This is a genomic window from Nocardia sp. NPDC004718, from assembly GCF_053601535.1.
Genome location: NZ_JBSGCA010000034.1, coordinates 1 through 54,823, shown reverse-complemented (window position 1 = coordinate 54,823; position 54,823 = coordinate 1). Strand labels below are relative to the sequence as shown.

The following is a 54,823-nucleotide window of genomic DNA, read 5'->3' as shown; positions in this document are numbered from 1 at the left end:
CGCGCGAGCACCGTGTGCAGGGACTTGATCGACTTGTCCGGGACGCCCGCGGTGGCCGCCCGGACGAATTGGCCGAGCAGCCGACCACCGAACACCCGGCTGTAGAGCAACCGCAGATTGCGGCCCTCGAAGCAGGCCTCGTCGCCGGAGGGCGTCACGGACAAGTCGAGGCAGGAGACGAGATCACTCCACAGATCGGGCATGCACCCCAGTGTAAGTTCAACTCTTCACTGAGAGAATAGAGTTCTCAGCCGCGAGCGAAACCGTGCGCGCAGAAGTTCCATACTTCGGATGCGGTAATCGGATGCTGAGTCTCGTCGTCGGACGCTTCCGCGGATTGCGCGGTGAACATGACGGTCTGCATGACCATGGTCGCCGTCCGGCGGGAATCGACCTCCGGGCGCAGTTGGCCCGCGTCCTTGGCCAGGTCCATCAGTTCGGTGAACAGCGCCAGTATCGGCGCGTGCGCGACCTTCACGTGATCGGGAAGCGAGATCAGCAGCTGCGGTGCGAAATCCGTGAACAGCGGGCGTTGTGCCGACGGATCCGGCCGGCACAGCTCGAACAGCAGCTCGACGGCCACCTGGAGTTTGTCCAGCGGGTCGGTGTGGCCGTCGGCGGCGGCGCGCAGTTGGTCGGACGTGCGGCTCAGGGCATCCTCGAAGAGGGCGAGCAGCAGTTCGTGTTTGCCGTCGAACTGCAGGTAGAAGCTGCGCAGGGACTGCCGTGAGCGGTCCACCACCTCCTGCACGGTGAAGTCCGTGCTGCCCTTCTCGGTGATGATCGCCTGGGCGGCGTCCAGGAACCGCTGCACGCGCTCCTCGGCGCGCAACTTCGCGGTGCGTAGGGAGCGCTCGACGGCGCGCTGCTTCCAGGCCGGTATCTCGCTCGGGCTGGTCACGGGCGCCTCGGTCCTCGGTCATGTGGAGAGAACATGAATGCACTGTAGCGGAGAACGGTGTGGCGTCGGGGTTCTCGGGCCGCCGTGTCCGCCCAGTTGAGAGACTACAATTTCCTATGACGAGAATGACATTCCGCACCAGTCACGCAACGGCGCGGGGAGGAGGCGGACCGCGGTGGTCCGTTCGGACCGCTCGGGCCGCCCTTCGGTGCGCCGTCGTCGCCGGGCACGAACTCGGCCGTTTCGGACTCGAGGAGCTCGATTCGTACATTCGCTTCCTGCACCGGCGCGGCCGCGAGGGAGGTGCGCTTCGCGCCCGCTACTTCCCGGCGGTCACGGGCTCGTCAACGCGCGGGACTCGGATCTCGAGTGTTCAGCTCTCACGCCTTCGAGCCGGGCGAGATCGTTGCGGTCGGCATGAATCGGCGGGAAGCGGGTCATACGCTGCTCCCACTCGCCGTCGCGTACTTCCATGCGCCAGGTCTTGTTCCAGCCGAATGGCATCATGTGCACCGCGAAGTCGTGATCGCGCAGGTGTTCGGCGATCTGGGCGAGCACGGTTCTGGCCGTCGTGGTGTCGCATTCGTGACCGGGCCGGGTCAGATGCGAGAAGCCATTGATGACGATCCAGGTAGTGTCGGTCTTGCGCGCGATACGGCGGATCGCCTTGGCTGCGGCGCGGGCGAACGTCGAGTCTCCGCGCTCGACACCGACGAGAAGAAGCAGGCACTCGCCGAATTCGTGCGTCACCCCGGGTATGTCGGGCTCGAGCGGCATCGCGGCGGAACTGGGAGTGGTTACGGCATAGTTGAGTGTTCGACAACGTTGACTCAATATGTTCACGCCGAGTCCTTACCTGGAAACCATCTGATAACCAGCCAACCGTCATCGCCCTTGATGGCCGGCTGCGGTGTGAACTATAAAGGCCGACCATCGCCCCGGCGCCTTCCCTCGGTTGGAGGGCTTGGGCCACCACTCGGACTGAGGAGCCTGCCGCGGTGTCGACCACATCGAACACTCAGATCTACACCGTGCGCGCCGACAAGGCCGCTGACGCCGAGATCCGCGCCCCGTCCCGACATCGCACAGGTCGCCGCTGACCGACCTGAAGCCGTCGATGAGCCCATGGAGTGTTACGAAATCGGGATGTTCTCGGGCACTCGCCCGTCGGCACTTGCTTCGACCTGCGGATCCCGGAGCCGCCCTCGCGGCGATCCGCCCGTCGGGCGAGGCTCGTACATCACACTCGGTTTTGGGCCGGAAGACCCGGTGTGAGAGTTTGAGTTTCGGATGGAACCGAATGACTGTCCGGTGCGTCCAACCATTCGAAACCATCCTGTGGGGGGGATGAGAGGGCATAGCAGTTGACGTACGACCCGTCCGCCACAACCACGTTCACCGTGGTTCCTGAAACCGTCTCCGATGCGGGGCGCTATGTGCAACAGACCGCGCAGGCCCTCATCAGCGGGTTGCGTTCGGCCAGTGCCGAAGTCGACGGGCTCATGTCGAGCTGGCGCGGCGCGGCGGCCAGCGCATACGCGGGCGCGTGGGACGAGACCCATGGTGCCGCACTCGAGGTATTCGAAGCGCTGGCCGACATGGCCGACTTGCTGGGCGTGGTGGTCGACCGCAGCGCGGCCGCCGATACGGAGGCCGCGAACCAGTACAGCTCGTTGAGCTTGCCCCCGATCTGACCGCGATCCAACCGAAACCGCTGGGAGAACCCGTGACCGAGTATCGCGTCGATCTCGCGCACCTGGAATCCGTAACCGCCCGAATAGAGGGCCTGAACGGATTTGTGGCCGATTCCCTGGTCGAGATAGACGAACGCATAGCCGCTCTGAAAGGAACATGGAACGGTGAAGCCGCCGAAGCTCACGCCCTGGCTCACGCCGAGTGGACCACTGCCGCTGCGAAGATCCGTGACGGGCTCGCGAGGATGAAGTCCGCCGCCGCCTCCGCTCGCAAAGAGTACGAAGCTGCCGTGGCGGCCAATCTGGCCGTCCTCGGGCGTGGCGGTAGCGGTGGTGACGGGATCCCGCGGTGACCGTGCTCGACGTGTCGGTGCCGGTCTACTACGACACCGCGCAGAAATTAGCCGATGCCGCGTCGCGATTCTGGATGTCCATCGATGACGAGTGGCCGAACATGGCCATGGCTACGAATATGGCGGGCTCGTATTCGGATGCGAAGAAGTGGGGCGAGTCCTACGACAATCGGGCCGCTGCCATTCTGAGCATGGTATCGAAAATCGCTACCGCCGCGCACGACTACGCCACGATATTGCAGACCATCGGCTACAACCACGAGTTGGCCGAACACAAAGCAACCATCGGTGAGACAGCGCCGCCACCCGCCCAGCCCGCGCCGTTCCTGCCTCCGGTGGTGGTGTGCCGGATCCCGTTGCCCTCGGCCGGCGGTCCCGGAAACGGGTTGGTCGATGAGGGAATCGGGCTTGCCGAGATGATCGGCATCATCGTGCCGGACGGCAACGCCACGACCATCTCCAACGCGGGCGATACGTGGGCGCGGACCGCCGCGGCCGAAGCGGTGGCATCGTTCCCGGCCGCGCTCGAAGCCGCGGCGGTTGCGTTCGATTCGCTCACCGCACCCGAAGTGGCGTTCATCGATGAAGACCTGCGCACGGTCAAGGCTTCCGCCGAATCGGTGATCGCCGCGATGAACGATCTGGCGCAATCCTGCCGCGACCACCGTTTCGCGCTGGATGAGTTACGCGCCAACCTCAAAACCCAACTCGAGGCGATTCGGGATGCGCTGCTGACCGAGCTGGCCATCAACGCGGCCATCTCGATTGCCTCGAGCTGGATCACCTTCGGCGTCTCCGCGGCTGTCGGTGTGGCCGGCGCCGCTGCGATCTGTGCGCGGTATGCCCGGCCGATCCGGCTCATGATCGAGCAATGGCAGACCGAACGCAGGATCGCGGCCGGGGTGAAGCTGGACGAGGATATCGCTCGGCACGTGCGGGACCTGGAAGCTCTGCCGGGCGGGCGCCTGCCGGTCAAACCCGATCCGGTCGGGCCGCCGAAAAAGGACCCGATCGAACTACCCAAGATCGAACACCCCGAAGGCATCCCGAAACCGGATCTGCCGCGGGCTGATATCGACACGATCGGCCGCTATACCGGAGACAGCGCACCACTGAACAACGCCATCCGATCCGGCGAGCCGCTGACCCCCGCACAGATAGCCGAGCGCGACGCGATGAACGCCGCATTGGACAAATGTCCCGCTTACGAGGGACAAGTTACCCGGCGAGTCGATCTCACACCAGAGCAGCTGGCACGGTACGAGCCGGGCTCCACGGTTGTCGAAACGCCGTTCACGTCCAGATGCAGATCTGGTCGGTAGACGGCCGCTACATCGGCCATTATTCCAGCGTTCCAGAAGAGCTGGAAGTCGTGTTCAAAACCGACACTCCGTTCCGCGTGGTCGACAAATTTCCTGGACCAGATGGTCGTACCGTCATTCAAATGCGAGAATTGCCCAAATAGAGAGGATCCTGGCAATGCCCGAAAGAATCGGAGGAAAGATTTTTTACGCACCGGGTGAATACCCTGGCGACGACGATATCTCTCCCGAAGAGCTGGAGAAGATCAAAGCGGGATTCGCGGCATGGAACGCCCGTCGCGACGCCGTGCCACCCGAGAAGCGCAAGCATCTGCGCGACCGGTTCGGCGACGAGGACAAACTGGGCACTGACGAGGAAGCCGCATACCTGGCCGAAGTGGAGGAGCGGAAGAAGCGCGGCGAGTACTGGGGGTGATCCCGCGAACCCGGTTCGGGGCGTAGACGCGTCGGGTCGCTGGCCTGTTTATAGGCCGACGGCCCGGCGCCGCCTCCACATCTGTACCAAATGCGGTCACGTCGTCTACACGCCGCCCGCCAACCCGGACCGCGAGCCCCCGACGACATGGTCGACGTGAACCGGATCAGTTGGCCGGATGGAGTCCTACCCGAAGACTTCTTCGTGCCACCAGCGATCGGGGTCGCTGAACCAGGGGCTGACCCGGCCCGCGCCGAGGGTGCGTAATTGCCTCAGGTCGACGTTGTATCTCCGGTACATCGCGACGATTTCCCACAACCCGCCTTCAAAGTTTCAGCGACGCGTTGAAGAACGAAACCTGCCGACGCTACAACTTCGAGCTGCTGCGCCTGCCCACGACCGGGAGCGGCGAAGCCGCCGAGGTCAGCAGGTTCCTCGACCGGCTGTCTTGAAACGCGAACGCGGCCCGCGCGTGGTCACGTTCAACAGCCGGTTCACCCGTGCCCGCATAGCGGCGGTGGACTTCGCCGCCGTCCGCGTGATCACCGTTTTCATCGCTGCGTCGGGGTCTGGTCCCGGCAGGGCGACGCTTCGCGCAGCATAGGTGCGTCGCCGCGCCGACGGTACATCCGGAGTCGTGTGCGCCCTGGCGGCGCTTCGGAGACTGCTCGTCTTGCTCGAACCGATTCCACTCCGCCAGGCGTTGCGTGATCGGGACAGAAAGCTCTCATCCTGCGATTTTTCGAATCGCCGCCAGCGCGTCGTTGATCTCGTCTTCGAAAAAGCCCGCTCGGTAGCGCTTCCCGGCTGCCCAGAAACTCAAAAGGTGAGATCCAATAATCGAGGCCACACGTCGGCGATGGACGTCGGCAGGTGCCGCACGAAGTCACCGGTCGAGTCGGCCGTCTCGTCGCCCTCGCCCTCGGAGGCGATCACTACCACTCGCGTATCCGGGTCCAGTTGGCGGGGCACGGAACGGACGAGTCGCCGCAGGCAGTCCTGGCCCCCGGCATCCCAGCCCAAGGGAATGAGGAGGTGAGGTCGTCCTCTGCTGGGCGTGTGCAGGTTGCATCGTCACACCGATTCCGTGAAGTCGCGGACCAGCAGGGCGGAACGGGATCGCGGTGACGATGCTCACCGAGAAGGTGAGCGACCGCGCAGTACTGTGAATCGGTCACCTGCGATGCGGGTGTCCGGCTGGACGAGAGAACTGACTACCCATGAGCGACGAGCGACAAATCCTCATACCCGGCGAAACCTGCTGGCAGATCGCACGGGCCGACCGGCTGGCATGCATTGTCGACGCGGCGGACTATTTCCGCTATGCCAAGTCCGCCATGTTGCAGGCCCGTAAACGCATTGTGCTGATCGGCTGGGACTTCGATACCCGGATCAAGTTCGAGCCGCAGGAGAAGACTCTCGAAGGGCCGAATCGGCTGGGTAAATTCCTGTCCTGGCTGCCGAAACAACGACCGGATCTCGACATCTACCTGCTGAAGTGGAATGTCGGCGCGTTCGCGGCGATCGGCCGGGGGATGACACCGATCTTCGTTGTCAATTGGATGACCGATCGGCGGTTGCACTTGGAAATCGATGGCGCGCACCCGATCGGTTCAGCGCACCATCAGAAAATCGTGGTGATCGACGACGCGCTCGCCTTCTGCGGTGGTATCGACATGACCGTCGATCGCTGGGACACCAGCGACCATCGGGACGACAACCACTACCGCACCGAGCCGAACGGCAACCGGTACGGACCATGGCACGACGCGACCACCGCCGTCGACGGCGACGCGGCGAAGGCGATCGGCGAATTGGCCCGGGCCCGGTGGAAGGCTGCGACGGGACAGCAGTTGGCCGCGGTCGACGAGATCGCCGGTGACACGCCGTGGCCGGAGGGGTTGGAGCCGACGATGCGGTCTGTGGATGTTGGTATCGTGCGGACCTTCCCAGAGCTCGCCGACCGCGCCGAAGTCAGGGAGGTCGAGGCGCTGTATCTGGCGGCGATCGCGGGCGCCACGCGGTCGTTGTACATCGAGAGCCAGTACCTGGCCTCGCGCACTCTCGCCGAGGCGATCGCCGCGCGGCTACGTGAGCCGAATGGTCCGGAGGTCGTGCTGGTACTGCCGCGTCACGCCGATGGCTGGCTCGAGCGACAGGCGATGGATGGGGCTCGCCGCCGCTTACTCCATCTGTTATGGAAGGCCGATACCGAAAACCGGTTCGGTGTCTACTACCCCGTCACCGAGGCGGGCGCGCCGATCTACGTCCACGCCAAGGTGCTGGTGGTGGACGATCGGCTGCTGCGGGTGGGATCGTCGAACCTCAACAACCGCTCGATGGGCTTCGACACCGAATGCGACCTGGCCGTCGAGGTCACCCCCGCCACCGAGGAAGGTGACCTGCTGCGGGACACCATTCTCGGTATCCGGCGCCAGCTGATCTGCGAACATCTCGATGCCGAACCCGCGAAGTTCGACGCCACACTCGCCGAGACGTCGTCGCTGCTGCGCACGGTCGAGGCCCTGCGCGGCAGCGGCCGGACCCTGGTGCGGTTCGAGGCGGAGACCGTCGAGGACGAAGACAGCCCGCTGGCGGACAACGGATTGATGGATCCCGAACGCACGCCACCGCGCCTGCGGGACAACCCGTTGCTGATCCGGGGTATCCGCAGGCTGAAGACAGCGGTGGGGGTGCGCTGACGTACACGGCACGCCGCACAGCTGCGTCCGCGGATCACAGCGACCAACCGCTGAACGTCGTTCCAGATGCGGTGACGGCGGTCGGCCGATCATATTTTGAACGCACGGTAATTCCGATTCCGGGTGATCGGGGGAGTGTGGACGCGATCTCGGCTGCACCGATCATTTTCGGGTGAATCTGTCGTCAATACCGTTGGGTATACCGACAGACAGGAGTCCAGGCATGACGAGACCGTGTATGACCTCGGTACGGGCGAACGGTGTGGATCTGGGCATCGAGAGCTTCGGTCGCGAGGACGATCCGCTGGTCCTGCTTGTCGGCGGCACGACGATGTTGTCCTGGCCCGACGTGCTGTGCGAGCGGCTCGCCTCGGGCGGGCGGCGCGTGGTCCGCTACGACCTGCGTGACTCCGGCGCGTCGACGACCCTCGACCCGGAGAATCCGGCATACGACCTGCGGGATCTCGCGGCCGACGCGGCCGCGCTGGCCGGTGTGCTCGGTGCCGGGACCGCCCATCTCGGTGGTGTCGGCGTCGGTGGGATGGTCGCTCAGGTCGCCGCGTTGGACCACCCGGACGTGTTCTGCGCACTGACTCTCGTCGGCACCCGGCCGGTGGCGCCGGGCCCGGTCGACGAGGACCTGCCCGACCACGACCGCGCGGTCATGGGCGCGCTGTTCTCCCGCCCACGGCCGGACTGGACCGACCGAGATGCTGTCGCGGCGTTCGCCGCCGAGGGCGCCGCGCTGATGGGCAACGATCCGCAGCAGGCGCTGGAGACGGCGGCCCGAATCTGGGATCGGACACCCTCGAGCGATCCCGCGGTGCACCAGGCGAACCAGCTCGGGATGGTGTTCTCCCGGATCGACTGCGCCCCGCGCTGGCGGGAGCGGCTCGGGGAACTCGACGTGCCCACGCTCGTGGTGCACGGTCGCGCAGACCCGTTCTTCCCGGTCGGCAACGGTGAGGTCCTCGCCGCCGAAATCCCGGGGGCGCGACTGCACGTCCTCGACGACATGGGTACCGCTCTGCGCCCAGCGGCGGCCGACCAGGTCGCTGCCGCCATGCTCGCCCTGTAACCGCCCGGCCGGGAGGCATCCTGAGCCAGCGGCACGCACCATAATGCCGCTGATCGCGCTGACCGAACCGGCCCGGCGCGGCACCTCGGAAGATCGACGAGCAGTAGTGCGCGTCCGACGCCGGCCGATCGCACCATCATGCCGAGTACAGGGCGTCCGCAGGAGCGTGTACACGACCTCCACTGCACCGATGAATTTCGGGTGGCTCCTCGTCGAATGGAGTGTCGAACTCGAGGCGTCGCCTGGTGATGCCGAGCAGAACAGGATGCGTACATGTGGGGCCCGGCCTGCGCTCCGACGCGAGCGTAACGCCGAGTAGCTCACCTATCCCGTCGGTGCGTGCCATCGCGTCGACAACTGGCATCCCACCGCGAACTCTTCGGCGTCGCGCAGCGCTCTGCCTGCGATGAGGTCCAGTTCGAGCGGGTGGTCGCCGTATCCGGTTGTCGCCGTGATCATCTGGCTGGCGGTGGACGGGATCGCCGACTTGTCGCCGGTCACTGTCCAGCGGTTCACGGCAGGCACGTGGATGAGCCAGTGTGGGCCGCAGCAGTGCACTGTGACGCGGTAGTGGCGCACGGTCACGGCCTTCGCCCGCGGACGGCCTGGTGGCGGGTCACTCGGTCCATGACAGGGCTTCGGTGACGGTCACCGGAGGCGGGGGAGGGGTCGGCACCCCGCCTCCGGGACGTTCGGGTGTGTCGGCCCAATGCCGCAGCGCATCGGCGTAGCGCTCGAGCACGGGCAGCGGCACGCCCTTGTAGGGGGCGCGAGCCCGTGGGAACGGGACGCGTTGCGGTAGTGCGTTGGTCATGTGTCCTCCCACTGTCCGAGTGGCGGCGAACGGGGAGTCACGCCGCGCCGATCTCGCGGTCAGTGGAGCACCGGATGCGGGTCGTATGGATATTCCCGCGCAAATTCGCGACAGAAAGTGGCGAAAGCCCTGGACACCTTCCAGCGACTCTGCACAATAGCCTCCGGTGGGGCGAAAGACCGCCTTCCACAATGACTTTCGGAACATTCCAGTCAGTGGGTGTGAATATTCCACGGAAGGGAGCAAACAGCATGGGGGAGAGCGATGCGGGCGCCGGTATTCGGCAGCTCAAAGCCGACATTCGCGGGACGGGAGGCGTTCCACACCGCAGCCTCGGCCGCTGCCTGCGCGGCATGAGGCAGGAGGCGGGATTGTCCATCGAAGTGGCGGCGCGGGCCATCGGGCGCGGGGCGGGGACGCTGCACCGTTTGGAAACCGGTGCGCCGAACGTGGTCGTCCGGGAGGAAGATCTGCGGCGGCTGTGCAGGCTGTATCAGCGGGTGGACATGCTGCCGGTGTTGAAATCGCTCGCTGCACAGGGGAGGACGCCGTCGTGGTTGGACGAGTTTCCCGATCAAGTGAATCCGACATTCAACGCCTACATCCAGATGGAGGCGGCGGCCTCCCATCTCACGAGCTACCGTACTGATCTGCTGCCCGGCATCTTTCAGATCCCCGAGTACGCGCGTGCGCTCGACCGGGTGTACTTCCCGATGGATACCGCCGAGGAGATCGAGCGGAGGGTGAGGGTTCGTCGCAACCGGCAAGGGTTGATCACCCGCGATATCGCCCCGCTGAACGCGATGCTGTTGCTGGACCAAGCAATGACCAGGCGAGTGGTCGGCAGCCCTCGCGTCATGTCGGTGCAGTTGCGGCACCTGGCGGACCTGCCGCCGAATGTTCGCGTGCAGGTGCTTCCATTCGGGGCAGGATATCCGCTGGGGACTTCCACCGGACCGTTCACGATTCTGGACTTTGCGGCAGATAACGACGGGCGGGTGCTGGAGCCATCGGTGGTCTACGTCCAGAGCTACACCGGTGATATCTATCTGGAGCGACCAGGCACTGTTCGCCGCTATCGGGCTGCAATCGAGGTCATGCAGCGGGTAGCGTTGGACGTGCCGAGTAGCAAACGCCTGTTGCGGCGGGCAGCGAAGGAGTTCGACTGTGTCCGTTGATCTATCCGGAGCGCGCTGGTTCAAGAGCACTCGTAGTTCCGCCGGTAGTGACTGCGTCGAGATCGCGCATCTGCACGGCGGGCGCGTGGGGGTTCGTGACTCGAAGAATCCTCACGGTGGGGCGTTGGTGTTCACGCCCTCGGAGTGGGATGCGTTTCTGTCGGTCGCGCGGGACGGCGAGTTCGACCGATCTTGAGCTCCGCCTGCTCGATCGCCGGTGTTCATCGAGGACCGCAGTAGGTACGCTTCTGCGGCCAGCAATAAGGGGTCCACCCGCCCAGGCCGCACTACGACGCCTCATCGCTACCCATCGCTGATCGTGCGCGTGCCCCAACGCTCAGGAGACGGTGACGACCTGCGCAGGGTTCGAAAAGCTACTATCTATCGCTTGTCTCGCCGCTGTGATATCAGTGATGCGCTCGAGCTTCGGCTCGTAATCCCTTCGGGGTCGATGCTGTATCTGCGGTACATGCTGTGCGGCGTAACGACTAGAGGTTGATCACGGATAAGACGTGCAGCCGGGCCGGTGTTCTCGAACTCTCGGTACCGAGGCCCGGCAGCCGGGCATCCGGGCATGTCGATCAGTGTGCAGACTCAGAGGGGAAAGTTCATGCGCTCAGTCACCAAATTGGCCACGACCGCCGCTGCCGCCGTAGTGGCCTGCGCCCCGGCGGTCGTCTTCGCCGGTACCGCCTCGGCCGAGGCCGTCAACCTCCCGGTCCTCTATACCACGGCGACGGAAGCGGGTCTGTGCTACGGCACGATTCGCGGGAACGTGGACCAGGACTCCTCCCAGGGACTTCACCTCACCAGCGCCTTCGAGGGCATCGGCACCTGCGCGACCACCGCCTACGTCTCCTGGCACAACATCGACACCGGCGCGCGGGGGAACACCACGATCAAGCTGGTCGGCTCCTGGTACAACTCCGCCACCATCCCCTCCGGCCCCGGCCACGTCGAGTTGTCCGTCACCACAAAGGAAATCTTCCACTCGCCCGATTCGGTTCAGGTGCAGTACGTCATTCCCGGGTAGTGAAGCCGGGCATCACGGCCGCGGCAAGTCGCCTTGGCGGTCCCGAGTGCGGCGGGTAACTTGCAGCAAATGGATGCTGGCGTAGCCTACTTCCCGACCCACGACGGCCTCGGGCCCGCGGAGCTCGCTCGAACCGTCGAGGAGCGCGGCCATCGGTGGCTGATGTGGGCCGAGCATACGCACATCCCGGCGGCGCGGGACACGCCATGGAACGGCGAGAAGGGCGCGCCGCCGCTGCCGCGAAAATACGCGCACACTTACGACCCCTTCGTGGCGAGTGCCTACGCGTTGGGCGCGACGAAAGCGCTGCGGGTCGGGACCGGTATCGCGCTCGTAGCCCAGCGTGACCCGATCATCACCGCCAAAGAGGTCGCGTCGCTCGACCAGCTGTCCGGCGGCCGGTTCGACTTCGGCATCGGCGCAGGCTGGAACCGCGAGGAGATGGCGAATCACGGCACCGATCCGCGGACCCGGATGCGGCGCATGGGCGAGTACGTCCGGGCCATGCAGGCGATCTGGACGCAGCACGAGGCCTCGTTCCACGGCGAGTACATCTCGTTCGACCGGATCTGGAGTGATCCCAAGCCGATCCAGCGGCCGCACCCGCCGATCCTCGTCGGCGGCAATGGCCCGACGGTGCTGGATCGCGTGCTCGAGTACGGCGACGCATGGATGCCCAATCACGGCCCCGGGATCATCGAGCGGATCACCGAGTTGCGGACGCGGGCCGATCGCCCGATCGACGTCGTTGTGATGGGCGCACCCGCCGATGACCTCCAGGTTCTCGAAGCCTACGAGCAAGCGGGAGTCGACCGCGTGCTGTTCTGGTTGCCATCGGCCCACCGCAGCGTCATCGAGCGCGAGCTCGATCGGGTCGAGGCGACGATGGCCGAGCTGCACGACCGCCCGGTGTGAAGCGCGACCGGCCGTATCGTGTCCCAGCCGTGACGTCGAAATTTCCATATCAGAGCCGAATCAGCGATTTGCCCGCCGGGCGCCGGATCGATCCCAGCGAACTGGGCCAAGAGGTGGTCCAGCAGCATGCCTACCGGTGCGACCAATGCGGCTGCATGATGTTCTTCGCAGACGGTTTCCTGCCGCACCCGCTGCCGGGACGCACGGCCGGTCGGGGCTGAGCACGGCACCACAGCCGGTCCGGAAGCGGAGCGACGGCTTCGCGTTGACTACGCTGACGCGGTGTTCCAATCCGTGCCACTGACGAGACTTCTCGATGACGCGGGCTTGCTGTCGCTCGAGCACCGCATGCACCTCGAGGAGGTGCTCGGCGCACACGTGTTGGAGGCCGACCTGGACGGACGTCGGCTCGAATTCCTCGGCGACGAAGGCTCCTTCGTGTGCACCGATGTTCACCTGCTCGGAACGGCGGATGCCGACACGTGGTTGTGGGGATGGGTCAACCCGTGGGGCTACCCGCCGTCGCTGCTGCGCGCGGCGGAGACGGTGCGCGAGTTCGGGTCCCGCTACCGCGTCGCCGAATTGTGTTCGGCCGAACTGCCCGTGGCCGTCGGGGGCGCGGCGCCGGAGCCTTATCAGGTGGCCGGTTTGATGGCGGATGCCGCGAAGATCGTCTGTGGGCGCTGGCACTCCTACTGCGGTGTCATCGATGGCGCCTGCGTGGCGTTCCTCGTCGACCACCCGGCCTTCGAATTGCCCGCGCCCACCCCCTCCAGCCTGGCTCGCGTGCTGGCGCACGGCTTCGGTGCACTGCCACTGACGGATCACCGGCGTGCCGTGTACAGCTACCTCACCCGGCGGGGACTGAACACCGAATTCCTCGACGACTACCGGTTGCTGGAATTCGGCGACGACGGTCTCGCCGGCGAGGTCGAGTTCGACGCTTCGGGCCGGATCGCGAACCTCGATATCCGGATCGTCATGGACGGGATCGACGCGCCCTGCGAATCGCAGCCCCAACCGGCGTGATCCGCCCGGTCAGCTCGGCGGGAACTGTTGCTCGAACCAGCCGAGGATCTCGGGGACGGCCACCCGGGCCGTTCCGGCGTGGTCCACGTCGCCCAGGTCCCGCAGCGTGGCGTTGCCGCTGCCGAGAGCTTGCAGGCAGTGCTCGGCATTCGGATACGGCACGGCGCGGTCGCCGCGGGCAGCGTAGAGGTGGACGGGCACCCGCGGCGTCCAGTCGCAGGTGCCGTCGCTATCCGCGATAGCCGACGCGGTGGCGCCGGTCGGCTCGGCGGCGGACTGGATGAACCCGGGGGCCAGCAATTGTCCGGGGGTGGGCGCCAGCGAGGTCACGACGGTGATCTCGGTGTGGAAGCCGTCGAAGAGTTCTTCGACTTTGTCGGCGTAGGGCTGCTGAAAGGCGTCGGTCGGATCGTCGTAGAGGTGGTGGATCCGGTTCATGGAAGTGATCCAGTAGGAGAGGAAGAGCACCGCCGCGCCCGGTAGGACCCGCCCGTCCAAAGCGGCGGGCGCCTGGACGTGCCGTAAGTCGTAGGGTCCGCTGATCGGGGCCAAGGCGGCGACCCCGAAGCCCGGGATCGCACCGGCGGCCAGTGCCTTGCCGAGCGCCATCGCGGCGTGGCCGCCCTGGGAGAAGCCGGTCACGAGCACGTCCGGATCGAGCTCTCGGCGCTGTTGGGCCACGAGGGAAGCGGTAGCGCGCAACAGGTCGGCCGAAGCGCTGACCTCCGAGGGCGCATGGGTGTAGGGATGCGTCCCCGGACCGTTCCCGAGGCCCAAGTAGTCCGGTGCGGTCGCCGCGTAGCCCGCGGCGGCGAAGGCCACCGTACGCAGCCGATCGGGGAGGTTGCGGGTGTCGACCGACGGCGCGTCGCTCTTCAGCGTCATGGTTCCGTGCTCGTAACTGACCGCCCGTAGCCGCCGGGAGTCCGTGCGCGGCAGCGCCACCAGCCCGCTGGCGGTGGTCGGGTCGCCGTGCGGGGTGATCGTCCGGTACTCGATGCGGAAGGCGTCGACGCCGTTGCGGACCGGAGTGGAGATTCCGCCGTTGGTCAACAGCGCGGCGGTCTGCTCGGGCGGCAGACTCAGCAGGGGCGTCGTGGTAACGATTTCACCGCGGGCGGGCGGCCGTTCGTGTTCGGTGTTCCCGCATCCGGCGGCTCCCAACAGAACGACCACCGCGACCAGGCAGCGCCTCAGACGGTACATCCGTCGGTCCTCTCGATGGTCATCGGCTCCGTTCCATCATCGCGCGTGCGCCTACGGGTCGTCGGGGCGGTGCGGCCGGGCCGCCGGGATGGGAGGGTGGTTTCGGGTCTCGTGTAAGGCTCGGAGTTCGCGGCGAGCGGAGGGAAGCCGCTCCGATTGTCCGCATCCCGCGGGTCCGGCGCTTGGTCGTAGCTGATCCGACAAGTGGTCGCTGTCGCGGCCACGGAGCGGCGCGAACCCGACGGCGGAACTCGGCAAGGCGCTCGTCTCGGTCGTGCACGCGTTCCTGGCGGTCGGATACGCGGCCGCGGGCGTGCTCAGGGCGTGAACGCTATGTGGCCATTCATTCTTTCCGACAGATCCGGATCACCAGGGCAAACGAGTCTTTAGTTAGTGGTTGTTCATGTCGTGTGATAGAACTCACTGGCGAAACGAAGGGGACTTTTCGACATGGAACCAACAGCAAGGCAACGCGCGGCGATGAACGTCATCTGCGACACGTTCAACCCCGGCGACGGGTTGACGCTGCCGTCGGCGAGCGCGCTCGGAGCCGTTGACACCGTCTTCCAACTGCTGGGGCGCAATCCGCGCGAGGCGGAGAAGAAGCAACTGGCCACGCTGCTGAACCTGTGGGATTCCCGGCTGACCGGCCTGCTCACCGGCAGCGGTCTCCGGCGCTTCTCCCGCCTGTCGCAGGAGGAACGGGAACGGGCACTGCTGCGGCTGGCCGATTCGCGCTTCGAATCCGTGCGGGTGATCTTCGGGGCGCTCAAACAAGCGTCGCTGCTGTCCTACAACATCACTCCCGGCCCGGCGGGAGTCAATCCGCTGTGGAAAGAGATCGGGTATCCGGCCCCGGCCGGTCCGCTGACCACGGCGCCCGCGCCCGTGTTGACACCGCTGCGCTGCACCGAAACGACCGAATTCGACTGTGATGTAGTGATCGTCGGTTCCGGCGCCGGAGGTGGGGTGGCCGCCGCGGTACTGGCCGAAGCGGGCCTGGACGTCGTGGTGCTGGAACGCGGAAACTACTACGACGACCGCGATTTCGGCACGGGCGAGCTGGACGGGTTACAACACCTGTACGCACCGGGGCCGCCGGGCACCGCCGACGGTCAGATCACCCTCGTCGCGGGCACGTGCCTGGGGGGTGGGACGGTCGTCAACTGGAGTACGTCTTTGGCTACGCCGGAGGATGTTCGGGCGGAGTGGGCCGCGCTGGGCGCCGCCCAGTTCGCCGAGGACGAATTCGGCGACGCGCTCGACGTGGTGCGGCGGCGGCTCGGTGTCACCGATCGGCGGTCGGTGCTGTCGGCTCGCGACGGCGTTCTCGAGCGCGGCGCCCGCGCGCTGGGCTGGGAGGTGGACACGTTGCCGCGCAACGTGACCGATGCCTGCGATGCCGGTGTGGAGTGCGGCCGATGCGGTTACGGCTGCCGCTTGGGCGCCAAGCAGTCGGTGACCAAGACCTGGCTCGCCGATGCGGCGGATCGGGGCGCGCGACTGGTCGTGGACGCCGACGTGCGGCGGATCAGTGTGCGAAATGGTCGCGCGGAAGGCGTTTCGGCGATCACTTCCGACGGCGTGGCGATCGAGGTGCGCGCTCGTGCGGTGGTGGTGGCGGCCGGTGCGATCCAGACTCCGGCGTTGCTGCGGCGCTCCGGGCTGCGCAACCAGAACATCGGCCGCCATCTGCGCCTGCACCCGGCGGCCGCGGTGTTCGGGGTGTTCGAGGAAGAGATCCGGCCGTGGGAGGGCGGCTTGCAGACCCGGATCTGCCGCGAACACAGCGACTTGGACGGCAACGGCTACGGCGTGATCTACGAAACCGGCCCGATCCACCCCGGTCTCGCCACCGGGTTCATGAGCTGGCGCGGCGCCGAGAACCATCGGACCACCATGCTCGATTTCGCGCGTTCGAACGCGATCGGCATCATCACACGCGACCGCGATTCGGGCACGGTGTCCGTCGACCGCGGCGGTGAGCCGATCGTGAACTACCGGTTGTCGGACTACGATGCCGCCCATTTGCACACCGGGTTCGAGGGGGCGGCGAGCATTCTGGAAGCAGCGGGTGCGCAGCGCATCTTCTCCGGGCACCAAGCGGGCGTCTCCTACGAACCGGGCCGCCGCGGCTCGCACGCCGATTTCGCCGCCGCGTGCCGGGCGGCCGGGTACGGACCGGGGCAATGCTCCCTGGGCGCACTGCACATCATGGGTTCGGCGCGGATGGGCGGCTCAGCGGAAACCTCGGCCACCAACCCGGACGGCGCCACGTGGGAGGTTGCGAACATCGTCGTCGCCGACGCCTCCAGCTTCCCCACCGCGTCGGGCGTCAACCCCATGGTCTCGATCGAGGCGATCGCCTACATGAACGCGAAAAGGCTTGTCGCGCGGTTGAGCTGAATACCGGCCGGGCCGGGTCAGAGCGCGCGGATGCCGTCGAGCACCGCGCGCAGGAGGCCGAGATCCGATTCCGACCCGGCCGTGGGCTCCGCCGACCGGTAGATCAGCCTGCCGTCGTCGAGCAGGTCGCCGATGAGGACCTTCGTCATCGTCAGCGGCAGGTTCAGTCGCGCGGACACCTCCGCTACCGACTGCGGGGTGCGGCAAAGCTGCACGATGGCGTCATATTCCGGTTCGGTGCGCCGCAGTGCGGTGCCCGGCGCGCCATCGACCACCAGGGTGACCAAGTTGAGTTCCCGGCGCACGGCACGACCCCGGCCGCGGGTGATGGCGAAGAGCCGGACCATCGGACCGGCGTCTTCCTCGTACCAGGGATCGTGCTGATAACTCATGGCTGTGTCGAAGCGGGCGGGTGCGGGCGCGTGTCGACCGACAGATGTGTTCCGACTCGCTGCACCGTCTGATTCATTTCGTAGGCCACCATACCCATATCGGCGGTCTCGGACGCCAGCAGTGCCAGGCAGGCGTTGGTTCCGGCCGTGGTGACGAACAGCACGGCGTGGTCGAGTTCCACCACGGTCTGGCAGACGCCGCCGGCGTCGAAATGGTGGCCGACGCTGCGGGATAGGCTGTGCAGTGCCGATGCCATCGCGCAGAACCGCTCGGCGTCGGCCTTGTCCAGTTGGGCCGAATGGCCGATCAGCAGCCCGTCGGAAGACAGCAGCACCGCGGATTTCGCTCCGACCAATCCGGTGACCAGCTCGTCGAGCAGCCAACCGAGGCCGGTTCCCTGGGAAGTAGTCATCGTCGCCTTCTGCGGAGGGGGGATTGCGGACTAATCGAAGTCGGGACGCTTCCGGCGTCCCTGGCGGGTGCCGTTCTCGATGGCACTCATCAGATTGCGTGCTTCATCGGCGGTCCGCTGTCGGATCGGGGCGGCGGGCGCCGTCTGCTCCTGCTCCTTGGGAGATTGACGGCGGCGGCGTGGGAGCGGCGGCCTGGCGTCCGCGGGCGGACCGGGATGTGGTGTGGCGGCGGTGTCGAAGCCACGGTCGTCGCTGTGCGGGATCGGTGCCTGGGCCTGTTGCTCGGAGGCGGGGGTGAACCATGCCGATCGGCCCGGTGCAGGCGCCGGCCGGGGCGGGAGGTCGTCCGGCGCCGTCGGCCGCACGGGCTCGATGGAGTCGCCGTCACTCTGCTCGCGCGGCGACGTATCCGACCGCAGGAGTGCGCTCGGAATGAGCACCACCGCACGCACACCGCCGTAGACCGACTCGCCCAGACGTACCGAGACACCGTGCCGGTGAGCCAGTTTCGCGACGACGAACAATCCGAGCCTGGTGTCGCCGGACAAGGTCACCACACTGAAATCCGGAGGGTTGGACAGCAGTTCGTTGCGCGCGGCGAAGTCGGCCTCCGACATGCCCAGGCCCTGGTCGATGATCTCGACCGCGACGCCGCGTCCGACTACGACGCCGGACACCTCGACCCGCGCCTGCGGGGGTGAGAAGGCTGTCGCGTTGTCCATCAGCTCGGCCATCAGGTGGATCAGGTCGGCGACGGCGTTGCTCGACACCTGGAGTTCCGGCAGCCGGCCGGTCTGGATCCTGGCGTAGTCGAGACTTTCGGCGACGGCGGCGCGGACCAGATCGATCAGTGGAACCGGCTTGCGCCACCGTCTACCCGGTTTCTCGCCACCGAGGATGATGAGGTTCTCGGCGTTGCGCCGGGCCCGCGTCGCCAGGTGGTCGAGCTGGAACAGCAGCTCGAGCTGGTCGGCGTTCTCCTCCTTGCGCTCGGCCTGGTCGAGCAGCGCCAACTGGCGGTGCACCACGACCTGGCTGCGATGGGCGATGTTGAGGAACACCGCGTTGACGCCCGTTCGGGTCTTCGCCTCCGCGACCGCGGCGGACACGGCCGCGACATGGGCGCGATTGAAGGCGTCGGCCACCTGGCCCAATTCGTCGGAACCGAAATCCAGTCGCGCCAGCTCGGACTCGGAATCGATGCTTTCGCCTCGGCCGAGCCTGCCCATGAGATCGGGCAGCTGCTGGTCCGCCAGTTCCAGTGTGTCGCGCCGCAATCGCCGCATTCGCCCGATGAAGCGATTGGCCATGATCAACGCCGCGAGGAAGGCGATGGTCGCGACCAACAGCACCCCCGCCCCACCGAGCATGGACTGCCGCGCGGTTTCATCGCCTCGCTCGCGCGCGATCTGGTGCGCGTCGCGGCTCTGGTCGTCCCAAAGCTTCAGCAGGGCCGCCGAGACCTGGCCGGAGGCCTCTTGCCAGGCCGCGACACCCATGGGCAACGACGACATGGTCCTGGCGGCCGAGCGGCCGCTCTGGCTCCTACCGGTGCCGGTGGACTCGTCGGAGTCGGAGCCCGCCTCCACCGGCCCACGCACCAGCACCGCGTCCTGCATCGCGATCAGCTTCTGATAGGCCGGTCCGGCGGTGATCTCCCGCAGCTGGGCGAGTCGCGCGTCCTTCAGCACGCGGCCGGAGTAGGCGACCTCACCGCGGAATTCACCGACCAACCGGCTGAATTCGGTCAATTGCGCGGGAGTGTTCTCGCCGACGGTCAGCGCCACCGCGCCCAAGGTGTCCGCCATCGACAAGGCTTCGGCCGCGCGTAGGGGCTCGACGCCGTAGTTCAGTTCCATGGCGATGTCGGCTTCCGGCGCCACCCGGGCGGCGAGGGTCGACGCGGCGATGATCGTGCCGATGACCCCGCTGAAGACTTCGAAAACCTCGTTCGGCGCGGCCTGCCGGGTATCGACCCCGCCGCGCACCGTCGGAACCATCGCGAACAGCTTGTTGTAGCCTTCGATATCGGAGGCGGACCCGCCGGGATTCAGTTTGCGGGCGGCATCGCCTTTCGCCATCACCCCCGCCAGCGCCGCGTCCGAACGCTGGCGTGCGGCGGCGAGCCCGCGAGCGACTTCGGCGTCACCGGCCAGGGACAACAGCGACAAGCGGCGCTCCTCCTGGAACGCCTGGACCATGAGGATGGCCGGCGCCGTCGTGCTGCTGGCCAGCTCCGCCCATTCCTTGGCCGCCTGGGCGGATCGCACCAGATAGCCGGCCGCGCCCACGCCGATGACGAGTAGCGTGACGCTCGATATGAGCACGATCGCCAGCAGGCGTACCCGGACACTCACTCGACCACGGACGTCACGCCGGCTCGACCGAACCACTCCCACAGCGGATTCGCGCAGCTCTGACCACTTGCTCACGGCTGGAAAATGCCTACCCTCTGACACGGCCCCGCCCGACCCGGGCGGCACCTCACCTGTACCCGTTCCGAAGAATAACGAAAGTGTAGCGGTTCGATCGCGAATCACACGGATTCGCTGCGGCCAATAAGTGAACCGCAATTATTCCGAAATTCGAGCGCTCGAGCTAAGGGTGCAACGGGCACCGCGCGTGATCGTCGACCGTAAACGTGCTCGTATGGACTACTACTCGTGCTACTCGGCGGTATGGCGTAGCCGATCCGCAGCTGCGAGAACCAGAGCGAACATCTATCGCTAACTTACCGATGGTTCTGGTCGTATATGGACAGCGCGCTCGACTCCTCAGCTGTCCTCCTGTGCGATATGGGTGATCGGCTCCGTGGCATCGAACCCGACACCGAGAACGCAGCCCAATGTCCACGGAACCGGGTGATGATATAGCGCCGACTTCGATATCCGATTCCCGCTGCTGGCAATAAATTCGTCGCTCGATCGCCACACCAACGCTCGGCGCCGCGACCCGCGCTGTTCGTGCGAAGTCCCGGAGCGCCGCCGGGTGCCCGGCGAACATTCCAGCGGTGGCGTGGCTCTCGTTACCGTACCGTCGGCGCCGCGCGGAAGTTCGTGTCATCGCGGTGACCAGGCGGCCCGCAGTTCGAGCGCGGCGATGACGCGATGAAGCGTTTCGACGGGATCGGGGCCGCATTCGAGATGCAGGCCGCCGGGAACGGTGCCGGTCGTCCGGCACGTGTGGAAGAACGCGCGAATCACGTCGACGACATCGTCGGCACCGAAGTCGCCGCCGCCGTGCGACATGCGCGTGGGCGGCATCGGATCGCACACCCAGCAGATCGGTGTCTCACACGCGGCGGCCGCGGCGAACAAGGACGGAAGCGTATCGAGGGTACGGGCGACACCGAGACGGGGGACCAGTGTGAGCCGCCCCGGCTCTTTTCGCGGATTCAATGTGCGACAGAGGAACTCGATGTCGTCCGGGGTGGTTGCGGGGCCGAGTGCTACCGCGACAGGGTTACCGGCATGGATGGCGACCCGCATTCGGTCGCGGGCCAGGGTTCCCGTCCGATCGCAGAGCCACAATAGGTGTGCCGAGCGATCCCACCATCGTTCGGCGGGACCCGGGCCGGGTGGGAATGCCGGTTCGCGGGAGATGCGCAGCAGCGGTAGCCAATTGTGCAGTTCACTGGCGCCCGGCGGTGCGATGGCGGCGACGGGCAACAGCCCGCTCACCGCGCGGAGCAGGTCGCGTCGCACCGGATCGTGCGACCGATCGGCGGCGCGGCGCAAAATGTTCACGCACAGCGTGATCGGCAGGCGGTCGGCGGGCCACTCGTCGAGCGCCGCGGCGGCGCGGAGGTCGCCGCGGTGTCGTCCGGGCGCTCGTTCGATGGTGACGGTCGCCGCTCCCAGCCCATGCGTCATGACCGCGGCCGCCGCGTACGTCAGTGCCCTGCGCGCGGCGACCGTTCTGGTGTCGTCTCCAGCAGAGGCGTCGTCGCGGCCACCGAGATGCAGGACGAAACCATCTCCCCGTGCTGCCTTCGCCAAATCCGCGGTGAGGACCTCGCATTCGTGGGGTTGGACAGGACCGGGCCGCGATCGCCGCAGGCGGATGGGTGGCGCTGCGGAGTCCGCACCCCGGTGTGCGCCACCCAGGAATTCGTGCGGCTCGATCAGTCGGCTCGCCACCTGGAACGACCCCGGCCGCGCGGGTTCCGGTTCGTCGGCCCAAGGCGGATCAGCACCGGCCGTGGCGGTGTGGTCGGGTGGGATGACGTCCGGATTGAACGACTCCCGGATGTAGCAGAGCGGCCGATCCCCGAGCGTCATGACGTATGCCCGTGCCGCGCAGAGGCGACCGTCCGGCCACCGCATCACGCCGGTCCGCAGGAGATGGCGCCGCTGGGATACGCCCCGGGAGATGAGGCCGGTCCCGATCGGCACCCGCACATCGTCCACACCGGAAGCGGCCGCGCCCGCGCGCAGCGCGACGACGTAATTGATGGATGCGGTGACCAAGTCGGCGTTGACCAGGCAGGAGCGGCGGACGATGACGCGATCGGAACCGGATACGTCCAAAGCGTCGGTGACCGTGGCAGGCAGCCGACCGGCCGCGATGTCGTCCTGACGCAATACCCGCACGTGCAGGTCGGTGCGAAGTATCGCCGCCAGCGCGGGGGTGGTGAATCCGTTACTCGCCAGCAGCATCCTGGTCAGCGGGTGGTCGAATCGCCCGATCTCGTCGTGGGTGCGCAATCCCGAACCACCGGGCGGGTGATCATCCGGTGGTTCGGGGCCGGTGTGCGTGATCGTCACGGCCGGCTCCGTGCAGTGCCTGTCACGAGAAATCCGTGCCGGTACCGGCGCTAAAGGGTGGTGGCGGCCGTCGGTGGAAGAACGGGACGAGCCACGGCGGCGATCTCCGCTTCGGTCCGCGGCCGATCGGTGAGGCCGAGCACCGGTTCGGTCGTGATGCGCAACTGGCCCGTCGTCGTGTCCGCCAACGGATCGCGCCAGTGATCCCACACGACGGACATGTCGAGGTGGCCCATGTACTCGAGGTTCGCCGACTCGGCGTGCAGACCTTCGGCCGCGGAGATGATGGTCGCGGTCGCGGCGCGCTGTTGCACGCCCGAGGACTCGTCCATGTCGGTCAGGCCGGCCATGATCTCGGTGAACTGAGCCTGCTTCGTGTCGCCGCTGTGCCCGGTGGTCAAGGTGCCCGCGTGCGCGAAATACTCCTCCGAGCCCACATACTGCTCGTACATCCGCGACACCAGGACAAGGAATCGCGTGTAGGCCCGGCGATAGGCGTCCTCGTAGAAGGCCAGCGCGTCGGACTCGCTCAGTTCCCCGCGCAGGATCGTCGCGATCGCCGCCGCGGCGACCAGGCCGGAGTATGTCGCGAGATGCACGCCGCTGGACAACAGCGGATCGAGGAAGCAGGCCGCGTCGCCGACGACCACCCAGCCCGGACCGCTGAACCGGTCGGAGGTGTAGGAGTAGTCCTGCTCCGCCTTGACCCCCGCGACCTGCCGCGCGCCGACGAGCAACTTGCCCATCGCCGCGCTGTCGGCGATGGTCTGTGCGTAGTACGCCTCACGGCCGAGTTCGCGGAGTTTCGGAGCCGCTTTGCGCGCCGAGACGACATAGCCGACGCTGTGGCGGCCGTTCGAAAGCGGAATATTCCAGAACCAGCCGCCCTCCGGCGTGGAGACGACGTTGATCGCGCCCTCCGGGCTGTCCGGATGTAGGTGTGCGCCTTCCCAATACGACCACACGGCGACGTTGCGGAAGGCGGGATGCTGCTGACGATCGACGACCTGGTGTTTGGCCAGCACGCCTGCGCGGCCGGAGGCGTCGACGAGGAAGTCGATCTCGGTGGTGTGCACTTCGTCGTCACCGTCGACGGTCCATTCCACGGCCGTCGGCCGGTCGCCCTCGAACAGGACGTTGGTGACCGTGGCCTGCTCGATCACCTGCGCACCCTGCTCGGCGGCGTTGCGCAGCAGCAGTTCGTCGAAGACGTCGCGCTGGACCTGCCAGGACCAGGCCTCGGCGTCCACGAGCTTGGACCAGTCCAGCAACCAGTTGTCGTCCTGCCACTGGAAGTGGCCACCTCGTTTGATCTGGAAGCCGTGGGCGGCCACCGCGTCGTAGGCGCCGGAGACGCGCAAGGTCGACAGGACCGAAGCCAACAGGCTCTCGCCGATGTGGTAGCGCGGGAACTTATCTCGTTCCAGGAGGGTCACCCGGACCCCCGATTTCGCGAGCAGGGCTGCGGTGGTGGACCCGGCTGGGCCGCCACCGATGACCAGAACATGCGGATTGTCCATAGCGAACTCCCTGGAACTGCCGACAACGGATCGTGTGCCCGCCTCAGTGGTGGAAAATCTCCGGGCGAGCCGCGGTCTTCGACGCGTCCGGATCGAGTTTTGCCACTGATTAGCTAAACTAACGGTGCACGGTTCGATTGTAGCAATTGATAGCCAAACCTCAATAGTCACAAGCTATTTGGCAACCATCGGTCTATCCGTCCGTGGGTTACTGAAGGGTTGCCAAGATGCCCGCAGGGGACCTTGCCGATGGACTGTCGTCACCGGGCATGAGGTGTGATGCCGAAGATGGCCGACATCACATCGTCTATGGAAACCGTTGCGGGGAGGAAGTATTTCGCCAGCGCTATGCGGTCGCGGCGCAAAATGTGGACGTCAGGGGTAGGAGACGATGACATATGTCGTTCGGTCATCACCCCTCTTTCCCAACGCATCCAAGGATACGGCGGACCCTCGCGCTGCACGAACCGTTCACCCAGAGTTACCGTACTGGTGACCGGGTCTCGGCTTCGGCCAACTCCCGGCGATCGGTCAGGGCGGGTGGATGACGTTGTGGCGCGGCCGATTTGCCGACCCTGCTGACCTGCGCGGTTGAGAATTTCCCGGTGTCGGTGGTTGTGACACTCCGGTGGGCGAACTCGGTGGCGTGCGCCGAGCCGCCAGAGGGCGCGAACGGCATCCAGGACCGCCGAGTCATCCAGGAACGGGCGCTCGCGATCACGGAAGTCGGTGATGCGTCGCGTGAAAGCGGCGAAGCGCCGGGAGATGAGCGAGAAGGGGCGAGTTTAGGCCGGGCCGCGTCCGGCGGCGACCCGGCCCGCGACCGGCCGTACGTCGCGGTGGGATATCAGCCACTCGCCGTCGAATTTCTCGTATCTGTCCCGCACCAGGCCGATAGTGGTCCAGTCCGCGGGGCGGTTGGTGGCGGCGAATTCCCTGGTGGTGAACCAATGCCATACCGTGGCGTAGGCGGTGAGCAGCGGGCCGTCCTCGGTCCACTCGATGGTGGCCTGCCCGGCGACATGCGCCACCATGGCGCGCTGGGATTTCGGCGCGCGGCTCATGTACGCGGTGAACTCGTCGCGTCCGTGGAAGCGCACCACCGGGCCGGGCATGATCCGGTACTCGATCAGCGCGTCCGGTGTGAAACATTCGACGAAACGTTCGCTCTCCCCGGTGTCCGCGAGTCGGAAGAAGTGATAAAACGTGCGGTAGATCGCCCGCTCGGCTTCGATGGTCGCGAGCAGATCTTCGGGGGAGCCGGTCACGTCGGTCCTTTCTCGCCCGGCGACAAGGTATCGCGCGGCGAATCGTACGGGTGTCGAATTCGGCAGCAGCAGAACTTCGCGGGTGCGCTGCGGCTCTCGCCCAGGTGCGGCGGCTGTGCGGTGCGCTCCTGCGCGTCGACGGTGGAGGGGGATGCCGTGTCGAAGCGGAAAGGCTACGGGCTCACGGGTTTTCCGGCGCTTCGTAGGCGCGCAGGAAGGTGTCGACCCCCGTCGTGGCGACCGCGTGCATCTCGGTGGTGGAGACCTTGCGGGTGCCCAGCCGTGAGCGGCCCTCCATCGGGCCGGTGATCAGCGCGAGGAACTGTTCCGCGGCGGTGGCCGGGTCGCACGCGCGCAAGCGGCCGGACAGCGACAGGCGCGCCAGCCGATCTGCCAGCGCCTCGGCCAGTTGGCCGGACGTGCGGCTGACCACGATGTCGATCAGGTCGGGGAACTGGGCGACCTGCCCGTAGGTCAGCCACCGCAGCGACCGGGATCGCTCGGAGCAGCAGACCCGGATCAGCCGGTACGCCAGGTCCTCCAGCGTGGCGCGCAAGTCGGGGCCGGGGTTGCGCAACCGTTCCACCACCGACAGGTTCTCGGCCAGCACCGCGTCGCCCGCGGCCGCCAGCGTGTGCCGGAACAGGGTTTCCTTGTCGTTGAGGTGGTTGTAGATGGTCGGCTTGGCGACGCCTGCCGCCTCGGCGATCTCCTGCACGCACGCCTGCGCGTAACCGCGGCGTGCGAAGACCACGAACGCCGCGTCCAGGATCGCCTGCCGTTTGTCGATCCGCCCGCGCGAAGCCGCCTGTCCGGCTTGCGATGTCACTGGTACCACTCCCGCAGTCTAGTACAAGCGGAATATTAGATTGAACCAGCTGGTACAAAGCTTCGCTTGTTTCGGCTCGAGCCCGTGACCAGGAGACCCGGCGCACGGCGGCACCGGTGAGTTCCGGCAGTCACGGCGTCGCTGGTGATGGAGTATCCCCGACCTGATCAAGGAGAGTCAGGACCGACGACCTGTTCAGCAGGGAAGGAATGACGCAGGTCAGGCGGTGACGGGCTACAGGCCGAGCAGGGTTTCCGCGACCTTTCCCATAGCCTCGCGATACTCCGCACGGCTGGATTCGTCGGCGGTCCGACGCGCGAGGACGCCCGCGGTGAGGGTGTAGCCGATCGTTTCCGCGATCACCCGCGGCGTCGCCACCGGGGTGATGCGGCCCGCGTCGAGTTGACGCTGGAGATACCGGGTGAAGCGGCGGATCGGCCGTTCGGTGATCTCCTCGGACAGCGCCGCCACTTTGGGATCCACGGACCCGCGCTCATCGATCAGGCGCAGCAGAGGTCCCGCTGCGGTGACCGCGGTGGCGAAGGATTCGATGGTGGCGCGCAACATATTTCGCGGATCGTCGTCTTCGATGCCCGGCTCCTGCGCGGCGAGGAAGTCGTCGCGCACCCGCTCGGCCAGTGCGAGGAAGATCTCCTCCTTGGAGGCGAAGTACACGTACATCGTCGCACGGGAGACGCCGGCCTCGGCGGTGATGGCGGCGACGGTGGTGTTGTCGTAGCCGCGCTCGGCGAACACGCGGGTCGCTGCGTCGAGCAGATCACGGTGCCGGGAGGTGTGTGAGCGCTCCCGCGCCGCGCGCACCGACCAGGTGGACTGGGTCACGCCGATATGATGACCCATGTTGACGTTGACGTCAACGTCAACGAGACTGGGCGGCATGCAGGTCTTCGTGGCGAACAGGGGAGAAGTAGCGGTCCGCGTGTTGCGCACCGCCCGGGAACGGGGTTGGCGAACCCTCGCGGTGCACACCGCCGAGGAACGAGACGCGCTGCACGTCCGGCTGGCCGACGATGCCGTGCCATTGCCCGGCGTGGGAGCCTCCGCCTACCTCGATGTCACGGCCGTCGTCACGGCGGCGAGAAAGGCGGGGCCCGGCGCGTTGGTGCACCCCGGCTACGGATTCCTCAGCGAGAGCGCCGAATTCGCGAAGGCGTGTGCGGCGGCCGAACTCGTGTTCGTCGGTCCGTCGCCCGAAGCGCTCGAAATCTTCGGCGACAAGACCGCGGCACGCGCGGCGGCCGAGCGCGCGGGTGTCCCGGTGATCCCGGCGAGCCGCCGCGGCGCGGACATCGCCGAGGTGCGGGCACTGCTCACCGCGCATCCCGACGGGGTGATGGTGAAGGCCGCGGCGGGCGGTGGCGGGCGCGGTATGCGTGCGGTGCGCGACGCGGCCCGCCTCCCGGAGGTGTTCGAACGCTGCCGCGCGGAGGCGCTGGCCGGATTCGGTGACGACGCGGTCTACGCGGAGGCGCTGATCACCGGCGCTCGGCACATCGAGGTCCAGATCGTCACCGACGGAGCCGTGGCGGCGGCGGTCGGCGACCGCGATTGCAGCGTGCAGCGCAGGCAGCAGAAACTGCTCGAGGTCGCGCCCGCACCCGAATTGTCGGCCGGGTTGCGCGAGCGGTTGCATCGCTGGGCGGTCCGGCTCGCCGAATCCGTCGGCTGCCGCGGTGTCCTCACCGTCGAATTCCTGGCGCGCGGCGACGAGGCGTGGTTTCTCGAGGTCAACCCGCGGCTGCAGGTCGAGCACACCGTCACCGAAGCGGTTCTGGGAATTGATCTGGTGGCGGTGCAATGCGATCTCGCCCGCGGCGCCACGCTGGCCGATCTCGCGCTCCCCGACCCCGGTTCCGCGCGCGGTTACGCGGTGCAGGCGCGCCTGAACGCCGAAACCGTCACCGCGGGCGGCGACGTGCTGCCCGGCACCGGCACGTTGACGCGCTTCGCGCCACCGACCGGAGTCGGCGTACGGGTCGACACCGCCGCGTTCACCGGTATGCGGCAGGACGCGCGCTTCGACTCGTTACTGGCCAAGGTCATCGCCTGCGGACCGTCCTATCCGGCCGCGCTGCGCCGGTGTGCCGACGCGCTGGCCGAGACCGTCGTGACCGGGGTCGACACCAATATCGCCGTGCTGCGCGCGATCTTGACGGATCTGTCGGAGGGCCGCGTCGTGCCGACCACGTGGTTCGAGCGGAACGTCGACGAATTGGTCCGGCGGGCGGATGATTTCGCTGTCGTTGTGCCCGCTGCGCCCGACCGGGAAGAGATCGCGGCCGCCGAAGTGACGCTGGACGACGACGAGGAGGCGGTGCGGTCGCCCATGGGTGGCACGGTGGTCGCGCTCACCGAGCCCGGCGTCGTGGTCGCGGCGGGCGGCGAGGTCGCGGTGCTGGAAGCGATGAAGATGCAGCACGTGGTGCGCGCCGAGCAGGACCTGCGCGTGTGCCGCCACGTGGCGGCGGTCGGCGCGGTCGTCGATTCGCACGCGCCGCTGCTGACCTTTGTCCCCGCCGAGCACGAGGGCGCGGTCGCGGATCACACCGCGGTCGACCTGGACTCGGTGCGCGCCGACCTCGCCGAAGTCCACGCCCGCCGACGGGGAGTGCTCGACGAAGCACGGCCGGAGGCGGTCGCCAAACGGCATCGGCTCGGGCGGCGCACCGCCAGGGAGAACATCACCGACCTCGTCGACGCGGACAGCTTCGTGGAGTACGGCGCGCTCGCGGTGGCCGCCCAGCGCCTGCGTCGCAGTCCGGAGGACCTGATCGCGAACACGCCCGCGGACGGCCTGATCGCGGGCGTGGCCACCGTCGGCGCCGAGCGATTCGGTCCCGGCCGCTCGCGCGCGGTGGTGCTGTCCTACGACTACACGGTGCTGGCGGGCACCCAAGGGATGCGCAACCACGTCAAGACCGACCGCATGCTGGAACTCGCACGCGAACAACGGCTTCCGGTGATCTTCTTCACCGAGGGCGGCGGCGGCAGACCGGGCGACACCGACTATCCCGGCATCTCCGGTCTGGACGTCACCACCTTCCGCGCGATGGGCGCACTCTCGGGCAGGGTTCCGCTGATCGGCATCGTGTCCGGACGCTGCTTCGCGGGCAACGCGGCGCTGCTCGGCATGTGCGATGTCGTGATCGCCACTCCCGACGCGAATATCGGCATGGGCGGCCCCGCCATGATCGAGGGCGGCGGCCTGGGCGTCTACGCGCCGGAGGACATCGGCCCCGTCGAGGTGCAGCGTCGCAACGGCGTCGTACACATCGTGGCCGCGGACGAGGCGGAGGCGGTCGCCACCGCGCGGCGCTATCTCGCCTACTTCCAAGGCGACATCGAGGAATGGACCGCGCCGGACCCACGGCTGGCGCGGCACGTTGTTCCGGAGAATCGCCTGCGTGCGTTCGATATTCGTGCCGCGATCGAGGCCGTCGCGGATGTCGGGTCGGTGCTGGAGCTGCGCCGCGACTGGGCGGCCGGGATCATCACCGCACTGATCCGGGTCGAAGGACGGCCGTTCGGTTTGATCGCCAACGATTGCCACCATCACGGCGGGGCGATCGATGCTCCGGCCGCCGACAAGCTCAGCATGTTCCTACGTCTGTGTGACGAGCACGGCTTGCCGATCGTCTCCTTCTGCGACACACCGGGCTTCATGGTGGGCCCCGACGCGGAGAAGGACGCCACGGTGACGAAGTTCAGCCGCCTGTTCATCGACTCCGCTGCGCTGTCGGTGCCGCTGGGCACCGTGATCGTGCGCAAGGGCTACGGTCTGGGCGCTCAGGCGATGGCGGCGGGCTCGTTCCGCGCTCCCCGGTTCGTCATCGCCTGGCCGACCGGCGAGATCGGCGGCATGGGCCTGGAGGGCGCGGTCCGCCTCGGGTTCGAGAAAGAGCTGGCCGCCATCGAGGATCCGGGCGAGCGGCAGCAGGCGTTCGACAACCTGGTCCAGCTCGCCTACGCCAACGGCAAGGCTCTCACCGCCGCCACCGTTCTGGAAGTCGACGACGTCATCGATCCGGCCGATACGCGCCGCTGGATCCGTACTCTGCGCTGACCGTACGGCAGCCGGGGATCCGGCGCCACCCGCCACGCGCTCCGGGTTGAGATCATGATCCGCACGCGCGCCCCATCAGGCGCCGTGCCAGGACAGTCCGTCCTCACCACGGGATCGAGGACCGGCGAGCCGGGCAACGCCCGCGACACATCCACGGCAGAGAGACCTGCCGGAACCAGCCGATGTGTCGTTCCGGGCGCGGCTTCTTCCTTGATCGCCCGGCGTCAGCGTGCGCGATTCTCGACCTGCTCGTCGATGACGCGTCCGGCACCTTGGTACGGCTGGCGCTGGTGACACGCCGATTCGGCGGCACCGTGCACGAGTTGACCGTGACCACCGATCCAGCGACCGGCACGGCGCGGGTGCGCGTGGCACTCGGCGGTGACGACACGACGACCACGCGGATCGCCGACCGGCTCGCCGGACTCGTCGACGTGCACGTGACCGTGCGTTGAACCGCCGCACCCGGTGACCGGGTGAGCCTGCGCGCGTCGGGTCGGAGCGAACGCTCAGCGAACGCTCGCGTGCACGCCGTTCAGCGCGTCGACCAGGTTGCGGGCGCGCAGATCGAGCGCGCCTTCGACGATGTGGTTGGTGACGTAGGCGAAGGCGAGACGGCGTTCGGGATCGGCGAACGCGAGACTGCCGCCGCGGCCCGGATGGCCGAACGAGGCGGCTCCGCCCAGTGGCAGTTCCGCGGTGGGCAGCATGTACCCCGAGGCATAACGGCCGGGCAGCATCAGCACATGATCGGTGCCCGCGACCTGTTCCCGGCCGGCAGCGGCGAGAGTGCCGGCGGTGAGCAGGCGCGCGCCCTCGACCTCGCCGACGAGCGCCGCGTACAGACGCGCCAGGCCGCGGGCGGTGCCGATGCCGTTGCTCGCGGGCAGTTCCGCGGCTTGGACGGCCGGTGAATTGAAGTCGATGTCCGCCGGATCGGTGATCTGGAAAGCGCGATTGACCAGGGCCTGCGGATCACGCATCGCCGCGAGCAGCGGACGCAGCGACTCGGGAACGGCGTCCTCGGGCACCGCGGTCAAGTCGGGCGCGGGCGCGAAGACCAACCGGCTGACCCGGGTCTGCTCGGACGGTGGCAGGCCGATGAAGAAGTCGATATCGAGCGGACCCGCGATCTCCTCGGCGAGAAACCGGCCGGGCGTGCGACCGGACACGCGGCGGATCACTTCGCCGACCAGCCAGCCGTAGGTGCGCCCGTGATATCCGAACGCGGTGCCGGGGGGCCAATTCGGCGCTTGCGCGGCCAGCGCGTCCACCATCGGCGTCCAGGCCAGTGCGTCTCCCAGTTCGACGGGCTTGTCCAGCGCCGCAAGGCCCGCTTGGTGCGTCAGCAGCCAGCGCACCGGGATGTCGGCCTTACCCGCCGCCGCGAATTCCGGCCAGTAGCGCGCCACCGGAGCGTCGAGATCGAGTTCGCCCCGTTGCGCGAGCAGGTGCGCGATGGTGGCGACGACGCCTTTCGTCGCCGAATAGACCAGCTGCAAGGTGTCGCGCTGCCACGGTCGCCCGGTATCGGGATCGGCCGTTCCGCCCCACAGATCGACCACCGGCCGCCCGTCCAGGTACACGCAGACCGCGGCGCCGATGTCGCCCTGCTCGGTGAAATTGGCCGCGAACGCCTCCCGCACGGCCTCGTAGCCGGCGGCGGCCGTTCCCTCGATGATCATGCGGGACAGCATGTCACGACGCGGCCGAGCAGGGCATCCGGCCTGGTGACCACCATCGAGAAGTTTTTCCCACCGCGATGTCCGAGAATGGTCAGCGGCTCCGACGTTCCAGACGAGCGGCGCCACCGGGGCGCCGACGACCCAGAGGAATCGCCATGAAATACATGATCCTGAGCTACGCCTCTCAGCGGGACTACGACGGCATGGTCGGCAAGGACACGGGCAAGCCCGCGTGGACGGCCGAGGAGTTCGCGGCACTGACCCAGTTCATGACCGAGTTCAACAAGAAGCTCGAGGAATCGGGCGAACTCGTGGAGACCCGGGGACTGGCGGAGCCGGTACACACCAGGCGGCTTGGCATCAAGGACGGAAAGCCGTTCGTCACCGACGGCCCCTACGCCGAGACCCAGGAAGTGCTCGCGGGATTCTGGATCGTGGAATGCGAGAGCTTCGACCGCGCCACCGAGATCGCGTCCGAACTCAACAAGTGCCCAGCTCCCGCGCACGTGCTCCAATCGGTCTACGCCGACGTGCGCCCGATCGCCGAAGCCGCTCCCGAATTCGGCCGACCATGCCCGATCCGGTGGCGACGGACCTGCTGCGCTCGTTGGCGCCGCAGGTCCTCGCCGCGCTCGTGCGCAAGTACGGGCACTTCGACACCGCGGAGGACGCGGTGCAGGAGGCGTTGCTCGCCGCGGCGACGCAGTGGCCCGCCGACGGTGTCCCGGCCAAACCGCTGGCCTGGCTGATCACCGTCGCGTCGCGCAGGCTCACCGATCTGCTGCGGGCCGAGCAGGCCCGCAGGCAACGCGAACAGACCGTGGCCCGCTGGGCGCTGCCGGAGGACTGGCTGACGCCGCCCGCCGACCGGCAGCCCAGCGACGCCGACGACACCCTGATCCTGCTGTTCCTGTGCTGTCACCCCGCGCTGTCGCCGTCCTCCCAGGTCGCGCTGACGCTGCGCGCGGTCGGCGGCCTCACCACCGCGGAGATCGCCCGGTGCTTCCTGGTTCCGGAACCCACCATGGCGAAACGCATCGGCCGGGCGAAGCGCACCATCGCACGCAGCGGCGTGCCGTTCGCCCCGCCGTCCGCGGCCGACCGCGCCGACCGGCTGGCCGCCGTGCTACACGTGCTGTATCTGATCTTCACCGAGGGCTACGCCGCCACCTCCGGCCCCCACCTGCACCGGGTCGAGTTGTCGGCCGAGGCGATCCGGCTCACCCGCCTCGTGCACCGCCTGCTGCCCGAGGACGACGAAGTGGCGGGACTGCTGGCGCTGATGCTGCTCACCGACGCCCGTCGGGCCGCACGCACCGGCTCCGGCGGCGAGCTGATTCCGATGGAGGAACAGGACCGGAGCCGATGGGACGCGGGCGCGATCGCCGAGGGAATCGCACTGGTCACCGCCGCACTGCCACGGGGGATTCCGGGGCCCTATCAGTTGCAAGCCGCGATCGCCGCACTACACGACGAGGCGCCCAGTTACGCCGCGACGGACTGGCCGCAGATCGCCCTGCTCTACGAACGCCTGCTGACGGCGGCCGACAATCCGATGGTCGCGCTGAACCACGCGGTCGCGGTGGCGATGGCGGTGGGACCCGCGGCGGGGCTGAAACTGGCCGACGATCTCGGCGAGCGTCTCGCCGGCGACCACCGGTTGCCCGCCGTGCGCGGACACCTGCTGGAGATGCTCGGCGACATCGCCGGCGCCCGCGGGGCCTATCTGGCCGCCGCGGAGCGGACGACGAGCATTCCGCAGCAGCGCTACCTGCTGTCCCGCGCCGCCCGGCTGGAGTCGAGGGGCGACTGACCTCGATCGGCGGCCGAACTCGTCGTTGCGCACCGGAATACTCGTCGCCGACCGATCTTCGTGACGAACTGGAGGAGTGCATGGCGCGCGAACTCGACGACCTGCCCTACGCGCGGTATCTCACCGCCTTGGACCTGCGCGGCGCGACGGCACTCGATGTCGCCGACGGGCTCGACAGCCTGCGTGGGGCGACGATCAGCAGTCCGCAGCTGATGGATCTCGCGCCCGCCTTCGCGCGTTCCATCGGTATCACCGTGCGGGATTGATGGCGCCGAACTCACGCGACACCGGACACGGCTCCCGGTCCGGCGACGAAAACAGCTGGCTGCCAGCGGCTGCCGTGACGACATTTCGGCGAACCGCCGATGCGCACGACACCCGATTGATACATTGCGCCGATACCGCGCAGTACCGCTTCATCGAGGACGCGAGTCATGGTCGATCCGGATCCCCTCCGCAGCACCGCAGGCGTGCGTGCGCTCGTACGCATCGCCGCAGAGCGAGGCATGGCGCCCGCCGAGTGCCTGGCCGGTACCACGCTGACGCCCGCCGAACTGGGCGACCCCGCAGCCGAGATCACCGCGCAGGACGAACTGCTGGTGGTGCAGACGGTGCTCGGCCGGTTCGGCGACGAGCCGGGACTCGGTCTCGCGGCGGCGGTCCGGCACGATCTGCGGTCGCGCTGGCCGTGGGGTCTCGCGCTGCTGGGCAGCCGGACGCTGCGTGAGCTGATCGAGGTGGGGTCGCGCTATATCGGTCGCACAGTGCCGTTCGGGCGACTGGCTATCGAGGAAGCCGACGGCGAAGCGCGGCTGGTGTTCGACGACGCCGACATCCCACCCGAGATGCGGGCATTCTTCGCCGAAGCGTCCCTGGCCGGATTGCCCGCCTTCGATCGCGAATTGTTCGCCGTCGGCGTACCGGTGCGGCGGGTCGGTTTCCGGCACGCCGGTCCGCGCGACATCAAGCGGTACCGCGACGTCTTCGGTGTGGCGCCGGTTTTCGGTGCGCCGACGAGCGCGGTGGTCTTCGACCGCGGTGTGCTGGACCGGCCGCTGCCACCGGCGAACGCCGCCGCGCGGGACAACTGCGGACAACTGTGCCGCGACCTGCTGGACCGGCGCCGGTCACGCACCGGCGTCGCGGCGTCGGTGCGCGACCGCCTCGTTCGCACTCCGGGCGAGATCCCCGATCAGGCGACGGTCGCTCTCGGGCTGTTCATGAGCTCGCGCACCCTGTCGCGGCGGCTGAACGAGGAGGGCACCTCGTTCCGGGCGCTGCTGGACGAGGTACGCCAGACCATGTCGGAGGTGCTGCTCGCGCACACCGACATGACCACCGAACAGGTCGCCGCGCGGCTGGGCTATGCGGAGGCGGCGTCCTTCATCCGGGCCTTCCGTCGTTGGCAGGGCTGTCCTCCGCAAACGTTTCGCACGCGGGGGCGGCGCTCGCATCGGTCGCCCGAGCTGGTCTGAGCGACGAGCGGCTGCCCTCGTGCGGATCATCCGGCGCGGGGTGCCACCTCTCGCGGGTGCGGGCAGACCGTCGGCTATCGTGCTGCCGGGCAGCGGGCAGGGAGATCCGGCACCGGGATCGAGACCCGGAACACTCCCGTACTATCGCGATCGGAGTCGGCCTGCCGGGGAGATGAAGGAGGAGGGTGTGGAAGTTCGCACCAGCAATACGCCACTGTGGTTACGGTTGGGCCAACGACTTCCGGAGCATGGCGCGCCCGCGGGCCACGGCACTGTCGGCCGGGGAGCCGTCCGATGACCGATGAAGGTGCCGACCTACGCTGCGCCGGATGCTCGGCTGTCGGACTCGACGGCCTGCGGTGCGGGTCCTGCGGTCGGGAACTCGGTTATCGATACATAGCGCTGCCCGGTCCCGACGCGACGTCGTGCGCCGATTGCGGAGGCGACCACTTCTACGCCGACGGGCGCTGTGCGCGGTGCGGCCGGTCGCGGCCGGTGGCGGATCGCTTCGACACCGATCTGGGCGCGGTGGCGGTGCTCACCGATCGCGGCATCGTCCATGCGCGCAACGAGGACGCCGTCGCGGCCGGGGTGCTGGAAGGCGTAGTGCCGGAAACGGACGCGTCGGTCGTGATCGCGGTCAGTGACGGCGTGTCGACTTCGTCCCGGCCGCAGGTGGCCTCCGGTGCGGCGGTCCGGGCCGGTGTCGGCGCGACCGCCGCCGCGCTCGCGGCCGGACAGCCCGCGACGGAGGCGATCATGGCCGGGTTGGCGGCCGCGGTGCAGGCGGTCCGCGACGTGGACGTTCCCGATGGTCCCGCGCCCTCGTGCACGTACGTGTCCGCCATCGTCGCCCACCACGGCGCGGAAACCGAGATCACCGTGGCGAATGTCGGTGACAGCCGCGCCTATTGGCTGCCGACGCTCCAACGCGACGAGCAGGCCCAGCGCTTGACCGTCGACGACTCGTGGGCGCAGGCACTGGTCGACGCGGGTGCGATGGACGAGCGCGCGGCGATGGCCGATCCCCGGGCGCACACGCTGATCCGCTGGCTCGGCGCGGACAGTCCGCCGAAGCCGTGGGCGGACAATTGCGTTCGGACGGTGCGCGTTTCGGGGCCCGGTGTGCTGCTGCTGTGCTCCGACGGGCTGTGGAACTACTCGCCCGCGCCCGCCACGCTGGCCGACCAGGTGGCAGCGAAGGCACCCGCGGAGGCGGCCCGCGCGCTCGCGGAGTTCGCATTGCGTTGCGGTGGCGGCGACAACATCACGGTCGCGCTCGCGCCGGTTCCGTGGGAGAGTCGTTCGCCGGTTCCATAGACAGTGATGTTCATGGTTGCGTATGGTCATCGACTATGACGAAGTTCGCCGGCAAAACCTGTCTGATCACCGGCGCGGCCAGCGGTCTCGGTCGCAGTACGGCGCTCGCGGCGGCAACCGAAGGCGCTTCGCTCGTGCTGACCGATATCGCCGCTGACGGCCTGGCGCGGACCGCGGCCGACGCACGCGCCGCGGGCGCGACCGTCCACGTCGCCGAGGCGGCCGATGTCAGTGATTACGACCAGGTCGTCGCGCTGGCGGCCCAGGTGCACGACGTGGTCGGCAGCGTCGACATCGTCATGAACGTGGCCGGTATCGCCACGTGGGGGACCGTGGACCAGCTGACGCACGACCAGTGGCGGCGCACCGTCGACATCGACCTCATGGGCCCGATTCACGTGATCGAAGCGTTCGTCCCCCCGATGATCGCGGCCGGACGCGGCGGTCACGTCGTGAACGTGTCCTCGGCGGCCGGCCTGTTCGGCCTGCCGTGGCACGCGCCGTACAGCGCGGGCAAGTTCGGCTTGCGCGGGGTGTCGGAGGTGCTGCGCTTCGACTTGGCACGCCACCGTATCGGCGTGAGCTTGGTGTGTCCGGGCGCCATGGCCACGCCGATGGTCGACAGCGTCGACATCGCGGGCGTCGATCGCACGGCCGAAGCGGTGCAGCGGGGCATGGCGCTGTTCATGCGGCACGCGGTCACCCCGGAGGCGGCGGCGCGCTCGATCGTGCGTGGCGTCGAGCGCAACCGCTACCTCGTGTTCACCTCGCCCGACATTCGCGTGGGGTTCTGGGCGCAGCGGTATTTCCCGCCCGCGTACAACGCCGCGATGCGCGGGTTGAATTGGGCGATGAATCGCTATGTCGAGCAGAAGGCAGGGGCTCGGGCGAACTGAGCGCGGCGGGGTCGCCGTAGCCGGTCGTGGCGGGGCGCGCCATGATCGTCGTCATGGCATCGGCTGTCTATCTGATCACCGGTATCCAGGCCGCGGGCAAATCCACCGTTGCCCAGGCGCTGGCCGAGCGGCTGCCGCTCTCGGCGCACGTGCGCGGGGACGCCTTCCGCCGGTTCGTGGTGAACGGGCGCGCCGAGATGACCGCGGACCCCTCGCCCGAGGCGCTGGCCCAGTTGCGGCTACGGCACAGCCTGGCCGCGGCGACGGCCGACGCCTATGCCGATGCCGGGTTCACGGCTGTGCTGCAGGATGTCTTCCTCGGTGAATTCCTGCCCTGGACGGCGGATCTGATCGTCACCCGACCGCTGTATGTCGTCGTACTCGCGCCGCGCACCGAAGCGGTCCTGGCGCGCGAGGCCGGACGCGGAAAAGACGCCTACGACGAATTCACCGTCGCGGGGCTGGACAGGGTGTTGCGCGAGACCACTCCCCGGATCGGGCTCTGGCTGGACACGTCGGATCTCACGGTCGAGCAGACGGTGGATCGAATCCTCGCCGATGCCAGGCCGCTGACGGACTGAGCAGCCCGTCGCCCGTTCACCGGGCGTCGCGCGGCTCGTGCAGGGGAGTGAGCGAGCTGGTGGCCGGGCCCTCGAGCAGCGTGCCGTCCGCGGCGAAACGCGAGCCGTGCAGCGGACAGTCCCACGTGCGTTCGGCGTCGTTCCAGTTGACGATGCCGTAGAGATGCGGGCACACCGCCGAGACCCGGTTGGTGACGCCGTCCACGGTGCACACCGCCGTCGGGCGCAGGCCCTCGCGCAGGACCATGCCGCAGTCTTCGGCCGGAGCGTCGCCGTCGTGGTGGGTCGCGACCCGCAGCCAGCCCGCGGAGAGTTTCTGCGCCACGGCGCCGTTGATCTTCGTCGCCGCGGGCAGTGCCTTGAGCTCGTCCGGACGCCAGCTCGCCAGCGCGCCCGCCCATCGAGGTGACGCCCCGGTGAACCGTCCGGCCAGCGCGATCGCCGCGGCGACCCCGTTGGTCAAACCCCACTTCGCGTAGCCGGTGGCCAGCTGAATGTCGTTCTGCCCCGGCAGCAACGGACCCACATAGGGAAGCTCTCCGATGGGGGAGTAGTCCTGAGCCGACCAGCGGTGCGTCAGCTCGGCGCCCGGGAACCAGGTGTGCGCCCAGTTCACCAGATCCTCCACTTTCTCCCGGGTCGATCCGCCGCGGCCGACGACATGACCGTTCCCGCCGACCAGCAGAAGTTCGCCGTCCGGTTCCTGCGCGCGGCGCAGGGAGCGAGTCGGGCTGCCCGCGCTGATGTACATATCGCGCGGAGCCGGTCGGTCCAGGCGGAAGGCCGTCAGATAGGAGCGTTGCGGAGTGAGGCGGGCGAAGAATCCGCCACGATCGAGGATCGGTGTCCCCGTGGCCAGCACCACCCGGCCCGCGCCGAGGTCGCCGTGTTCGGTGGAGACGACGAGATCACCTCCGCCACCGTGATGTACGCCGCGCACGAGGGTGGATTCGTAGATCGGCGCGCCGTGTGACTCCACGTCGGCCGCGAGCGCGGCCAACAGGGCCATCGGATCGAGTTGGGCCTGATCGGCCAAGCGCACCGCGCCGCGCGCGGGAAACTCGACATCCAGCTCGCGCAACAGCTCGGTGGGCAGGCCGGCCTTCTGCGTCGCGGCGTATTCCGCTCGCACGGCCGACATTTCGTCGTCGTTCTGCGCGTAGGTCAGGGCTGCTGCCCGCTCGACGGTCACGCCGTGCGCGGCACAGTAATCCAAGAGCCATTCTTGCCCTTCGCGATTGGCCGCCACATAGTCGCGCAGGACGTCGTCGGAATGGTGCCGGGCGATCTGCTGCGCACGCGTCCCCTGCAGCAGACTGACCTTCCCCGTGGTGGCCCCGGTGGTGCCCGCACCGACGCGCCTTCCTTCGACCACGGCCACTTCCACGCCGTTCTCGACCAGCAGCAGGGCGGTCACCAGTCCGGTGAGCCCGCCGCCGATCACCACCGTGTCGAAGCGCGATCCCGGCGTCAACCGCAACCGCGCCGGCACCTGTGCGCCGTGCAACCATAGGGACGTCATATGCCCGAGATAGCCGGTCTCGACGGGGCGAAACGCCCGTGCGGATTCCTTCTCATACTCGCACGTGGCCGTTGAGCTGCCGATCGGCGGCGGCGAGCACCTCGGCGGCGCTGATCATCGCCGATCCGGGCGCGGGTGTGTCCGCCCGCGGGTCGCCGGGCTGCCCGGCCCACAAGGCGACATGCGCCGCCCTTTCCGGTGGCGGCCCCCAGACCGCGGGCGAGTCGGGACCGAAGATCAGCACCGACGGTGTGCCGAACGCCGTGGCCAGATGCCCGACGCCGGTGTCGCCGCTGAGCACGAGAGACGCGTCGGCCACCGTCGCGGCGAGTTGGCGCAGCGTGAGTTCGCCTGCCAGGACGTCGTTTTCGGGCAAGCCCGCCTGTGCCGCGACGCTGAGCGCGAGCGGACGGTCCGCGGCACTGCCGACGATATGTACCGGACATCCCCGCTCGCGCAGGCCCGCGGTCACCGTCGCGAAACGGTCGGCGGGCCAGCGACGCGCCGGGGCTCCACCCGGGTAGACGACGATGGAGCGCCGCTCTCCGGTGCATTCCGGCGGCGGTGTGATGTCCAGTCGGGCCGAATCGGCTGGGATGCCCGCCCAATCCAGTAGTCGGCACCACCGCACTGCATCGGGCACGCCTGGCTCGTACAGCGGACCCGGCACCTGCGGAAAATCCTTGTGGCGGTGGGTGATCATCCGTTCCGGATCGGTCGCGAGCAGCGCGCGTATGCTCCCGGCCCCGGAGTCGTGCAGATTGACCGCGAAGGTCGGCGCCGCGGCGTTCCAGCGCAATCCGGCCGCCATCGGCGTCGCGTGGAGTTCGTCGACGCACGCGGCCAGTTCCACCACCGGGCGCAGCCATCCCGGCGCGGCCAGTACGAGCCGGTGCCGCGGGCGGGCGTCGTGCAACGCGCGCAGGGCGGGAACCGCGGTCAGCAGTTCCCGCAACCCGTGCGCCCGCAACGCGAGCAAGACGGTCATTTCGGCACGAAGACGCCGGTGAGGTCGGCCTTACGGATCGGGGTGTCCGGATTGGCCTGCGCCGCGCACATCAACTTGATCGCCGTGATCGCCGCGTCGACGGTTCTGGCGTCGGGCGTCTCGTGCCCCTCGCGCTCCTCTTCGAGGAACTTCTCGGTGGTGACGCGCTGCTTGTCGGGATCCTGGGCGACGTATTCGTTGCACGGTGTGTCACCGCCCTTGTTCACGATCTTCTCCGGCTCGTCGCCGCACCCCGCCGCGCACACCGCCAGCGCGGCCAGGACTGCGATGCCCATCCGGCGCGCGGCGCTCATCGGCCGAACCCCGCCAGCGCCGAGGCCAGGTCCGGTACGCCGAGCGCCTGCACCGCCTGTTCGCGCACGTCGGGGCAGGTCTGCGTAGTGACGGCGTCGACCGTGTCGCGGTGGGTGACGACGACGTCGTTGAGCCCGCCGTTACGGGCCGCCCAGTTGTGCACGGTGCCGTTGAACGTCACTTTGGCCACCGTGGCGCTCTGGCCACGCCAGGTGTCGATGTCCGCGCCCACCATGTCGCACAGCTGCTTCGCCGCTTCCGCCGTGATCTGGTCAGTGTTCGGCACCTGAGGGCTGCTCGGCCCCGGCATGGTGATCGAGACGGTCGCGGGTTGGGGCGTATCCGCGGCCGGATCGCCGCCGTCGACCGAACATGCCGTGAGCGCCGATCCCGCCGCCATAGCGCCGATGAGCAGGGCGAAGCGGCCCAAGGGCCGATTGGGCTGGTATGTCATTCCTTCTCCTGTTGTTCGAAGCCGCATCCCCGTGGGCGGCACGCGATCGGGCGAGGGTCAGTGACCGGCGGCATCCCGCAGCCGCATGCCTTCTCGCGCCTTGATCCGGCGGTGCTCGGCGACGATCACCAAGACGCCCGCGATGATGCAGACGCCGCTGACGACCCCCGCCACCACCGCCCACCCCGCGAATCCGTACCCGGCGGCGGTGAGCGTCAGGGCCATGGCCGCGATGCCCACCGCGACCAGGATGATGCCCGGCCAGTTCCGGGCGTCCTCGATGGATTCTCCGGCGTGTGTCCGGATGGTGCGGGTGTCGTCCGGAAACGCGTGGGTCCGGGGTGCGTCTCCGGCGCCGGATCCCGCGGTCGGCTCGTTCGGTGCTGGCAGCATCGGATGTCCTTTCTGCTGAGCGGCAACGATTTCGGTGCGCGGACAACCCCGGGCCCGCGGCGTTGCGAGCGGGCCGTCCTGGGGCGGCCATACCGGTCGGATGCCCGCGTTAAGGGATCCGAAACGGGGGTAGGACGTCAGCGAGCGACCCTATTCAGGTCCGCTCATACCCGCGAGAAGTCCCAGGAGGACCCCGATGACAACAGCACGGGACATCATGACCCCGAACGTGGAGTGTGTCCGCTCCAGCGACACGGTGGTGGCGGCCGCGCAGCGCATGGCGGAGTTGAACGTCGGCGCCTTACCCATCTGCGGTGAGGACGACAAGCTGAAAGGGATGCTCACCGATCGCGACATCGTCGTGAAGGTGATCGCCCAGCGCAAGGACCCGCTCGGCGTCGACGCGGGCGAACTCGGGGGCGGGGAATTGGTCACCGTCGAAGCCGACGACGACGTACGCAAGGTGATGTCGGTGATGTCGCAGCATCAGGTGCGCCGCGTGCCGGTACTGGAGAAAGGCAAGCTGGTCGGAATCATCGCGCAGGCCGACGTGGCCACCACCGTCGAGAACACCCAGTCGGGCAGCACCGTGGAGGCGATCTCGACCGACTTCTGAGTCCGGCCCTACTCAGACCGCGGCCGGGTGCATGTCGTAGACCGCGTACGCCGCTCGGATCACCGGCTGGGCGACATTGCGCACCCGGATGCCGCCTGGAGTGGTGCCGCGCTCCGTACCCGCGTGCGCGTGACCGTGCAACGCCAGGTCGGCGCCGTGTTCATCGATCGCCTCGCCGAGCAGGTAGGAGCCGAGGAACGGATAGATCTCCCTCGGCTCGCCGTGCAGGGTGTCGCTGATCGGGGAGTAGTGCGTGAGCGCGACGGTGACGTCGGTGTGCAGATTCGCCAGCGCATCGCCGAGTGCGGCGGCCACGTCCACGGTGTGCCCGGCGAATTCGCGCATCAGGGGTTCACCGAAGACGCTTGCGCACTTGCCCGCGAAGCCGCCGCCGAAGCCTTTCGCGCCCGCGATCCCGAGCGTGCTCCCGTCGATGTGCAACGTCACCGAAGTGCCTTCCAGCACCGTGATGCCGTGGTCGGCCAGCACGCTGCTGATCTCCTGATCGGCGTCGCTGTGATAGTCGTGGTTGCCCAGGACGGCGACGACCGGCACGCCCAGGTCGGCGAACTCCTCCGCGACCACCCGGCCTTCGTCGACGGCACCGTGGCGCGTCAGGTCGCCCGCCAGCAGGAGCACATCCGCTCGCGCGGACAGTCCGTCCAGTGCCTCCCGCCATTCCCCGCGCGAATCCACGCCGAGATGTACGTCACCGACCGCGGCTATCCGCATGCCGCTCAACTCCTTTCGGATCCGTCCGGCTCCAGCGTCTCGGTTTCGACGGGCGCCGTGGGACGGGTGACATGAACGTCGTTGTGGATCCGAGCGTGCGGAAGTTGTTCGCGCACGACGGTTTCCATCTGCTGTTTGCAGTTCTCGCTGCTCACCTCGCCGCACAGCACCACGACGTCGCCGCGAATGGTCACCTGCACACCGAGTTCGGCGGTGCGGGGATCCTCGGCCAGCGCCCGGCGCAATCGTGCGACCAGGTATTGCGGCTGCTCCATCTACTCCACCTTTCCGGTGCGGGTGATGCCGAGATCGTCCAGCAGGCCCAGGAAGGCCCGCGCGTAGGGCGAGGCCTTGGTCTGCTCGCGCACCACCTCCCAGTCGACCTGTTCGCGCAGGTCGCGCGCGATGTGCAGGATCGGGCTGAGATCAAGGCGGTGCGCGTCGAAGACGAGCATCTTGTCGATCATCAGGTCGGTACCGCTGATCACCGGGGCCTTGGCGGGCCCGATCCGCATCTCGGTGGCCCGGTCGAGCAGTTCGTCGGTCACCTCGCGATCGTTCGGGCGGTGAATGACGTCCACCAGGATGTCGTCGGCGTAGACCTTGCGTAGCCAGTTCTCCGGCGGGTCGCACACCCGCAGGCCCGCACGGGCCAGCGTTTGGATCGCCCGCCCGCTGTCCGCCGGTTTGACGAAGATGTCCACGTCGTGCTGGGAGGTGGGGCCACCACGGGCGTAGACCGCGCAACCGCCCGCCACCGCGAATCGGATGTCTGTCGCCGCCAAGGCGTTCACCGTACGGGTGAGCGCATGCAGCAGCTGATCGGTGGTAACGGCCATGCAGCGGTGGTACCCGGCGGACACCGGGTTAATCGACGTTTCACCGGGTATGCGTCCGGATATCCGGAGGGCCCGACGCGGCCCGGCACCGGGCTTTCGGACCACTTCGGACCAACCTCGCGAGCAGGGAAGGAGCGACACATGCCCAAGACGACAGCGCGCGGCGATGTGAAGAAGTCCGAGCTGCCGAGCACGCTGAAGCGGTCGGAGGAGAAGGCGCAGCGCACCTTCGCCGAGGCGCACGACGCCGCGCTGGAGCAGTACGACGGGAACGAACAGCGCGCCCACCGCGTCGCCTATGCCGCGCTGAAGCACAGCTACGAGAAAGTCGGCGACCACTGGGAGCCCAAGGCGCACCGCGGTCCCTCGGACCAACGCGCCAGGCAACACGGGCCGGACGCGCGAGGTGAGACGGCCGAAGGCGTCGATGCCAACGCGTCGAAACAACACCTGCTGGACGTCGCCCGGCGACTCGAGGTCCCCGGGCGTTCGCGGATGAGCAAGGACGAACTCGTCGAGGCGATCAAGAAACGCAACCGCCGGGAGTCCGCGCGTGCCCGAGGGTGAGGAAGACGACTGGGCCCGCCGTGCGCGCGGCGAGACCGAGCTGGAACGACTGGACCGGAACTGGGCGAGCCTGATCCAGGAGTTGCGCGTCGTCCAGACCGGTGTGCAATTCCTGTTCGGGGCGTTGCTGGTGCTGCCGTTCCAGGCGTCGTTCGGCACGCTGGCGCCGGGCTTGCGAGCGCTGTACATCGCCACTTTGGCTGCTGTGCTGGGGGCGACGGTGTTCCTGATCGCGCCGGTGTCCTGGCATCGGATCCTGTTCCGCAGGCACCGGCTGGGCAATGTCGTCTGGGCGGCGCACCGGTGCGCGATGGCCGGTGTCGCACTGCTGGGTCTCGCGTTGATCGGCGCGGTGGTTCTCGTGGTCGACTATGTGACGGGCACGGCAGCGGCGGTGGTGACCGGTATCGCCGCTGTCGCGTTGTTCGTGTCGACATGGCTCGTCGCGCCGTGGCGCTGGCGCAGCGCGTCCGAGGACGTCCGCGCCGAGCGCTACTGATTCACCGGGCCCAGGAGACGACCTCGCCCGCGTGAGCGGGGGCGCCGCGATGGTAGGCGCTGAGCGTCTCGACCGCGACCCGATCCCAGGAATTGCGGCTCGCGGCCCGCTGATAGGCCGCCGCGCCCCACGTTTCGCGCAACGTCGAGTCCACCAGCAGTGGGCGCACCGCCCGCACGATGGCATCGGGTTCGGGCGGAGCGACGAATCGTCCCGTGACGCCGTCGACCACCGTGTCCAGCAGGCCGCCGACGGCCGTGGCGACCACCGGCTTCCCGCAGGCCATCGCCTCCAGCGCCACCCGGCCGAACGGCTCGTACCAGGGCGTGCAGAGCACGACGTCGGCGGAGCGGTACAGCCGGGGCAGGGTCGGCCGCGTGACCGGACCGGTCAACTGAAGCCGTTCTCGCACACCGAGATCCGATGCGATGCGGCGCAGCCTGCGGCCTTCGGCGTCGTCCTCGTCGTCGGGCGCGGGGCTGCCGACGATCACCAGCTCGGTGTCCGGCAGCTCCGCCAGCGCTCCGATCACGGGGTCGAATCCGCTGCGGCGCACCAACTCTCCGGCCGCGAGCAGCCGGTGCGTAGCGTGCCGATCGGCGGCCGCGCCCTCCGGGGTGAACCTCGTGAGGTCGACTCCGTGCGGCACGATCGAGGTACGGAAGCGCGGCACGCCCATCCTGGCCAGCTCCGCGACCTCGTCGGAGCAGGTCGCCACCACGTGCGCCGCCCGCGTCGCGATGAGCCGCTCGAAGCGGATCCGCGAGCGTGGGCTCGGATCGGCGAGACCTTCGCAGCGCCGCTGCACGGTGCCGAGCCCGTGGAAGGTCAGCACCACCGGGATGCCGTGGGCGCGGGAGGCCAATTCGGCGGCGAGCCCGGACTTCCAGTAGTGCGCGTGCACGATGTCGGGCCGATCGACACCCCAGTGCCGTCGCAGAACGGTGCCGAAGTCACCGAGGTAGGGCAGCGTGCGGTCGCTCGGCAAGGGGTTGGGCGGTCCAGCGGGGACGTGCACCACGCGATAACCACCGTCGGCGAGTAACTCGGGCGGGGCGTGCGGACTGATACGTCGGGTATAAACCGTCACGTCGTGGCCCCGGCGAGCATAGGCGGCCGACAACTCCGCTACATAGGCGCCGCGGCCGCCCCCGTCGGCGGGGCTGCCTTCGGCGAGCGGGCTGGCATCTTCGGAAACCATGGCAATCTTCACCGGGTGCTCCGTTCTCGTCGCGGGCGGCATCCGGGCGCGCGGATACGCGCGGTTGCCCTACGACCGGCATCGCGTGACGTTCGGGAATATGTTCGGTATATGCCCGCGGTCGGCCCGATGAAACCCCACGTCAGCGGTCACATTCCCGGCCGAACGGTCGGTTTTTCCCGGCTGTGGGCCCTCCGGCGGCGGGTCACGTTCTCCTACCGAACGCTGTCGGGAAGGGGTCGGCCGTGCCACACTGTAGGGAGGTTGAGATCACAGCCGACCCCGGTTCGACGCATTCGGCGCAGCCGGTCGATGGGACGGCACGGCAACCGATTCGCGCGCTGCCCTCTCCGGCCGTCGCGGAGGACTGGATACCCCCTACACGGGAGGTTCGACTTGTCTGCCATTTCTCTGCTACGGGACCACGCCGAGGGCGTGCATCTCAATGGTTCGGGACCGGGACGTCGTCGGGACAACCGGTTGTGGGCACAGCGGGTGGACCGCCGTCGCGAATGCGTGGTGGTCCGGGTCGAAGGCGAGTTGGACGCCGCCGTGTCGGCCGAATTCTTCGAGACGGTCGAGCGTGCGTTGCAGTCACCGTGCGATGCCGTCGTGATCGATCTGCGAGCGGCGAGGTTCTTGAGTCTGCGCGCGGCCGTGCGGCTCGGTGCGCTGCGCAGAGAGGGGTTGGGTCGCCCGGACCTGCGCATCGTCGTGGGCGGACCGGGAGTCGAGCGGGCACTCGAGGTGACCGGCGTGCGGTCGTTGTTCCCCCGCTACCAGTCCATGCGCACAGCTTTGGACGCCTGAGCCGAAGACTGTCCCCGAGGCCCGTGCTCGCCGGTGTGACCGCTCCCGATCCGGTCACACCGGGTGCGTCGGCATCGGATACTTCAGCGGTGAGTGAAAGCAGGTCGGTCCAGCCCGAGAACGCCTTCGCGCTGGACCAAGTGATCGGTACCGGAAGGCCGCAGAGTGTCGGCAGTTTCCGTTTCTGGTTCGCCGACCAGCGGTGGGAATGGTCGGACGAGGTCGCGTCGATGCACGGTTACGCGGTGGGGACCGTGACGCCGACCACGGAGTTGTTGCTGAAGCACAAGCACCCGGACGATCGCGAAGCGGTGGCCAGCGCCTTGGCGCGGTCGATCGCCGACGCGGAACCGTTCTCCAGTCGTCATCGCATCATCGACACCGCGGGCGCGGTCCACCACGTGGTCCTGGTCGCCGACCGGATGATCGACGACTCGGGGCTCGTGGTGGGCACCTCCGGCTACTACATCGACGTCACCGACACCCTCGCGGAGCACCGGCAGGAGACGCTGGACGACGCCCTGCCCGAGTTGTACGCCGCCCGAGCGGTGATCGAGCAGGCGAAGGGCGCGCTCATGCTGATCTACGGCATCGGCCCCGAGCAGGCGTTCCGCGTGCTGAGCTGGCGATCGCAGGAAACCAACGTCAAACTGCGCAAACTGGCCGCGCGGCTGGTCGCCGATCTGCCCGGTCTGGCCGGCATCACGGTAGGGCTGCGCACCGAATTCGATCATCTACTGCTCACCGCCCACGAGCGCATCGACAGCGACTGACCGGCGTTTCGATCCGACCCCTGCGGGTACGTCCCGGACGAGGAACGCGGCGATATTCCGCTCCACACCCCGTGGCGCACGCGGTGTTCCGGTGGCTGAGAAGGAGAACTCGGCGGCGGTATGCAGGCCACAGTGGAGTGGCTGTGAGGACAAGGTGGTGATGGGCAAATGGGGGAGTCGACTTCCCGATCCTCGACCGACACGACGACAGTCGGTGTACGGGTGCCCGCCCGGCTGGAACAGCTGACCATGCTCCGCGCGCTCGCCGAGACAGTCGCCCTCATCGCGGACTTCGCCTTGGACGAGGTGACCGACATCCGGCTCGCGCTCGACGAAGTGGCGACCTCGCTCATCATCGACGCCGCCGCGGGCTCGACGATCGACTGCGAGTTCACCTATGACGACGGGAAGATGTTCGTGCACGTCTCCTCGGTGGCGGTCACCGAGTCGGTGCTCGGGCACGCCGGGCTCGGCTGGCACATCGTACGCACGCTGACCGATTCGATCGCCGCCGCGCAAGGCTCCTACGACAGTGTGCTCGGCGGATATCCGACAGTGATCGACTTCAGCTGGGTGCGAGGTGCGCCGAATGGCGGGTGAGCCGAGGTCGCGCGGGGATACCTACGACAACATCGAGCCGCTGTTCGAAAAGATCGCCGCGCTGGATCCCGGCGATCCACGACGTGCGCCGATGCGTCGGGAGCTGATCGAACGATGCCTGCCGCTGGCCGAGCACATCGCCCGCAAGTTCGCCGGACGCGGCGAGAACTTCGACGACCTGCTGCAAGTGGCCCGCCTGGGGTTGGTGCAGGCAGCGGACCGTTTCGACGTCACGCGCGGGTCGTCGTTCCTGTCCTTCGCCGTGCCCACGATCATGGGCGAGGTCCGGCGGCACTTCCGGGACAACACCTGGGCGGTGCGGGTGCCCCGCCGCACCAAAGAGATCCAGCTGAGTATCGGTCCGACCGTCGAAACGCTGTCCCAGCGACTGGGCCGGATGCCACGCGCCAGGGAGATCGCGGCGGAGCTGGATGTCGAGCTCGTCGAGGTGACCCAAGCGCTGATCGCGGGCAACGCCTACCAGTCGTCGTCCATCGACGCGGCCGCCGGTGAGGACGCCGAGAGCGCCGCGCAGCCGCTACTGGACAGCCTCGGCGCCGAAGAGCCCTCCTATCACCTGGTCGAGGACGTGATGGCGGTCGAACCGCTGCTCGGCGACCTCCCCGAGCGTGAGCGTCAGGTGCTGACCATGCGATTCTTCGAGTCGTTGACACAGAATCAGATCGCCGAGCGGCTCGGAGTCTCCCAGATGCACGTTTCGCGCATTCTTTCCCGGACCTTGAACGCGCTGCGCGAGCAGGCGCTGCGGGACTGACGTCGCCCGCTACACCGGATTCGGCGGAGTCGGGTCCGGCGACGGCCCTGGCAGGCCGGGGTCCGGCGAAGGGCGGCCGGGATCCGGCACGGGGGGCGTCGGCGCCGGTCCCGGTACCGGGGGACGTGGCGCGGGGCCCGGCACCGGTGGCAGCGGATGCGGATCAGGTTCCGGCGGAACAGGATTGGGCTCCGGAATGGGGTCCGGCTCGGGAATCGGCGGTACGGGATCCGGTTCCGGGATGGGCGGTACGGGGTCCGGCTCGGGCGTGGGCGGGACCGGCTGTGTCGCGCTGTCGGGGGACATGCGAACTCCTCCTCGTTCGGGTGATCGGCGTGCGCTCCGGCTGCGAACGCGCTTCGTCCGGCCGATCATCGGCCGGTTACCCACCGATCACCGCGCCAACCGGTTCGCGCGGCAGCCACGGTGCGGCCGACCAGTTTGCGTAACAGGCCCAACGGGTAGTTAGACAGGAACCGGACAACAGATGCCGATGGCTCGAGGAGCTCGTCATGACCGACCAGCGCCGCCCAGGCACCCGGAATCCGCGGTTCGGACCGGGTGGGCCGGGGGCGTCGATCCAGTCCCGAGGGATCTCCGTCACCAGGAACCACGATGTCATCCGCCGCTGGGCCGCCCAGCGCGGAGCCCGGCCCGCGACCGTGCCGGGCAGCGAGCACGACGGACGGCTCGGGGTGTTGCGATTCGACTTTCCCGGGTACGGCGGCGCCGTGCTGCGCCCGGTGCGGTGGGAAGAGTGGTTCGCCACGTTCGATGCGAGGAAACTTCGCTTCTGGTACGAGGAGCGCGGCACCGATGATCCGCCGAGCAACTTCAACCGTTTGGAGCCGCCGCGATAGCCGGGCGGCCGCTGGAATAGTCGTGAGACCGGTCACGGTCGCGCGCCTGTGATGGGTGCATCGGAATCAATGTGACGCACGGCACGATCGCCTGGTGAAACCTATTGTCGGCCCTGTGGTTCGCGCCGCCACGGCCTGATGCGATCGCTTATTCGAAAAGGTCTGTTACCGTGCGCTTTTCGCGGTCGGTGTCGTTCTCCGCGTCGTGCCGCGGTGCGCGGAAGGCGAGTTCCGCTGCCGCCCCGGTGCTGCCCGAGTCGGGCGGGCGTATAGCGTCGATGGAACAACCAAGAGGCCCCACATCGGTCTGCCGGACGTTTACCGGCCGGGCACAGGGGTACTCGAAGCCGAGCAAAGGTTGCTCGAAAAGCGGAACGTCGCGTCGGTATGGGGATGCGGTTGTCCGCATCGTGACGCGCTTCCGCATGTCTGCAAGGGATAAGGTCTTGAGCGCAAACCTGATGATCGTGGAAGACGACGACCGGGTCCGTGGTGCGTTACGGCTCGCTATGGAAGACGAGGGATACGACGTCGGCGAGGCGGAGGAAGCCGAGGACGCGCTCACTCATCTGCGCAGCAATGGTGTTCCCGATGTGATGATCGTCGATCTGATGCTCGGCGGCATGGACGGGTTCGAATGTATCCGGGAGATCCGCCGCGACCATGACGTTCCGATCATCGTGGTCAGCGCTCGCGACGATACCCACGACGTGGTGGCCGCCCTGGAGGCGGGTGCCGACGATTTCGTGACCAAGCCGTTCGAAATCAAGGAGATCACCGCTCGTATGCGCGCGGTGCGCCGCCGCTCCCGGGTGACCGCCGAACGGGAGACGCCGCAGGAGATGGTGCTCGAGGCAGACGACACGGCTCCGCTGGTCCTCGCGCAAGACAGCGGGGTGGTGCGCCGCGGCGACGAGGAGATCGGGCTGACGCTCACCGAATTCCGATTGCTGTGCGAGCTGGCCGAGACGCCGGGCCGGGTGCTGAGCCGCAAGGTGCTGCTCGAACGTGTTTGGGACCGTGGGTTTTTCGGCGACGAACGCATTGTGGACGTGCACATGCGCCGCTTGCGCACGAAGATCGAGCGGGATCCGTCCGATCCGCGCATCGTGGTGACGGTGCGCGGGCTCGGCTATCGCCTCGATGTGCGCCGCTGAACGCTGCTCCGACACCGAACCGGACGTCACCGTGCGCGGCCGCAAGGTCGAACTGGAGCGCGCGGTGGCCCACCTGCTGCACAACGCCGACCGACGCGGTGCTCACCGTCGACGACGCTGGCCTCGGCGTTCCCGCCGCGGACCGCGACCGGATCTCGGAACGATTCGCCACCGCCCGCAGCGGCCGCCGCTCGCCGGACGGGACGGGGATCGGCTTGGCGCTGGTCGCCGAGACGGTCGCCACACACGGTGGCGGGGTGCATTGCACCGACCGTCCCGGCGGCGGCGCGCGATTCGTCGTGCGGTTGCCCCGGCGCGGCGACATCCATCCGTAATACGACCGTAAAGAAGTCGACAGGTTCACCTCAAAGTCGCTTCGCAAGCCTGGATAAGTACTGCTGAAAGACGAGGAGTTGTATGTCATCGCCAACCCTGTCCCCAGCGGAGATCGAGCGATCGCGCGTCGGGAACGCCGCGGCCGCCCTGGGGGCCACCCCGTCTCGGAGAAACGCCGGGCCCGCTGTGATCCTGCGTACACCCCGCTTGGGCGACGGCGCCCCGATGTGGCGCATCGCGAAGAATTCCGCGGTGCTGGACGTCAATTCGAGCTACGCGTACCTGATGTGGTGCCGGGACTTCGCCGGAACCTCGGTGGTCGCCGAATCCGACGGTCGCGTCGTCGGATACGTGATCGGATTCGTCCGTCCGCAGGCGCCCGACACCGTCTTCGTCTGGCAGATCGCGGTGGACCGTGCGCAGCGCGGCCGCGGCATCGGCGCCGAGTTGCTCCACACGTTGCTCAACAGCGTCGCGGCTCAGGGCGTTTCGGTACTCGAAACCACCATCTCGCCGGACAACGCCGGTTCCATCGCGCTGTTCACGTCGGTGGCGGCGGCGCGCGGCGCCGAGGTGACCAAGCGCCACTTGTTCGACGCGGGCGTCTTCCCCGACAGCCACGCACCCGAAGACCTGTATCGCATCGCCCCGACCGCCCGCACCACCGAGGAGGATCACCGATGATCAACGCGGACACCACCGTTTTCGAGAGTCTGGAGTCGAACGTGCGCGGTTACTGCCGCGCCTGGCCCACCGTGTTCACCACGGCGAAGGGCAGCTGGTTGCGCGACGAGGAAGGCAAGGACTACCTGGACTTCTTCGCGGGCGCCGGTGCCCTGAACTACGGACACAACAACGATGTGCTCAAGCGCTCGCTGCTGGACTACATCGCGAGCGACGGCATCACCCACGGCCTGGACATGTCGACCGGAGCCAAGCGCGAACTGCTGGAGACGTTGCGCGACACGCTCTTCACCCCGCGCGGCCTGGACTACAAGGTCCAGTTCCCCGGCCCGACCGGCGCCAACGCGGTCGAGGCCGCGCTCAAGCTGGCGCGTAAGGTCACCGGTCGCGAGACCATCGTCAGCTTCACCAACGCCTTCCACGGCATGACGCTCGGCGCGCTGTCGGTCACCGGCAACGCCGCCAAGCGCGCGGGCGCCGGTGTGCCGCTGGTGCACGCCGCGCACATGCCCTACGACGGCTACTTCGACGGCACCACCGCCGACTTCCAGTGGATGGAGAAGGTGCTCGACGACACCTCGTCGGGCTTCGACCGTCCGGCCGCGGTGATCGTGGAGACGGTGCAGGGGGAAGGCGGCGTCAACGTCGCCCGCGCGGAGTGGCTGCGCCACCTCGCCGGGCTGTGCACGGAGCGGGAGATCCTGTTGATCGTCGACGACGTGCAGATGGGCTGCGGCCGCACCGGACCGTTCTTCTCCTTCGAGATCGCGGGCATCACGCCCGACATCGTGACGTTGTCGAAGTCGATCGGCGGCTACGGCCTGCCCATGGCGCTGGTGCTGTTCAAGCCGGAGCTGGACGAGTGGTCGCCGGGTGAGCACAACGGCACCTTCCGCGGCCACAACCCCGCGTTCGTCACCGCGACGACCGCGCTGCGCCACTACTGGTCCGACGACGCCCTGCAGACCGCGACCCTGGCCAAGGGGGAGAAGATCGCGCGCAGCTTGGGCGAGCTGGCCGCGCACTTCCCCGGCGTCTCGACCCGTGGACGCGGACTGGTGCAGGGCGTGGTGTTCGACGATCCCTCGCAGGCGGGCAAGGTATGCCAGATCGCCTTCGAGCGCGGGCTGCTGGTGGAGACCTCCGGCTCGACCGACGAGGTGGTGAAGCTGCTGCCGCCGCTGACGGTCACCGACGAGGAACTCGACCAGGGGCTCGGCGTCCTCGCCGGCGCCGTCGAGTCGGTGTGCGGCGGGATGGGGGCGATCGCATGATCGTGCGCAGCACCGCGGAGATCACCGGTACCGAGCGCGACGTGGCGGGCGAAGGCTGGCGCAGCAAGCGCATCGTCCTGGGCGGCGACGGCGTCGGCTTCTCGTTCCACGAGACCACCATTGACGCCGGGACGGTGCACGAGTTCCACTATTTGAATCACGTGGAGGCCGTGTGGCTCGTCGAGGGCGAGGGCACGCTCACCGATCTCGACAACGGCGTCACTTACGAGCTCGCGCCCGGCTCGATGTACCTGCTCGACGGACACGAACGCCACCGCTTGGAGGTGCGCACCACGATGCGGATGATGTGCGTGTTCAACCCGCCGGTCACCGGTCAGGAGGTTCACGACAGCAACGGCGTCTATCCGCTGGTCACCGCGACGATCGGAGGTTGAGGACCCCAATGGTTCTGCAGCACACCGAAACACCGCCCGAGACGGCTCGCTACGATCGCTACCCGACCCGTCTCGGCGCGCCCGCTCCGCACTTGGAGCGTGCCGACCCCGCGGTGTGGGGGAAGGTCGAGAGCCCGGAACTGGCCTCGTTCGACGCCGATGGGTTCGCCATCCTGGATCAGCTGCTCACGCCCACGGAAGTGGGCGAGTACAGCGAGGAGATCACGAGGCTGGCGAACGATCCGGCGCTGCGCGACGACGACCGTGTCATCGTGGAGAAGTCGTCGAACCGGGTGCGTTCGGTCTTCGAGGTGCACAAGCTGAGCGAGGCGATCGCCGAACTGGTGCGTCGGCCCCAAGTGCTCCGGCTGGCCGAACAGGTGCTGGGTTCGCCGGTGTACGTGCACCAGAGCCGGGTGAACTACATGCCCGGTTTCCGCGGCGCCGGTTTCTACTGGCATTCCGATTTCGAGACCTGGCACGCCGAGGACGGCATGCCCGCGCCGCGAGCGGTGAGCCTGTCGATCGCGCTGACCGACAACTATCCGATCAACGGCAGTCTCATGGTGATGCCGGGCTCGCACCACACCTTCGTGCCGTGCCTGGGCAGCACTCCGGCCGAGCACTACCGGGAGTCGTTGCAGGAGCAGGAGATCGGCGTGCCGACGACCGACGACATCACCGCGCTGGCGAACCGGTACGGGATCAGTCAATTCACCGGCCGGGCGGGCTCGGCGCTGTTGTTCGACTCCAACCTGATGCACGGGTCGTCGAACAACATCACGCCGTTCCCGCGCTCGAACATCTTCGTGGTGTTCAACAGCGTGGACAACGCGCTCGTCGACCCGTTCGCCGCGCCCGCGCCGCGACCGGGCTACATCGGCAGCCGGGACTTCACGCCGCTGTCGGCCTGATTCCGAGCCGCCCCGCGCGTGCGGCCCGCC

The 54,823-nt window shown here is 68.0% G+C and carries 61 protein-coding genes (1 of these 61 cut by a window edge); 35 read left to right on the top strand and 26 right to left on the bottom strand.

The features are described from left to right. The 3 genes from ACWEH3_RS24300 to ACWEH3_RS24290 form a co-directional block, all read right to left on the bottom strand. On the bottom strand, nucleotides 1–203 hold the 5' portion of the coding sequence (locus ACWEH3_RS24300; protein ID WP_450019545.1) for an acyl-CoA thioesterase domain-containing protein. 214 nt of this gene lie to the left of the window's left edge; only the first 203 of its 417 coding nucleotides appear in the window; its start codon is at nucleotides 201–203; the stop codon falls past the left edge of the window. A 44-nt stretch (nucleotides 204–247) separates the two neighbouring features. Beyond that, nucleotides 248–901, bottom strand: coding sequence for a TetR/AcrR family transcriptional regulator (locus tag ACWEH3_RS24295; RefSeq protein WP_450019547.1), 654 nt, complete (start codon nucleotides 899–901; stop codon nucleotides 248–250). A gap of 333 nt (nucleotides 902–1,234) precedes the next feature. Beyond that, a complete protein-coding gene (locus ACWEH3_RS24290) occupies nucleotides 1,235–1,744 on the bottom strand; it encodes a threonyl-tRNA synthetase editing domain-containing protein (RefSeq protein WP_450019549.1) in 510 nt (169 codons plus the stop codon). A gap of 557 nt (nucleotides 1,745–2,301) precedes the next feature. Between ACWEH3_RS24290 and ACWEH3_RS24285 the strand changes: the two genes are divergently transcribed. From ACWEH3_RS24285 to ACWEH3_RS24270, 4 genes are all read left to right on the top strand, one after another. Next, entirely contained in the window at nucleotides 2,302–2,595 is a 294-nt protein-coding gene (locus tag ACWEH3_RS24285; RefSeq protein WP_452358387.1) for a WXG100 family type VII secretion target, read from the top strand. Nucleotides 2,596–2,627: 32 nt separating this feature from the next. Beyond that, nucleotides 2,628–2,948 (top strand): WXG100 family type VII secretion target, encoded by a 321-nt coding sequence (locus ACWEH3_RS24280; protein WP_450019553.1) that lies wholly within the window; start codon nucleotides 2,628–2,630, stop codon nucleotides 2,946–2,948. After that, nucleotides 2,945–4,270 carry an ADP-ribosyltransferase gene (locus ACWEH3_RS24275; RefSeq protein WP_450019555.1) on the top strand — a complete coding sequence of 442 codons (1,326 nt, stop codon included), beginning with the start codon at nucleotides 2,945–2,947 and terminating at the stop codon, nucleotides 4,268–4,270. The genes ACWEH3_RS24280 and ACWEH3_RS24275 overlap by 4 nt, the downstream gene beginning before the upstream one ends. 157 nt (nucleotides 4,271–4,427) lie before the next feature. Then, complete coding sequence (locus ACWEH3_RS24270) at nucleotides 4,428–4,685, top strand: hypothetical protein (RefSeq protein WP_450019557.1); 258 nt, start codon at nucleotides 4,428–4,430, stop codon at nucleotides 4,683–4,685. 819 nt (nucleotides 4,686–5,504) lie between these two features. Here ACWEH3_RS24270 and ACWEH3_RS24265 read toward each other — a convergent pair. After that, nucleotides 5,505–5,657 carry a hypothetical protein gene (locus ACWEH3_RS24265; protein WP_450019559.1) on the bottom strand — a complete coding sequence of 51 codons (153 nt, stop codon included), beginning with the start codon at nucleotides 5,655–5,657 and terminating at the stop codon, nucleotides 5,505–5,507. A gap of 248 nt (nucleotides 5,658–5,905) precedes the next feature. Here ACWEH3_RS24265 and ACWEH3_RS24260 point away from each other — a divergent pair, with 248 nt between their 5' ends. Together ACWEH3_RS24260 and ACWEH3_RS24255 are read left to right on the top strand one after the other, a co-directional pair. Then, nucleotides 5,906–7,387, top strand: coding sequence for a phospholipase D-like domain-containing protein (locus ACWEH3_RS24260; RefSeq protein ID WP_450019561.1), 1,482 nt, complete (start codon nucleotides 5,906–5,908; stop codon nucleotides 7,385–7,387). Nucleotides 7,388–7,625: 238 nt separating this feature from the next. Continuing rightward, nucleotides 7,626–8,465 (top strand): alpha/beta fold hydrolase, encoded by an 840-nt coding sequence (locus ACWEH3_RS24255; RefSeq protein WP_450019652.1) that lies wholly within the window; start codon nucleotides 7,626–7,628, stop codon nucleotides 8,463–8,465. Nucleotides 8,466–8,789: 324 nt separating this feature from the next. Here the strand turns inward: ACWEH3_RS24255 and ACWEH3_RS24250 are convergent, their stop codons facing one another. Both ACWEH3_RS24250 and ACWEH3_RS24245 read right to left on the bottom strand, forming a co-directional pair. Further along, nucleotides 8,790–8,981, bottom strand: a complete 192-nt coding sequence (locus ACWEH3_RS24250) for a hypothetical protein (RefSeq protein ID WP_450019563.1) — start codon at nucleotides 8,979–8,981, stop codon at nucleotides 8,790–8,792. Nucleotides 8,982–9,081: 100 nt separating this feature from the next. Further along, a complete protein-coding gene (locus ACWEH3_RS24245; protein ID WP_450019565.1) occupies nucleotides 9,082–9,279 on the bottom strand; it encodes a hypothetical protein in 198 nt (65 codons plus the stop codon). Nucleotides 9,280–9,530: 251 nt separating this feature from the next. Here ACWEH3_RS24245 and ACWEH3_RS24240 point away from each other — a divergent pair, with 251 nt between their 5' ends. The 5 genes from ACWEH3_RS24240 to ACWEH3_RS24220 all read left to right on the top strand — a co-directional run bounded on the left by ACWEH3_RS24240 (nucleotide 9,531) and on the right by ACWEH3_RS24220 (nucleotide 13,434). Further along, entirely contained in the window at nucleotides 9,531–10,457 is a 927-nt protein-coding gene (locus tag ACWEH3_RS24240) for a helix-turn-helix domain-containing protein (RefSeq protein WP_450019567.1), read from the top strand. Beyond that, nucleotides 10,447–10,653 (top strand): DUF397 domain-containing protein, encoded by a 207-nt coding sequence (locus tag ACWEH3_RS24235; protein WP_450019569.1) that lies wholly within the window; start codon nucleotides 10,447–10,449, stop codon nucleotides 10,651–10,653. Before ACWEH3_RS24240 ends, ACWEH3_RS24235 begins: the two co-directional genes overlap by 11 nt. A 414-nt stretch (nucleotides 10,654–11,067) precedes the next feature. After that, entirely contained in the window at nucleotides 11,068–11,490 is a 423-nt protein-coding gene (locus ACWEH3_RS24230; protein WP_450019571.1) for a hypothetical protein, read from the top strand. A gap of 69 nt (nucleotides 11,491–11,559) precedes the next feature. Further along, nucleotides 11,560–12,405, top strand: a complete 846-nt coding sequence (locus ACWEH3_RS24225; protein ID WP_450019573.1) for an LLM class F420-dependent oxidoreductase — start codon at nucleotides 11,560–11,562, stop codon at nucleotides 12,403–12,405. Nucleotides 12,406–12,687: 282 nt separating this feature from the next. Beyond that, on the top strand, nucleotides 12,688–13,434 hold the full coding sequence (locus ACWEH3_RS24220; RefSeq protein ID WP_450019575.1) for a DUF6882 domain-containing protein: 747 nt from the start codon (nucleotides 12,688–12,690) through the stop codon (nucleotides 13,432–13,434). Nucleotides 13,435–13,443: 9 nt separating this feature from the next. Here ACWEH3_RS24220 and ACWEH3_RS24215 read toward each other — a convergent pair whose 3' ends face one another. Then, on the bottom strand, nucleotides 13,444–14,640 hold the full coding sequence (locus ACWEH3_RS24215) for a hypothetical protein (RefSeq protein ID WP_450019577.1): 1,197 nt from the start codon (nucleotides 14,638–14,640) through the stop codon (nucleotides 13,444–13,446). A 450-nt stretch (nucleotides 14,641–15,090) separates the two neighbouring features. On the opposite strand from ACWEH3_RS24215, the gene ACWEH3_RS24210 reads away from it, so the two are divergent. After that, nucleotides 15,091–17,046 (top strand): GMC family oxidoreductase N-terminal domain-containing protein, encoded by a 1,956-nt coding sequence (locus ACWEH3_RS24210; RefSeq protein WP_450019579.1) that lies wholly within the window; start codon nucleotides 15,091–15,093, stop codon nucleotides 17,044–17,046. Between the two features lie 17 nt (nucleotides 17,047–17,063). Here the strand turns inward: ACWEH3_RS24210 and ACWEH3_RS24205 are convergent, their stop codons facing one another. The 9 genes from ACWEH3_RS24205 to ACWEH3_RS24165 all read right to left on the bottom strand — a co-directional run bounded on the left by ACWEH3_RS24205 (nucleotide 17,064) and on the right by ACWEH3_RS24165 (nucleotide 27,078). Next, entirely contained in the window at nucleotides 17,064–17,438 is a 375-nt protein-coding gene (locus ACWEH3_RS24205) for a DUF742 domain-containing protein (RefSeq protein WP_450019581.1), read from the bottom strand. Beyond that, nucleotides 17,435–17,851, bottom strand: coding sequence for a roadblock/LC7 domain-containing protein (locus ACWEH3_RS24200; protein WP_355075196.1), 417 nt, complete (start codon nucleotides 17,849–17,851; stop codon nucleotides 17,435–17,437). Before ACWEH3_RS24200 ends, ACWEH3_RS24205 begins: the two co-directional genes overlap by 4 nt. 30 nt (nucleotides 17,852–17,881) lie before the next feature. Continuing rightward, nucleotides 17,882–20,209, bottom strand: coding sequence for a nitrate- and nitrite sensing domain-containing protein (locus tag ACWEH3_RS24195; protein ID WP_450019583.1), 2,328 nt, complete (start codon nucleotides 20,207–20,209; stop codon nucleotides 17,882–17,884). Nucleotides 20,210–20,911: 702 nt separating this feature from the next. Next, nucleotides 20,912–22,618 (bottom strand): 3-deoxy-7-phosphoheptulonate synthase, encoded by a 1,707-nt coding sequence (locus ACWEH3_RS24190; protein ID WP_450019585.1) that lies wholly within the window; start codon nucleotides 22,616–22,618, stop codon nucleotides 20,912–20,914. Nucleotides 22,619–22,668: 50 nt separating this feature from the next. Further along, entirely contained in the window at nucleotides 22,669–24,138 is a 1,470-nt protein-coding gene (locus tag ACWEH3_RS24185; protein ID WP_450019587.1) for an NAD(P)/FAD-dependent oxidoreductase, read from the bottom strand. 260 nt (nucleotides 24,139–24,398) lie between these two features. After that, a complete protein-coding gene (locus ACWEH3_RS24180) occupies nucleotides 24,399–24,551 on the bottom strand; it encodes a hypothetical protein (RefSeq protein WP_450019589.1) in 153 nt (50 codons plus the stop codon). A 372-nt stretch (nucleotides 24,552–24,923) separates the two neighbouring features. Then, complete coding sequence (locus ACWEH3_RS24175; RefSeq protein WP_450019591.1) at nucleotides 24,924–25,406, bottom strand: nuclear transport factor 2 family protein; 483 nt, start codon at nucleotides 25,404–25,406, stop codon at nucleotides 24,924–24,926. Between the two features lie 181 nt (nucleotides 25,407–25,587). Then, nucleotides 25,588–26,235: a TetR/AcrR family transcriptional regulator gene (locus tag ACWEH3_RS24170; RefSeq protein WP_450019593.1), complete on the bottom strand. Its 648-nt coding sequence runs from the start codon at nucleotides 26,233–26,235 to the stop codon at nucleotides 25,588–25,590. A 234-nt stretch (nucleotides 26,236–26,469) separates the two neighbouring features. Further along, nucleotides 26,470–27,078, bottom strand: coding sequence for a TetR/AcrR family transcriptional regulator (locus tag ACWEH3_RS24165; RefSeq protein WP_450019595.1), 609 nt, complete (start codon nucleotides 27,076–27,078; stop codon nucleotides 26,470–26,472). Nucleotides 27,079–27,133: 55 nt separating this feature from the next. On the opposite strand from ACWEH3_RS24165, the gene ACWEH3_RS24160 reads away from it, so the two are divergent. Then, entirely contained in the window at nucleotides 27,134–30,319 is a 3,186-nt protein-coding gene (locus ACWEH3_RS24160) for a carboxyl transferase domain-containing protein (RefSeq protein ID WP_450019597.1), read from the top strand. A 182-nt stretch (nucleotides 30,320–30,501) separates the two neighbouring features. Beyond that, nucleotides 30,502–30,774 (top strand): hypothetical protein, encoded by a 273-nt coding sequence (locus ACWEH3_RS24155; RefSeq protein WP_450019599.1) that lies wholly within the window; start codon nucleotides 30,502–30,504, stop codon nucleotides 30,772–30,774. 54 nt (nucleotides 30,775–30,828) lie between these two features. Here the strand turns inward: ACWEH3_RS24155 and ACWEH3_RS24150 are convergent, their stop codons facing one another. Next, on the bottom strand, nucleotides 30,829–32,004 hold the full coding sequence (locus ACWEH3_RS24150; protein ID WP_450019601.1) for a serine hydrolase domain-containing protein: 1,176 nt from the start codon (nucleotides 32,002–32,004) through the stop codon (nucleotides 30,829–30,831). Nucleotides 32,005–32,159: 155 nt separating this feature from the next. On the opposite strand from ACWEH3_RS24150, the gene ACWEH3_RS24145 reads away from it, so the two are divergent. The 7 genes from ACWEH3_RS24145 (at nucleotide 32,160) to ACWEH3_RS24115 (ending at nucleotide 38,089) form a co-directional block, all read left to right on the top strand. Further along, a complete protein-coding gene (locus ACWEH3_RS24145) occupies nucleotides 32,160–32,753 on the top strand; it encodes a YciI family protein (RefSeq protein WP_450019603.1) in 594 nt (197 codons plus the stop codon). Further along, entirely contained in the window at nucleotides 32,639–33,817 is a 1,179-nt protein-coding gene (locus ACWEH3_RS24140; RefSeq protein WP_450019654.1) for an RNA polymerase sigma factor, read from the top strand. The genes ACWEH3_RS24145 and ACWEH3_RS24140 overlap by 115 nt, the downstream gene beginning before the upstream one ends. Before the next feature lie 80 nt (nucleotides 33,818–33,897). Next, nucleotides 33,898–34,083, top strand: a complete 186-nt coding sequence (locus ACWEH3_RS24135) for a hypothetical protein (RefSeq protein WP_450019605.1) — start codon at nucleotides 33,898–33,900, stop codon at nucleotides 34,081–34,083. Nucleotides 34,084–34,251: 168 nt separating this feature from the next. Further along, entirely contained in the window at nucleotides 34,252–35,292 is a 1,041-nt protein-coding gene (locus ACWEH3_RS24130; RefSeq protein WP_450019607.1) for an AraC family transcriptional regulator, read from the top strand. Between the two features lie 294 nt (nucleotides 35,293–35,586). Further along, nucleotides 35,587–36,612 (top strand): PP2C family protein-serine/threonine phosphatase, encoded by a 1,026-nt coding sequence (locus ACWEH3_RS24125; protein ID WP_450019609.1) that lies wholly within the window; start codon nucleotides 35,587–35,589, stop codon nucleotides 36,610–36,612. A 35-nt stretch (nucleotides 36,613–36,647) separates the two neighbouring features. Then, entirely contained in the window at nucleotides 36,648–37,508 is an 861-nt protein-coding gene (locus ACWEH3_RS24120) for an SDR family oxidoreductase (protein ID WP_450019611.1), read from the top strand. Nucleotides 37,509–37,561: 53 nt separating this feature from the next. Further along, nucleotides 37,562–38,089 (top strand): AAA family ATPase, encoded by a 528-nt coding sequence (locus ACWEH3_RS24115; RefSeq protein ID WP_450019613.1) that lies wholly within the window; start codon nucleotides 37,562–37,564, stop codon nucleotides 38,087–38,089. Between the two features lie 16 nt (nucleotides 38,090–38,105). Here ACWEH3_RS24115 and ACWEH3_RS24110 read toward each other — a convergent pair whose 3' ends face one another. From ACWEH3_RS24110 to ACWEH3_RS24090, 5 genes are read right to left on the bottom strand one after another with little or no spacing between them, the layout of a single operon-like run. After that, nucleotides 38,106–39,611, bottom strand: coding sequence for an FAD-dependent oxidoreductase (locus tag ACWEH3_RS24110; RefSeq protein WP_450019615.1), 1,506 nt, complete (start codon nucleotides 39,609–39,611; stop codon nucleotides 38,106–38,108). 52 nt (nucleotides 39,612–39,663) lie between these two features. Beyond that, nucleotides 39,664–40,599, bottom strand: coding sequence for a glycosyltransferase family 9 protein (locus tag ACWEH3_RS24105; protein WP_450019617.1), 936 nt, complete (start codon nucleotides 40,597–40,599; stop codon nucleotides 39,664–39,666). Beyond that, a complete protein-coding gene (locus tag ACWEH3_RS24100) occupies nucleotides 40,596–40,913 on the bottom strand; it encodes a hypothetical protein (protein WP_450019619.1) in 318 nt (105 codons plus the stop codon). Before ACWEH3_RS24100 ends, ACWEH3_RS24105 begins: the two co-directional genes overlap by 4 nt. Continuing rightward, complete coding sequence (locus tag ACWEH3_RS24095) at nucleotides 40,910–41,368, bottom strand: hypothetical protein (RefSeq protein ID WP_450019621.1); 459 nt, start codon at nucleotides 41,366–41,368, stop codon at nucleotides 40,910–40,912. The genes ACWEH3_RS24100 and ACWEH3_RS24095 overlap by 4 nt, the downstream gene beginning before the upstream one ends. A 57-nt stretch (nucleotides 41,369–41,425) precedes the next feature. Then, on the bottom strand, nucleotides 41,426–41,761 hold the full coding sequence (locus ACWEH3_RS24090; RefSeq protein ID WP_450019623.1) for a hypothetical protein: 336 nt from the start codon (nucleotides 41,759–41,761) through the stop codon (nucleotides 41,426–41,428). A 196-nt stretch (nucleotides 41,762–41,957) separates the two neighbouring features. On the opposite strand from ACWEH3_RS24090, the gene ACWEH3_RS24085 reads away from it, so the two are divergent. Next, the gene (locus ACWEH3_RS24085) at nucleotides 41,958–42,377 is read left to right on the top strand and encodes a CBS domain-containing protein (RefSeq protein ID WP_450019625.1); all 420 of its coding nucleotides are present in this window, start codon (nucleotides 41,958–41,960) and stop codon (nucleotides 42,375–42,377) included. 12 nt (nucleotides 42,378–42,389) lie between these two features. Here the strand turns inward: ACWEH3_RS24085 and ACWEH3_RS24080 are convergent, their stop codons facing one another. From ACWEH3_RS24080 to ACWEH3_RS24070, 3 genes are read right to left on the bottom strand one after another with little or no spacing between them, the layout of a single operon-like run. After that, nucleotides 42,390–43,109, bottom strand: a complete 720-nt coding sequence (locus ACWEH3_RS24080) for a metallophosphoesterase family protein (protein ID WP_450019627.1) — start codon at nucleotides 43,107–43,109, stop codon at nucleotides 42,390–42,392. Nucleotides 43,110–43,114: 5 nt separating this feature from the next. Then, nucleotides 43,115–43,384: a BON domain-containing protein gene (locus ACWEH3_RS24075; RefSeq protein WP_355075244.1), complete on the bottom strand. Its 270-nt coding sequence runs from the start codon at nucleotides 43,382–43,384 to the stop codon at nucleotides 43,115–43,117. After that, nucleotides 43,385–43,948 carry a nucleotidyltransferase family protein gene (locus ACWEH3_RS24070; RefSeq protein WP_355075246.1) on the bottom strand — a complete coding sequence of 188 codons (564 nt, stop codon included), beginning with the start codon at nucleotides 43,946–43,948 and terminating at the stop codon, nucleotides 43,385–43,387. A gap of 141 nt (nucleotides 43,949–44,089) precedes the next feature. Between ACWEH3_RS24070 and ACWEH3_RS24065 the strand changes: the two genes are divergently transcribed. Continuing rightward, nucleotides 44,090–44,515 (top strand): ChaB family protein, encoded by a 426-nt coding sequence (locus ACWEH3_RS24065; RefSeq protein WP_450019630.1) that lies wholly within the window; start codon nucleotides 44,090–44,092, stop codon nucleotides 44,513–44,515. Continuing rightward, the gene (locus tag ACWEH3_RS24060; RefSeq protein ID WP_450019632.1) at nucleotides 44,502–45,014 is read left to right on the top strand and encodes a DUF6328 family protein; all 513 of its coding nucleotides are present in this window, start codon (nucleotides 44,502–44,504) and stop codon (nucleotides 45,012–45,014) included. The genes ACWEH3_RS24065 and ACWEH3_RS24060 overlap by 14 nt, the downstream gene beginning before the upstream one ends. A 1-nt stretch (nucleotide 45,015) precedes the next feature. Here ACWEH3_RS24060 and ACWEH3_RS24055 read toward each other — a convergent pair whose 3' ends face one another. Beyond that, nucleotides 45,016–46,227, bottom strand: a complete 1,212-nt coding sequence (locus tag ACWEH3_RS24055) for a glycosyltransferase (protein WP_450019634.1) — start codon at nucleotides 46,225–46,227, stop codon at nucleotides 45,016–45,018. A gap of 384 nt (nucleotides 46,228–46,611) precedes the next feature. Here ACWEH3_RS24055 and ACWEH3_RS24050 point away from each other — a divergent pair, with 384 nt between their 5' ends. From ACWEH3_RS24050 to thpD, 11 genes are all read left to right on the top strand, one after another. Next, nucleotides 46,612–47,025: an STAS domain-containing protein gene (locus tag ACWEH3_RS24050; protein WP_355075253.1), complete on the top strand. Its 414-nt coding sequence runs from the start codon at nucleotides 46,612–46,614 to the stop codon at nucleotides 47,023–47,025. Nucleotides 47,026–47,114: 89 nt separating this feature from the next. Further along, a complete protein-coding gene (locus ACWEH3_RS24045) occupies nucleotides 47,115–47,798 on the top strand; it encodes a PAS and ANTAR domain-containing protein (RefSeq protein WP_450019636.1) in 684 nt (227 codons plus the stop codon). Between the two features lie 168 nt (nucleotides 47,799–47,966). Continuing rightward, complete coding sequence (locus ACWEH3_RS24040; RefSeq protein WP_450019638.1) at nucleotides 47,967–48,398, top strand: ATP-binding protein; 432 nt, start codon at nucleotides 47,967–47,969, stop codon at nucleotides 48,396–48,398. Next, on the top strand, nucleotides 48,388–49,173 hold the full coding sequence (locus ACWEH3_RS24035; protein ID WP_450019640.1) for an RNA polymerase sigma factor SigF: 786 nt from the start codon (nucleotides 48,388–48,390) through the stop codon (nucleotides 49,171–49,173). The genes ACWEH3_RS24040 and ACWEH3_RS24035 overlap by 11 nt, the downstream gene beginning before the upstream one ends. 512 nt (nucleotides 49,174–49,685) lie before the next feature. Further along, nucleotides 49,686–50,033: a hypothetical protein gene (locus ACWEH3_RS24030; protein ID WP_355075259.1), complete on the top strand. Its 348-nt coding sequence runs from the start codon at nucleotides 49,686–49,688 to the stop codon at nucleotides 50,031–50,033. A gap of 446 nt (nucleotides 50,034–50,479) precedes the next feature. Continuing rightward, nucleotides 50,480–51,190: a response regulator transcription factor gene (locus ACWEH3_RS24025; protein ID WP_450019642.1), complete on the top strand. Its 711-nt coding sequence runs from the start codon at nucleotides 50,480–50,482 to the stop codon at nucleotides 51,188–51,190. A 98-nt stretch (nucleotides 51,191–51,288) separates the two neighbouring features. Continuing rightward, the gene (locus ACWEH3_RS24020) at nucleotides 51,289–51,525 is read left to right on the top strand and encodes a sensor histidine kinase (protein ID WP_450019644.1); all 237 of its coding nucleotides are present in this window, start codon (nucleotides 51,289–51,291) and stop codon (nucleotides 51,523–51,525) included. 82 nt (nucleotides 51,526–51,607) lie between these two features. After that, nucleotides 51,608–52,210, top strand: coding sequence for a diaminobutyrate acetyltransferase (gene ectA, locus ACWEH3_RS24015; protein ID WP_450019646.1), 603 nt, complete (start codon nucleotides 51,608–51,610; stop codon nucleotides 52,208–52,210). After that, nucleotides 52,207–53,484, top strand: coding sequence for a diaminobutyrate--2-oxoglutarate transaminase (ectB, locus tag ACWEH3_RS24010; RefSeq protein ID WP_450019648.1), 1,278 nt, complete (start codon nucleotides 52,207–52,209; stop codon nucleotides 53,482–53,484). The genes ectA and ectB overlap by 4 nt, the downstream gene beginning before the upstream one ends. Continuing rightward, nucleotides 53,481–53,879 (top strand): ectoine synthase, encoded by a 399-nt coding sequence (locus tag ACWEH3_RS24005; RefSeq protein ID WP_379253779.1) that lies wholly within the window; start codon nucleotides 53,481–53,483, stop codon nucleotides 53,877–53,879. The genes ectB and ACWEH3_RS24005 overlap by 4 nt, the downstream gene beginning before the upstream one ends. Nucleotides 53,880–53,887: 8 nt before the next feature. After that, nucleotides 53,888–54,793, top strand: a complete 906-nt coding sequence (thpD, locus tag ACWEH3_RS24000) for an ectoine hydroxylase (protein ID WP_450019650.1) — start codon at nucleotides 53,888–53,890, stop codon at nucleotides 54,791–54,793. Nucleotides 54,794–54,823 lie beyond the last annotated feature (30 nt).

Excerpts from the sequence above, each read along its gene's own strand:
- ACWEH3_RS24270 (WP_450019557.1), top strand. The coding sequence starts at position 4,428 with ATGCCCGAAAGAATCGGAGGAAAGATTTTTTACGCACCGGGTGAATAC.
- ACWEH3_RS24260 (WP_450019561.1), top strand. The coding sequence starts at position 5,906 with ATGAGCGACGAGCGACAAATCCTCATACCCGGCGAAACCTGCTGGCAG.
- ACWEH3_RS24255 (WP_450019652.1), top strand. The coding sequence starts at position 7,626 with ATGACCTCGGTACGGGCGAACGGTGTGGATCTGGGCATCGAGAGCTTC.
- ACWEH3_RS24245 (WP_450019565.1), bottom strand. The coding sequence starts at position 9,279 with ATGACCAACGCACTACCGCAACGCGTCCCGTTCCCACGGGCTCGCGCC.
- ACWEH3_RS24240 (WP_450019567.1), top strand. The coding sequence starts at position 9,531 with ATGGGGGAGAGCGATGCGGGCGCCGGTATTCGGCAGCTCAAAGCCGAC.
- ACWEH3_RS24230 (WP_450019571.1), top strand. The coding sequence starts at position 11,068 with ATGCGCTCAGTCACCAAATTGGCCACGACCGCCGCTGCCGCCGTAGTG.
- ACWEH3_RS24225 (WP_450019573.1), top strand. The coding sequence starts at position 11,560 with ATGGATGCTGGCGTAGCCTACTTCCCGACCCACGACGGCCTCGGGCCC.
- ACWEH3_RS24215 (WP_450019577.1), bottom strand. The coding sequence starts at position 14,640 with ATGTACCGTCTGAGGCGCTGCCTGGTCGCGGTGGTCGTTCTGTTGGGA.
- ACWEH3_RS24210 (WP_450019579.1), top strand. The coding sequence starts at position 15,091 with ATGGAACCAACAGCAAGGCAACGCGCGGCGATGAACGTCATCTGCGAC.
- ACWEH3_RS24205 (WP_450019581.1), bottom strand. The coding sequence starts at position 17,438 with ATGAGTTATCAGCACGATCCCTGGTACGAGGAAGACGCCGGTCCGATG.
- ACWEH3_RS24200 (WP_355075196.1), bottom strand. The coding sequence starts at position 17,851 with ATGACTACTTCCCAGGGAACCGGCCTCGGTTGGCTGCTCGACGAGCTG.
- ACWEH3_RS24185 (WP_450019587.1), bottom strand. The coding sequence starts at position 24,138 with ATGGACAATCCGCATGTTCTGGTCATCGGTGGCGGCCCAGCCGGGTCC.
- ACWEH3_RS24180 (WP_450019589.1), bottom strand. The coding sequence starts at position 24,551 with ATGACCGAACGACATATGTCATCGTCTCCTACCCCTGACGTCCACATT.
- ACWEH3_RS24160 (WP_450019597.1), top strand. The coding sequence starts at position 27,134 with ATGCAGGTCTTCGTGGCGAACAGGGGAGAAGTAGCGGTCCGCGTGTTG.
- ACWEH3_RS24155 (WP_450019599.1), top strand. The coding sequence starts at position 30,502 with ATGTGTCGTTCCGGGCGCGGCTTCTTCCTTGATCGCCCGGCGTCAGCG.
- ACWEH3_RS24150 (WP_450019601.1), bottom strand. The coding sequence starts at position 32,004 with ATGATCATCGAGGGAACGGCCGCCGCCGGCTACGAGGCCGTGCGGGAG.
- ACWEH3_RS24145 (WP_450019603.1), top strand. The coding sequence starts at position 32,160 with ATGAAATACATGATCCTGAGCTACGCCTCTCAGCGGGACTACGACGGC.
- ACWEH3_RS24135 (WP_450019605.1), top strand. The coding sequence starts at position 33,898 with ATGGCGCGCGAACTCGACGACCTGCCCTACGCGCGGTATCTCACCGCC.
- ACWEH3_RS24130 (WP_450019607.1), top strand. The coding sequence starts at position 34,252 with ATGGTCGATCCGGATCCCCTCCGCAGCACCGCAGGCGTGCGTGCGCTC.
- ACWEH3_RS24125 (WP_450019609.1), top strand. The coding sequence starts at position 35,587 with ATGACCGATGAAGGTGCCGACCTACGCTGCGCCGGATGCTCGGCTGTC.
- ACWEH3_RS24120 (WP_450019611.1), top strand. The coding sequence starts at position 36,648 with ATGACGAAGTTCGCCGGCAAAACCTGTCTGATCACCGGCGCGGCCAGC.
- ACWEH3_RS24115 (WP_450019613.1), top strand. The coding sequence starts at position 37,562 with ATGGCATCGGCTGTCTATCTGATCACCGGTATCCAGGCCGCGGGCAAA.
- ACWEH3_RS24110 (WP_450019615.1), bottom strand. The coding sequence starts at position 39,611 with ATGACGTCCCTATGGTTGCACGGCGCACAGGTGCCGGCGCGGTTGCGG.
- ACWEH3_RS24105 (WP_450019617.1), bottom strand. The coding sequence starts at position 40,599 with ATGACCGTCTTGCTCGCGTTGCGGGCGCACGGGTTGCGGGAACTGCTG.
- ACWEH3_RS24100 (WP_450019619.1), bottom strand. The coding sequence starts at position 40,913 with ATGAGCGCCGCGCGCCGGATGGGCATCGCAGTCCTGGCCGCGCTGGCG.
- ACWEH3_RS24095 (WP_450019621.1), bottom strand. The coding sequence starts at position 41,368 with ATGACATACCAGCCCAATCGGCCCTTGGGCCGCTTCGCCCTGCTCATC.
- ACWEH3_RS24090 (WP_450019623.1), bottom strand. The coding sequence starts at position 41,761 with ATGCTGCCAGCACCGAACGAGCCGACCGCGGGATCCGGCGCCGGAGAC.
- ACWEH3_RS24085 (WP_450019625.1), top strand. The coding sequence starts at position 41,958 with ATGACAACAGCACGGGACATCATGACCCCGAACGTGGAGTGTGTCCGC.
- ACWEH3_RS24080 (WP_450019627.1), bottom strand. The coding sequence starts at position 43,109 with ATGCGGATAGCCGCGGTCGGTGACGTACATCTCGGCGTGGATTCGCGC.
- ACWEH3_RS24075 (WP_355075244.1), bottom strand. The coding sequence starts at position 43,384 with ATGGAGCAGCCGCAATACCTGGTCGCACGATTGCGCCGGGCGCTGGCC.
- ACWEH3_RS24070 (WP_355075246.1), bottom strand. The coding sequence starts at position 43,948 with ATGGCCGTTACCACCGATCAGCTGCTGCATGCGCTCACCCGTACGGTG.
- ACWEH3_RS24065 (WP_450019630.1), top strand. The coding sequence starts at position 44,090 with ATGCCCAAGACGACAGCGCGCGGCGATGTGAAGAAGTCCGAGCTGCCG.
- ACWEH3_RS24040 (WP_450019638.1), top strand. The coding sequence starts at position 47,967 with ATGGGGGAGTCGACTTCCCGATCCTCGACCGACACGACGACAGTCGGT.
- ACWEH3_RS24035 (WP_450019640.1), top strand. The coding sequence starts at position 48,388 with ATGGCGGGTGAGCCGAGGTCGCGCGGGGATACCTACGACAACATCGAG.
- ACWEH3_RS24030 (WP_355075259.1), top strand. The coding sequence starts at position 49,686 with ATGACCGACCAGCGCCGCCCAGGCACCCGGAATCCGCGGTTCGGACCG.
- ectA (WP_450019646.1), top strand. The coding sequence starts at position 51,608 with ATGTCATCGCCAACCCTGTCCCCAGCGGAGATCGAGCGATCGCGCGTC.
- ectB (WP_450019648.1), top strand. The coding sequence starts at position 52,207 with ATGATCAACGCGGACACCACCGTTTTCGAGAGTCTGGAGTCGAACGTG.
- ACWEH3_RS24005 (WP_379253779.1), top strand. The coding sequence starts at position 53,481 with ATGATCGTGCGCAGCACCGCGGAGATCACCGGTACCGAGCGCGACGTG.
- thpD (WP_450019650.1), top strand. The coding sequence starts at position 53,888 with ATGGTTCTGCAGCACACCGAAACACCGCCCGAGACGGCTCGCTACGAT.